Genomic DNA, 57671 nt, shown 5'->3' with positions numbered 1-57671 from the left:
AGCAGCGCCGAGGAGACGGCAAGCCTGACGCCGGTGGCGATCATCGGCAGCGCCGCCGGCAGGTCGATATGGAGCATCGCCTCCAGCTTGGTCAGGTGCAGTGCCCGCGCCACGAGGTTTGCGGCCGGATGCACGGTGCGCGACGCCTCATAGGTGTTCATCAGCAACGGCACGGCGGCGGCATAGGCAATGATGACGATCTTGGCGGCGTCGCCGGTGCCGGCAAACAGCATGACGATCGGCACCACCGCCGGCGGCGGCAGCGTCGCCAGCATGTCGATGGCCGGCTCCAGCACCTTGCCGAGCAGTTTCAGCCGCCCGAGCAGGATGCCGAGCGGCACCATCAGCGCCGCCGCGATCAGGAAGCCGATACCGGCCCGGATCAGCGTGAAGCCGAGCTGGCCGACGATCTGCGGATAGAGCTTGCTGATTGCCAGCAGCGTCTGCCACGGCCCCGGAAACAGCGGCGTATGGGCGCGCATCGCCAGCACTTGCCAGACGGCGAGGATGGCGACCGGCAGCCAGACGGCATTCCAGAAGGATTTGTCGGCCAGCCGTTTCATGGCGTCCGCTCCGTCATGCGCATGTGCCAGCCGGTGATGCGCCAGCGCAGCAGGTTGATCAGGGCATTCAGCACGACGCCGTTGAAGGCGCAGACGAACATCAGCGCATAGACCTCGGGAATGCGGGTGGCGAAGGCCTTGCGGATCAGCATGAAGCCGAGCCCGTCGCGGCCGGCGAGCATTTCGGCGACAACGACGGCGATCAGGCTGATCGTCGCGGCATACCGAATGCCGGCGAAGATTTCCGGCCAGGCGGCGGGCAGCTTGATCCGGAACAGGATGTCGCGTTCCGAAAGGCCGAGCATCCGGCCGGTCTTGACCTCGACCTCGCCGACCGCCGCCAGCGCCGCAGCACCATTGAGATAGGGCGGCCAGATGGTGACGAGGATGATGACGAAGGCATAAAGCTTGAAGCCGAGGCCGAGCATGAACACCGCCATCGGCACCACGGCCGCGGGCGGGATCGGCTGGACAAGGGCGGCGATCGGCCGGAAGGCGCTGCGAAAGGCCGGCACCATCTCGCCGAGCAAAGCAAGGCCGATGCCGATCAGCGACGAGCCGACAATGCCGACCAGCGCGCGGCCCAGCGTCAGCGAATCGCCGGCCAGCAACTCGCCGGAGAGCAGCATCGACCAGAAGCCGGCGGCAATATCCGGGATCGGCGGAAAATACTTGCGCGGCACCAGCTCCAGCATGGCGACGCCCTGCCAGACGGCAAGGATCAGCGCCAGCGAGACCAGCGACCGGAAACGGAGGATCCAGCGTTCCAGCGCCATGGTCATGCCTTTTCGGCGAGCGGCGTTTCGGCGCGGAAGCGACGGATCGCCGCCATCACGTCATGGCGGATATCGAGGAAGCGCGGGTCTTCGCGGGTGGTGATCTGGTCGCGCCGGTCGCCGAGATCGACGACGATATCGTGGTCGACACGGGTCGGGCGCCGGGTCAGCACCACCACCCGGTCGGCCATGTAGACCGCCTCGTCGACGTCATGGGTGACGAGGATGCAGGTCTGCCGGAAGCGTTCGGCCAGTTCCAGCAACAGATCCTGCATGTCGGCGCGGGTCTGGGCGTCGACGGCGGCCAGCGGCTCGTCGAGCAGCAGCAGCTCGCTTTCGGAGGCGAGGCCGCGGGCAATCGCCACGCGCTGCTGCATGCCGCCGGAAAGCTGCCAGGGATAATGATCGGCAAAGCCGTCAAGGCCGACGGCGGCCAGCAGTTCGCGGCCCTTGACGCGCTTTTCCGCCTTGCCGAGCGTGGTGTTGCGGATCATGCCGAAGACGACGTTTTCGAGATTGGACTTCCAGGCAAACAGCGAGCGCGAATAATCCTGGAACACCACGGCGATGCCGGCGGAGGGACCGGTGAGCACCTTGCCCTTGAAGCTGACGGCCCCGGCATCCGGCTTCAACAACCCGGCCAGCGCCATCAGCAGCGTGGTCTTGCCGCAGCCGGAGGGGCCGACGATCGAGACGAATTCGCCCTTCTTCACCGAAAAACTGATGCCGTCGAGAATCTTTAGCGCGCCCGCGCCCGTTCCATAGGATTTTGCCAGTTCCCTGGCTTCCAGCATGGTTTCCATATCCCACCTTCGATAAAAGAGGCCGGCGAAGATCGCCGGCCAATGGCTCGATCACTGCGCCAGGTTGTCGACCATGTCGTCCGCCTGGACCGGTTCGGGGAGCATGCCGGTCTTGTGCATCGAGTCGAGAAGCTTCTGCACGTCGGCGGCCGAGATCGTCATCTCGGGGCGGACGATGGGAAGGTGGAAATTCTTGGCGGTTTCCGGCGTCAGGCCGAGGAATTCGACGGCTGCGGCCTCCTCCTTGGCGCGGTCGGCGAGCATGGCGCGCCGCGCCTTGTCGGTAACGGACGCAAACGTCTTCAGCGTCTCGCGATTGGCGGCGAGATAGTCGTCGCCGGCAAAGACGACGTCGTTGATGACCGGTTCCTTTTCATCGGCGATGATGCCCTTCGCAATCACCGTCGCGCCGATGGCCTTGTTGCCGATGACGGAGGAATAGAAGGGATTGACGGTGCAGGCGGCGTCGATGCTGCCCTGCTCAAGTGCTGCTTCCTGCTGCGGGAAGGGCAGGATGACCGGCTGCACCTCCTCGAAGGGAATGCCGGCGGCGAGCAGATGATCGCGCCAGGTCAGCTCGCACAAGCCGCCATTGGCATTGAAGGCGACCTTCTTGCCCTTGACGTCGGCAAGCTTGGTGATTCCGGACGCTTTGGTGGCGACCAGCCAGGAAAATTTCTTGTCGGGATCGACCTCATGCGCCAGCGCCAGCACCATCTTGACGTTGATGCCATTGAGGCGCGCATTGATCGGCGGCACCGGCGCGGAATAGCCGATATCGGCCTCGCCGGAGGCAATGGCGGCGACGACGGCCGGACCGCCCTGGACTTCGGTCAGTTCGAGGTCGATGCCGGCCTTCTCGTAATCGCCGGCCTTCTTGGCGGCCATGATCGGCAGCATGCTGTCGGCCAGCAGATAGGCGAAGCGCAGCTTGGTGTTTTCCGCACGCGCCGCCGTCGTCGACAGGGCGGCGGCGAGGGCCGCACAAGTCAACGTTCCCAGAATCTTATTGAACATGTTAACTTTATGCATGGAGTTCCCCTTTTTGTATTTGGCTTGCGATGACCGCCGCCTTCGTGTCAACAACCATCCCAGTGACCAAACATTCGGAAATATGCTTGATAATGTCAAATAAAAAAATTGACGACGGAATCGAAAACGACATGGGGCCGACGCCGACCCCATGGACGCCGCCGCGCGACATCCGCGACCTGTTTTCCTATCGCCTCGCCTATCTCGTGCGGCTGAACGATCGCCATGCGCAGACGACGCTGGTCGCCCGCTACGGCATGACGCTCGGCGAATGGCGCACGCTGGCGACGGTGAAATATCTCGGCCGTCCCTCGCTGCGCATGCTTGCCCGCGCCACCCAGCAGGACGAGGGCCAGCTCAGCCGTTATGCCTCCAGCCTGATCAAGCGCGGCCTCTTGGAAAAACGCCCGAGCGAAACCGACCAGCGCGTCATCGAGATGACGCTGACGGCGGAGGGCGAGACGCTGCATGGCGAGGTCATGGATTTCGCCTGGCGCATGAACCAGGATCTGTTCACCGATCTCAGCGACGAGGAACAGGGGCAATTGCTGACGCTGGTCGACAAGCTGTTCCAGTCGGTCATCGACATGACCTGACAAAGCCGTCGCCTCGCGGCTTGCACGGGCGCGGATGAGGATTATATCCGCAGGCAACGACAGGAGACCCATCATGGATATCATCCGCGCGGGCACGCGCCCTTCCACCAAGGGCCCGGCCGACTGGTTCACCGGCACGGTGCGCATCGACCCGCTGTTCAATCCGCACGACCCGGAACGCGTCCAGGGCGGCAGCGTCACCTTCGAGCCCGGCGCGCGCACCGCTTGGCATACCCATCCGCTCGGCCAGACGCTGATCGTCACCGCCGGCTTCGGCCGCGTGCAGCGCTGGGGCGGACCTGTGGAAGAGATCCGCCCCGGCGACATTGTCTGGTTCCCGCCCGGCGAAAAGCACTGGCACGGCGCAGCCCCGCAAACCGCCCTCACCCATATCGCGCTGCAGGAGGTCAAGGACGGCAAGACCGTCAACTGGCTGGAGCATGTTTCGGACGAACAGTACGGCGGCTGAACGCCCGATGCACCATTGCGTATATTGACCGCACCCGTCCCGGGTGTGACAGTCCCCGAATCCGTAAGCCGGTGCCGACGCGCCGGCCGGCGGCCAGACATGAACGGAGGATTTTTCATGCGCAGATCGCTCACCATCGCGACGGCTTTCCTGATGCTCGCCGCCCCGGCTTTCGCCGAGGACGCCTCGAACCTGAACCCCGGCATCACCACATCGGAGATTCTGGACACCGCTCCGGTACACTGGGTGTCGGTCGGGCAGATCGAGGCCTCGCTGCAGGGCCAGGCGCCGACGACGGTCGGTTTCGACGTGGACGATACCGTGCTGTTCTCCAGCCCCTGCTTCTATTACGGCAAGGCCAAGTATTCGCCGACCTCGGAAGACTACCTGAAGATGGACGCCTTCTGGACGGACATCCACACCAACAATTGCGACCAGTATTCGATCCCGAAGGAAGTCGCCCGCCACCTGATCGACATGCATACCGCGCGCGGCGACACGATCTACTTCATCACCGGCCGCACCCGCGGCAGCGGCGGCGAAACCCTGACGGCGGCGATCAAGAAGGATTTCGGCATCGAGAAGATGAACGACGTCGTCTTCACCGCCTCCTCGGAAAACAAGGTGCAATTCCTGAAAGACCACAAGCTGACGATCTATTACGGCGACGCCGACAGCGACATGAAGGCGGCGATTGCCGCCGGCATCCGCCCCATCCGCGTGATGCGGGCGCAGAATTCGACCTACAAGCCGGATCCGAAGAACGGCAAGTTCGGCGAAGAGGTGATCGTCAACTCGACAAACTGACCCACGCCTTCCGGTCCGCGTTGCAACCGGCGCGGGCCAGAATAGAATCGTTATAAATTACCGCAGGTTTTTCAAGGCCTTGTGATCGGACCTTGCGAAATAGACGTTGATCAGTCGGTTCAGGAAATCTATTGCTGCGGCTTCACCGGGTGAACTGCCATGGAGGCCAAGATGAAAATTTCCCTGACCCGCCTGTCGGCGTTTGCGCTGGCGGTCTCGATCGTGACGGCGGCCCAGCCGTCCCGCGCACAGGAAGACGGCATCGTCGTCTACAATGCCCAGCATGAAAGCCTGGGCCGGGAATGGGTCGAGGCCTTCACCAAGGAAACCGGCATCAAGGTGACGATGCGCCAGGGCAGCGACATGCAGTTCGCCAACCAACTCATCCAGGAAGGCGAGGCCTCGCCCGCCGACGTGTTCCTCACCGAAAACTCGCCGGCAATGGTCCTCGTCGATGGCGCCGGCCTGTTCGCGCCCATCGACAGGGAAACGCTGGATCAGGTTCCGGAACAGTATCGCCCGGCCGACGGCATGTGGACCGGCATCGCCGCCCGCTCCACCGTCTTCGCCTACGACAAGACGAAGCTCACCGAGGACAAGCTGCCGAAATCCATGGCTGATCTCGCCGATCCCGCCTGGAAGGGCCGCTGGGGCGCATCACCCGCCGGCGCGGATTTCCAGGCGATCGTCGCCGCCTATCTGCAGCTCAAAGGCAAGGACGCCACCAAGACCTGGCTGACGGCGATGAAGGAGAATGCCGTTCCCTACAAGGGCAACTCGACCGCGATGAAGGCCGTCAATGCCGGCGAGGTCGAGGGCGCGCTGATTTACCACTACTACTGGTTCGGCGATCAGGCCAAGACCGGCGAAAACAGCAGGAACGTTGCCCTGCACTACTTCAAGCACGAGGATCCCGGCGCCTTCGTTTCCGTGTCCGGAGGCGGCATCATCAAGTCCACCCAGCATATGAAAGAAGCCCAGGCCTTCCTGAAATTCATCACCGGCAAGGCGGGCCAGGCAATTCTCAAGGACGGCACGTCATTCGAATATGCCGTGTCGAAGGACGCCGCCTCCAACGACAAGCTGGTGCCGCTCGCCGACCTGCACGCGCCCAAGGTGGAGGCCTCGACCCTCGACAACAAGACGGTCGTCGAGCTGATGACGGAAGCCGGCCTGCTTTAAAGAATTCCCAGCCGAAGCGGGCCGCCTTGGCGTCGGAAAATTCAGCAAAACAATAGGATAAAGCATTTCCAGGAAAACTGCGCATCGGTTTTCCGCCCGGAAATACGAGAGCGAGATGGAGCATTCCGGTGAACCCGTGTTGACCGGAAATGCTCTATGCGGCCCGCGTCGACGAAAGCAATTCGCCCTTCCATTTGCTCAATGCGCGGACGACCTTTTCGGATCGCTCCTTGAACTCCCCATCCAGCAGGGCCTGCGCGTCCTTGGCCTTGCCGGCCAGCGCCAACTCAAGCACCCGCGCCGCGCAATCATGAAATTCCGCATGCACCCGCTTGTTGACCTTGTAGGGCATCCCCAACCTTGTCTGCGGATCGATCTTGGAACCATGAAGCCATTTGCCCAGTGCGCACTGATCGTCGCACCGGACAACGCTCGGCTTGAAGTCGCTGGACCCGGTCGCAATTGCCGTCTTCAGCTTCATCTTCCATGTGCCGTGGGCACCGATACCGGCGGTGATTTCCTCAACATAATAGGATGTGTTCATTTCGATCTGACTTTTCTTCCATCGACAATCACCGGGGGCGAACCCCTCGGCAGTTCGAAAATTCAATAGTTTGAAACTATTAATAACCCCTTATCGTCAAATAAATAATCGTTTTCTATCTTAAAATTACGAGAAAATAATATGTTCTGACTTTTTAGAAATTAATTCATCGAAAATAACAATCAATATATATTTAAAATTAGAATTATATACTCGTATTTTTACAGAAAATCTCCACCCCTGATCGCCTCGAAAATCCTCTATCTGCGAAATCACGCGAACGTACCCAATAAGCGTAAAAAATAATTTCATAAATTAGGGTATTTGAATTTACTGTGAATCGTTCGTTAGCCAGTTCACCCTATTTCACTTTGTTTCCGCTGATCTGGGCTTTTAACGCCGATGCGTTGTGGGGACCGGTTTCCCGGAATATGCGCCAAAACGGAAAGTGCTGATCCGCCGCAGGTTTCCCGCCGTCTAAACTATTGCCATCCGCTCAAGAAAACCGTAGGGCATGACGAATTCCGGCGACCGTCCGCATGGGACGGTTGTTTTTCGTTTCACGGCATGAAGGCAGCGGCCTTGTTGCAGGACAATACAAGCATGGCATCTCGCGAAGCGTGGCCGGCGACGCCGAAACGGGCGCGGGCGATGCCGCCGCATGCGCCCGTCGTCCTGCTTGCCGGCCTTGTGGCGCTGTTCAGCCTTGTGCCGCTCGGCTTCATCGCCTGGGTGACTTATGATGTCGGCTGGGAAACGGTCAGGACCCTCGTTTTCCGCCCGCGCGTCGGCGAGCTGATCGTCAACACGATCTGGCTGGAAGGGCTGACGCTGCCGCTGTCGATCGTTCTGGCGGTAACGCTCGCCTGGCTGACGGAACGCACCGACCTGCCTTTGTCCCGACTCTGGGCCTGGCTGGCGGTGACGCCGCTGGCCGTGCCGGCCTTCGTTCATAGCTATGCTTGGGTTAGCCTGTTGCCGGGCATGAAGGGCCTGTCGAGCGCCGTCTTCGTCGCGGTGCTCGCCTATTTTCCCTTTCTCTACCTGCCGGTGGCGGCAGCGCTGCGCCGGCTCGACCCGGCGGTGGAGGATGCAGCCGCCTCGCTCGGCCTCGCGCCGGCCGCCGTCTTCTTCCGCGTCGTGCTGCCGCAACTGCGCATTCCCGTCTGCGGCGGCGCGCTGCTGATCGGGCTGCACCTGCTGTCCGAATACGGATTGTTCGCGATGATCCGATTCGACACGCTGGCAACGGCCATCGTCGACCAGTTCCAGTCGTCCTACAACAGTCCGGCCGCCAACATGATCGGCGGCGTGCTGGTCGGCTGCTGCCTGCTGCTGCTCGGCCTGGAACTGCTGCTGCGCGGCAACGAGCGTTACGCCAGGGTCGGCTCGGGCACGGCGCGACCGGCGGATCGCCGGCGGCTCGGGCGCTGGACGCTGCCAGCCCTGCTGCTGCCGGCTGCGTTGGCGGCGGCGACGCTCGGCGTGCCCCTGGTGACGCTCGGCCGCTGGCTCTGGCTCGGTGGCCTTTCCATCTGGGATGGCGATGTGCTGCGCGCGGTCGGGCAGACCCTGGCGCTGGCGCTGGCCGGCGGCGTGCTGGCAACCGTCGCCGCCGTGCCGATGGCCTGGCTGTCGGTGCGCGCGCCGGGGAAATTGCAGCGGGTTCTCGAAGCCTGTCACTATTATGTCGGCTCTTTGCCGGGCGTCGTCGTCGCCTTGGCGCTGGTGTCGATCACCGTGCGGCTGATCCTGCCGCTCTATCAGACTTTTGCGACGCTGCTCGCCGCCTATGTGCTCCTGTTCCTGCCGCGCGCCATGGTGGGCCTGCGCGCCAGCATCGCCCAGGCGCCGGTGGAGCTGGAGCGCGCGGCGATGGCGCTTGGCCGCTCGCCGGCGCAGGCCGTACGCCAGATCACCCTGAGGCTCGCCGCACCGGGCGCGGCCGCCAGTATCGCCCTGGTCGCGCTCGGTATCACCAACGAGCTGACGGCGACGCTGATGCTGTCGCCGAACGGCGTCAATACCTTGGCGACACGCTTCTGGTCGCTGACCAGCGAGATCGATTATGTCGCCGCCTCTCCCTATGCGGTGATGATGGTGGCGCTGTCGCTGCCGCTGACCCTGCTTCTCCATGCCCAATCGAAACGGACGGCCGGCCAATGACGCTGCTCGACATCGAAAGCATCAGCAAACGCTACGGCCCGGTGCAGGCGCTGGATACCGTCAGCCTGTCGGTGCGCCCGAGCAGCCGCACGGCGATTGTCGGCCCGTCCGGCTCCGGCAAGACGACGCTGCTGCGCATCGTCGCCGGGTTCGAATTTCCCGACAGCGGCCGCGTGCGCCTCGATGGCGCGTTGCTGGCCGATGGGCCGGCCAGCGTCCCCGCCCACAAGCGCGGCATCGGCATCGTCTCGCAGGACGGCGCGCTGTTTCCCCATCTGAGCGTCGCCGACAACATCGCCTTCGGCTTCGAACGCGGCGCGCCGGATCGGGAAAAACGCATCGCCGACCTCCTGGAAATGGTCGAGCTCGACGGCGCCATGGCCACCCGCCGGCCGCACCAGCTTTCCGGCGGCCAGCAGCAGCGCGTTGCTCTGGCGCGCGCGCTCGGCCGCCGCCCGCGGCTGATGCTGCTCGACGAACCCTTCTCCGCCCTGGATACAGGCCTGCGCGAGAACATGCGCAAGGCGGTGTCGCGCGTGTTGCAGGCGGCCGGCATCACCGCCATCCTTGTCACCCATGACCAGAGCGAGGCCCTGTCCTTCGCCGACCAGGTGGCGGTAATGCGTGAAGGCAAGCTGGTGCAGGCCGGCTCGCCGCAGACGCTCTACCGCCATCCTCGCGACCGCGAAACCGCGCTGTTCCTCGGCGACGCCGTGCTCCTGCCGGCCATCATCAAGAGCGGCTTTGCCGAATGCGCATTGGGACGCGTCGCGGTCGAGGGCGACCATGCCGGCAAGGCGGAGATCATGCTGCGGCCGGAACAGATCCGCGTCGTCACCGATGCCGACGAGCCGCGCTACGGCGGCCGGGTGGTGGACGTGCAGTTCGGCGGCGCGACCTGCACCGTCGCCGTGGCGCTGGCCGCCGTGGCGCTGCCGCCGATCCTGATCAAGACCTCCAGCGTCGCCCTGCCCGCGCCCGGCGATCTCGTGCGCCTCGATGTCGCCGGCACGGCGCATGTCTTCAGCCGCTAGGACGCTTCAGCGTTTCACGGAAGCGCTCTGTCTACTTGTTTTTACGCGTTTCTAAACGCAGAACCGCTTCGCACTTTCGCTGGAAATGCTCTAAAATTATCAGGCCGGCTTCAGCCGCCGCCGGACGGCAAGGGCGATGAACACCACCAGGGCAAGCCCGAAGGCGACGGCGATCAGCAGGTGCTCGTGCAGCCGCAGCCGGCCAAGCATCTGCTCGACGGCGCTTCCGAAGACATAGCCGATGGCGGTGATCGACACGCCCCAGCAGATGGCCGCCAGCAGGTTGATCGCCACGAAGCGTTTGCCGGATACTTTTGACAGGCCGATGGCGACCGGGCTCACCGTGCGAATGCCGTAGATGAAACGGAAGGCGAAGATGAAGGCATTGGGATAGGTTTCCATCCAGGAGGTCACCCGGCTCATCGCCGGCGCGGCGGTGAAGCGGCGCACGACCAACAGACGGCTGGCATAGCGCCCTGCGAGGAACAGTATCTGGTCGGCGGCGAAGGAGCCGCCGGCCGCCGCCAGCGCCACCTGCCAATAGGCGACGAGCCCACGATGGGCGAGCACGCCGCCGAGAAAGGCCGCCGTTTCACCCTCGAAGGCCGCGCCAAGGAACACGGCGATGGCGCCATAATCCGTCAAAAGCTGCGACAGGGTCACGCGCCAACCTCTTCCATGCCTTCAGCCTCTCGCCTCACGTTTTCCCGCATCCCGCGGGTTTGGACATCATGTCTGAGATAGGGTTTGGCACGGGAAGGGAAATGGTGGCAATGCCCCGGCAGACGATCCGGATTCTGAACAGATCGTTTACCGGTCTTTTCCATACGCGCGGCGCTCGCCATGTTATGTCCAACCATGAACTTTCCCCCGTTTCGAGGTGGCTTTTATGAAGAAGATCGGATTTCTCTCCTTCGGGCATTGGACGCCCTCCCCGCAATCCGGCACGCGCTCGGCTTCCGATACGCTGCTGCAATCCATCGACCTTGCGGTCGCGGCCGAGCAGCTCGGCGTCGACGGCGCCTATTTTAGGGTGCATCACTTCGCCCGCCAGCTCGCCTCGCCCTTCCCGCTGCTGGCGGCGGTCGGCGCGCGCACCAGCAGCATCGAGATCGGCACCGCCGTCATCGATATGCGCTATGAAAACCCGCTCTACATGGTCGAGGATGCCGGCGCCGCCGACCTGATTTCGCGCGGACGCCTGCAGCTCGGCATCAGCCGCGGCTCGCCGGAGCAGGTCATCGACGGCTGGCGCTATTTCGGCTACCAGCCGCAGGAAGGCCAGAGCGACGCCGACATGGGCCGGCAGAAGACGGAAATCTTTCTCGACGTGCTCAAGGGCGAAGGCTTCGGCCAGCCCAATCCACGGCCGATGTTCCCGAACCCGCCGGGCCTGCTGCGGCTGGAGCCGCATTCGGAAGGCTTGCGCGAGCGCATCTGGTGGGGCGCCGGCTCGAACGCCACCGCCGTCTGGGCGGCAAAGCTTGGCATGAACCTGCAAAGCTCGACGCTGAAGGACGACGAGACCGGCGAGCCCTTCCACATCCAGCAGGCCAAGCAGATCCGCGCCTATCGCGAGGCCTGGGCCGAGGCCGGCCATACGCGCAGCCCACGCGTCTCCGTCAGCCGCAGCATCTTCGCCCTGGTCAACGACATGGACCGCGCCTATTTCGGCCGTGGCGGCAAGGAGCAGGATTCGATCGGCTTCATCGACGAGAACACCCGCGCCATCTTCGGCCGCAGCTATGCCGACGAGCCGGACCGGCTGATCGAGGAGTTGAGGAAGGACGAGGCCATTGCCGAGGCCGATACGCTGCTGCTCACCGTTCCCAACCAGCTTGGCGTCGATTACAACGCCCATGTGCTGGAGGCCATCCTGACCCACGTCGCGCCGGCATTGGGCTGGCGCTAAAGCGTCTTACGCATCCTGACCGCTGGCGGAGCCCCGGCCGAAATGGGCCTGGGCGACGACCACGACCAGCAGGAAGGCGCCGCGGATGACCGATTGCCAATAGGCCGAGAGCGAGATCCAGCCGAGCCCGTTCTCGAAATTCAGGATGTTGAACACCATGGCGAGCAGCAGGGCGCCGGCGAGCGTCGCACCGACCGAGCCGGAGCCGCCGGTCAGAAGCGTGCCGCCGACCACGACCGAGGCGATGGCGAAGAGTTCCCAGCCCACACCCTCCGTCGGCTGGCCGGCGCCGAACTGCGAGGCGAGGATGACGCCGGCAAGCCCGGCCATCAGCCCCGACATCATATAGACGGTCATCAGCGTGCGGCGCACCTTGAGGCCCATCATGCTGGCCGTCGCCTCGCCGTCGCCGATGGCCAGCACATGCCGGCCGAAGGGCTGGCGCTCCAGCAGGATCCAGCCGGCGATATAGCAGGCGAGCGCAATCCAGCCGGGAATCGGAAAGCCCAGGAAATCGTCCTGGCCTATGCTGGTGAAGCCGGTGTCATAGGACACCGAAACCGATTGGTTGTCAGCCAGCAGCAGCGCCGTGCCATAGGCCGCCAGCATGGCGGCGAGCGTGGCGATGAAGGGCTGGATCTGCATGCGGGTGATCACCAGCCCGTTGAGGCAGCCAAAGGCCAGCCCCGTGCCCAGCCCGCCGAACAGGCCCGCCGCCCAGTGATAGGGCGACAGAAGCGCGGCCACGACGCTGGAGACGGCGGCGACGCCGCCGACCGACAGGTCGATGCCGCCGGTCATGATCACGAAGGCCATGCCCAGCGCGATCAGCGCAAACATGGAATTGTAGCGCAGGAAGCTGAGGATATTGTAGGGCGACAGGAAATTGTCGTAGCGCAACGCCCCGAACAGGATAAGCAGCGCCAACGCCGCCAGCACGCTGATGCGGGCGAGATCGGCGGAGCTGCGCGGCAGAAGCATTGTCTTGATCGCGTCCATGACGTTACCCTTCAGCCCCTGGCGGCCCGTTGCTGGATGTAGACGGCGACGATAATCAGCCCGGCCTTGACGATCAGGGCCGCCGCATCCGGCACGCCGTTGGCGAGCAGCGTGTAGCGCACGAGCTGGATGACGAAGGCGCCGAGCACGGTGCCGTAGATGTTCGCCTTGCCGCCCGAGAGCAGCGTGCCGCCGACCGCCACCGCCGCAATCGCATCCAGCTCCATGCCAAGCCCGACGAGATTGGCGTCGGAAGCGGAGTTTCGCGCGACGACGATCAGCCCGGCGACGCCGGCAAGCGCTGCCGACAGCACATAGACCAGCGTCTTGACCCGCACGACCGGCACGCCCGCCAGCCGCGCCGCCTTCTCGTTGCCGCCGACGGCGAGAATCTGCCGCCCCAGCGCCGTGCGCCGCACCAGCCAGTCGGCGGCGAGCACGATGACGACCATGACGATCACCTGCGCGGGAATGCCGAAGACGCGGCCGAGCCCGACGAACTGGAAGGCATCGTTCTTGAAGACCTGCAGATTGCCGTTGGTCGCCACCTGGGCGATGCCGCGCCCGGCGATGAACAGCACCAGCGTGGCGATGATCGGCTGGATGCGGAAGCGGGTCACCAGCATGCCGTTGAACCAGCCGAAGGCCATGACCAGGAGCACCGGCAGGACGAAGGAGAGGACCAGCGCCAGCGGCCCCGGGGGAATTCCGAGCTGGCCCATGAACAGCATCGGCGCCAGGGCGCCGGCGACCGCCATCAGCGAGCCCACCGACAGGTCGATGCCGCCGGTGGCGATGACCAGCGTCATGCCGGTGGCGACGACGACAATGGTCGCCACCTGCGTCAGGTTGACGTTCAGCGTCTGCAGGGACAGGAAATTCGGCGTCACCGCCATGTTGAAGACCACCAGCGCCAGGAAGGCGAGGAAGGTGCCGTAGCGGCTGGCGATGGCGGCGGGCCTGAGATTGCGTTTTGCCGCGGGGGCTTCGGTGGCAAGCGTCACGATGCGGTCTCCAGTCTCGGCGCCTCGCTGGCCATGGCCTGCATCAGCGCCTGTTCGCTGAGGCGGGCGCCGTCCAGCGTCTCGACGCTGCGGCCGTCGCTCAGCACCGTCACATGGTCGGCGACCGCCATCAATTCCTCCAGTTCCGAGGAAATCATCAGCACGCTCAGGCCCTTGTCGGCGAGGTCGCGCAGCAGGCGCAGGATCTCGGTCTTGGCGCCGATATCGATGCCGCGCGTCGGCTCGTCGATGATCAGCAGGCGCGGATCGGTGCAGAGCCAGCGGGCGAGCAGCACCTTCTGCTGGTTGCCGCCGGAGAGTTCCTTGATCGGCTGGTCCGGCCCGGTGCATTTAATCGACAACGCCGCGATGAAGCGGGTGGCGATCTCCTGCTGGCGGGCGCGGTCGACGATGCCGGAGCGGGTCAAGGCCGGCAGCAGCGCCAGCGTCATGTTCTCGCGGATGCTCATGTCCGGCACGATGCCGTCGACCTTTCGGTCCTCCGAGACGAGGCCGATGCCGTCGGCGATGGCGTCGGCCGGCTGGCGATAGCGCCGCTCCTTGCCGTCGATGCGCAGCGCGCCGCTCTCCAGCGGATCGGCGCCGAAGAGGATGCGCGCGGTCTCGCTGCGGCCGGAGCCGAGCAGGCCGGCAAGCCCGGCGATCTCGCCCTCGCGCACATCCAGCGAAACGTCGCGCACGCGAAGACCGGAGGCCGCATTGGCGAGCGACAGGCGCACGGGGCCTTCAGCCGCGCCCGCATCGCGGCCATGGCCGATCTCCTCCAGCGCCTTCAACTCCTTGCCGAGCATGTTGCGCACCAGATCCATCTTCGACAGCGCCGCCATGTCGGACACGGCGACGGTGCGCCCGTCGCGCATGATGGTGACGCGGTCGCAGATCGCATAGAGCTCGTCCAGCCGATGGCCGATGAAGCAGACGGAAACGCCGCGCGCTTTCAGCGAACGGATGGTCTCGAACAGCACCGCGACCTCGCGCTCGTCGAGCGACGACGTCGGCTCGTCCATGATCACGAGGCGGGCATTCTGGATCACCGCCCGCGCGATCGCCACCATCTGGCGCGTCGCGGCATTGAACTGGCCGACGGGGCGGGTGACGTCGAGCTTGAGGTTGAAGGTGCCGAGCACCTTTTCAGCCTCGATGCGCATCCGGCGACGGTCGAGGAAGCCGAAGCGGCGCGGCTCGCGGGCCATGAAGATGTTTTCGGCGACCGAGCGCTGCGGCGCCAGGTTGATTTCCTGGTAGATGGTGGCGATGCCGTTCGCCTGCGCCTCGGCGGGGCTGGAAAACGCAACCTCGCGGCCATCGAAGGTGATCGTGCCCTCGTCGCGGCGATGGACGCCGGTGAGGATCTTGATCAGCGTCGATTTGCCGGCGCCGTTCTGGCCGACGAGCGCCATCACCTCGCCCTCGGCGATCTCGAGGCCGGCGGCGGTCAGCGCCGGCACGCCCGAAAACCGCTTGGTGATCGCCTGCATGGACAAAAGCATTGCCGAAAGCTCCTCCGACTTTTGGCATGGTATCAATGGCCGGGCGAGACGCCGCTCCCGCCCGGCCTAAGGCCCCGCAGGGCCTTAGTAGGCGTCGGCGATCTCGTCCTTGGCGTTGGTCGAATCGTAGAACTTGTCCGTATTGATGACCCAGGGCTCGATCTTCTCGCCCTTGGCATAACGCATCATAGTCTCGAATGCCTTCGGCCCAAAGCGCGGATTGCATTCGACCACGGCGGCGATCTTGCCGTCCACGACCGCCTGCACGGCTTCCTTGCCGCCGTCGATGGACAGGACGAGGACATCCTTGCCCGGCACCTTGCCGGCCGCTTCGATCGCCGCGATGGCGCCGATGGCCATTTCGTCGTTATGGGCATAGACGATATCGGCATCGGGATGGGCCTGCAGCAGGGCTTCCGCCACCTGCCGGCCCTTGTCGCGGGCGAAATCGCCGCTCTGCGAGGCAACGATGTCGAAGCCGCCAGCGGCCTTGATCGCGTCGTCGAAACCCTTCTTGCGGTCGTTGGCCGGCGACGAGCCGGTCGTGCCCTCGAGTTCGATGATCTTCGACTTGCCGTTGGCGTTCTTCGCCAGCCATTCAGCGACACGCTTGCCCTCGGCGATGAAGTCGGAGCCGATGAAGGTCACGTAGTCTTCGCCCGGCTTTGCGAGCGAAGGATCGACGCTGCGGTCGAGCAGGATGACCGGGATGCCGGCCTTCTTGGCGGCCATGACCGCCGGGATCAGCGGCTTTTCCTCGCGCGGGGCGAGGAAGATGACGTCGACGCCTTGGGCGATCATCGAATTGACGTCGGCGACCTGCTTGGCGGCGGAGCCGGCGGCATCGGTATAGACGAGCTGGATGCCGTTCTTCTCGGCTTCGGCCTTCATGGAATTGGTCTGGGCGATGCGCCAGGGATTGTTGCTCTCGGTCTGGGCAAAGCCGACCTTGTATTTGTCCTTCTTGGCGAGCGCGGGCAGTTCGGCGAGCGCCATGGTGCCGGTGAAGGCAAGCGCGCCGGCAACGCCGGCCGTCAACAGGAATGCACGTCGTGTAAAACGAGACATTGCGGTTCTCCTCCCAAAGAAATCGGTCTCCTCAACCGAATGCGAGCTGCGGCCCGACATGCACAGGACTGTGCTGGTAATATTATTATCAGTCAAGGGATAATTTTATTAGCACGCGCATGCGCCGCGTGGTAGACAAAGGCCGGGAGAGAGGAACGGCCATGAGCGACGACAAGGTGAAGACCAGGCGCAACACCCGGGACAATGATTCCCGTCGCCCGACCATGACCGACATCGCCCGGCTCGCCGGCGTCTCCCAATCCAGCGTCTCGCTCGTGCTCAACCAGATGACCGGCGCCCGCATCTCGTCCGAAACCCAGGCCAAGGTCTGGGAGGCCGCGCAGAAGATCGGCTACAAGTCGCCCGGCATGCGCCGGCAGGAGGCCCGCTCGCCCGCCGACGGATGGCAAGACATGGCAAAGAACAAGATCGCCTTCATCGTCGACGAGATCTCCACCAGCCCGCATCCGGTGGTCAGCTTCGACGGCGCGCGCGATTTCGCCTTCGAGCAGGGTTTTCTCGTCCATGCCCAGGCAACGCGCTCCAATCCGGAGCTGGAGGAGGCGGTGCTGCGCTCCGTGCTCGCCGATCCGACGATCCTCGGCGTCGTCTATGCGACCATCTTCACCCGCAAGGTGAATTTTCCGGCGCTGCTGCGCGATATCCCGACCGTGCTGCTCAATTGCTATGCCGAGCCGCGCAAGCATATTTCGGTGGTGCCGGGGGAAGTCGCCGGCGGTTTTTCGGCCACCGCCTACCTCACCTCTCTTGGCCATCGCCGCATCGGCTTCATCAACGGCGAGCCGTGGATGGATGCGTCGCTGGATCGGCTCAAGGGCTACAAGCAGGCGCTCGCCACTGCCGACATCGCCTTCGACGAAAGCCTGGTGCGCGACGGTGACTGGCTGCCGTTGCGCGGCTACGAGGCGGCGCTGGAACTGCTGTCGCTCGACCCGCCACCGAGCGCGATCTTCTGCGCCAACGACCTGATGGCGATCGGGGTCATGGAGGCAGCTTCCGAGCGCGGCTTCCGCGTGCCCGAGGATCTCTCGGTCATGGGATATGACGACCAGGAACTGGCGCGCTACACCCACCCGCCGCTCTCGACGCTGGTGCTGCCCAATTACGAGATGGGCCAGCGCGCCGCCGAGATCCTCATCGACATGACCGTGCATCGCAAGGCGTTCCGGCCGATGACCATCAAGATCGACGGCCCGCTGGTAAGCCGCGGCACGACGGCGAAGCCCCGGCGCTAGAGAACGCTTCCGGCAACGATCCTCGCCGCCGCGGTCAGCGCTCCTGCACGACGAAGCCGCCGGTGATCGGATCGACGGTGGTGTCGAAGACCACGACCTCGCTGATCGAATCCGTTTCCAGCACGGCCTGGATCTGCAGGCGCAGCGTGCGCTCCAGCGGGCCCTCCTGCTCGATCAGTTCGACGGTCAATTCCCTGAAGCGGGTTTCCGTACGCAGGATGAGGTTTTCGAGATAGATGCGAAACTGTTCCTTCTGGGCGAAGCTGCCGAGATGCTGTCCCTGCAGCGAGGGCAGGCCGAAGGTGACGATGGAGTGCTGGAGTTCGCTGAGCCAGGGGGCATAGGGCCGGTGCATCGGCCGGGTGTTGAAGAGGATTTCGAGATCGCGGCGCACCGAATCGCGCAACTCGCGCAACGCGCTGTCGGCGCTGCGGTCGGTCTCGATATTGTCGCCCTGCAGCAGACGGTCGAACAGGGCCAATTGCGGCGGCGTCGTGGGTTGATGGCGGGCCATCAGCGGCTCCTCGTTCCCTGAACCTCGGTGCGCATGCGAAAACCGGAGATCACCTGATCGAACTGGAAATGCGGCGACAGATGCATGGTGCAGCTCATCATGCCCGGCCGTCCCGGCACCTCGCGAACCTCCACGCGCGCGCCGCTCAGCGGATAACGGGCCTTGGTCTCCAGCCCGGCATCGGAATTGCCGATGGTGTAGTTGCGCAGCCATTCGTCGAGATAACGTTCGAGATCATAGGGAGCGGCATAGGCGCCGACGCGGTCACGGGCCATGACCTTGATGTAATGGGCGAAACGGCTGACGCACATGACATAATGCAGCATCGCCGAAATGCCGTCATTGGTCTGCTCGACGATGCCGCCCTCGCCGCTCGTCTGGTGCAGCGATTGCGCGCCGAGCAGCACCACCTCACGGGTAAAGCTGCACGGGCTGATCGAGATGAAGCCGAGATCTTCCAGCACCTTCTGCTTCTTGTCGGTGAGTTCGACCTCCAGCGGCCGGCGATAACCCACTCCCTCGCGCGTCGAGAAATTCGGCGCCGGCAGGTCGTCGATCAGGCCGCCGCGCGTGCCGCAGATATCGGCGAACCAGCCCCATTTGCGGAAGGCGCGGATGGCGACGACGCCGTAGGCAAAGGAGGCATTGCCCCACAGCCAGGATTCGACGCCGGAGCCGCCTTCGGCATACCGAAAGCCATCCAGCCGGGCATCGCTGTCGCGGTAGCGTTCGCGCATCAGGATGCGCGGCAGGGCGATACCGAGAAAACGGCTGTCCTCGCGCTCGCGCAGCTTGCGCCAGCGATGATATTCGCCAAGCCGGAAGCCGGCATCGAGCCGCTGTGCGTAGGAAAGATCGGCAAAGGTCGTCAGGCCGAACAGCTCCGGGGCCGCGCCGATCACGCTCGGCGAAAAGGAAGCGGCGGCCACCTGCGCGATGCCGGAGAGCGTGCTGACATCGTCGGCGGAGGAGTTCGGCGCGACGCGATGGCGCACGGCGTAGTCGAAGACCAGCAGCCCATAGGGAATGCCGCCGGGCATTCCGTATTCCTCGTTATAGACCTTGGCGAACAGCGTGCTCTGGTCGAATTCGATGCTGCGCTCGAAATCGCGCGACAGTTCCAGCCATGTGGCGTTGAAAAGACGGACACGCACCTTGTCGTCGTCGCCGGCGACCTGTGCCAGCAGTTCGACGCCACGCCAGGCGGCCTCGACGGCCTTGAAGGCCGGGGCGTGCAGGATCTCGTCGATCTGGTCGCCGAGCAGGATGTCGATGGCGGCGATGTCGCGGGCAAGCGTCGCCCGCACGGCCTCGAAGCCGCGGGCCTGGCTGTCTCCAGTCTCAGGCAGCCAGTCGGCGAGGCAGAGCTTCCAATCCTCCTCGGCCAGGAAACGGTCGAGCGCGGCGGAGGTCTCCTCCCCGCCGCGCCCGAGAACGCAATCGACCAGACGGCGCCGCAGATCGACCCGGGAAGCGGGCGCAGCGCCTGGCGCGTCCCCCGCTTCCGCAAGCATCTCGATCTCCGGCATCGCGGGCGTCAACCCATCTGCGGAATGCGTGCCACAAGGCGCATGGACGCCGTCAGCTCTTCCATCTGCAACCAGGGGCGCAGATAGGCGACCGCATTGTAGGAACCCGGCGCGCCGGGAACTTCCTTGACGGTCACCTGCGCTTCGGCGAGCGGATACTGCGCCTTCATTTCCTGGCCGGCTTCCGCATTGCCATTCACATAGTTGCGGATCCAGTTGTTCAGCCAGGTCTCGCAATCGCTGGCTTCGAGGAAGGAGCCGATCTTGTCGCGGCCCATGACCTTGAGGTAGTGCGAGAAACGCGAGGTCGCCATGATATACGGCAGGCGCGCGGAAATCGCCGCATTGGCGGTGGCTTCCGGCCGGTCGTATTTCTTCGGCTTCTGCGTGGTCTGCGCCCCGAAGAAGACGGCGTAATCCGTATTCTTGTAGTGGCACAGCGGCAGGAAGCCGAGCTTCGACAGTTCGGCCTCGCGGCGATCGGTGATGCCGATTTCCGTCGGGCACTGCTGGTCGGCGTCGCCGTCGTCGCTGGTGAAGGTGAAGCTCGGCAGATCCTCGACCTTGCCGCCACCTTCGGCACCACGGATGGCCACGCACCAGCCATACTTCGCGAAGGCGAAGTTCAGGCGTTCGCCCAGCGCGTAGGATGCGTTCATCCAGGAGAACTTGTCCTGCGGCATGGCGCTGACGACGCCGTTGGCGTCGATCGGGGCTTCCTCGAACTTGAACTCCTCGATCGCCCGGCCCTGCGAACCGTAGGGCACGCGGGCGAGCACGCGCGGCATGGTCAGCGTCACGAAGCGGCTATCGTCGCTGTCGCGGAAGCTGCGCCACTTGATGTATTCCGAGCTTTCGAAGATCTTCTCCAGATCGCGCGGCTTGGAAAGTTCCGTGAAGCTTTCCAGGCCGAACATCTTCGGGCTGGCGGCGGAGATGAACGGCGCGAAGGACGCGGCCGCGATGTTCGACATGCCCTGCAGGATTTCGAGATCCTCGGTGCCGTTGCCGAATTCGAAATCGCCGATGAGCGCGCCGTAGGGCTCGCCGCCGGGGGTGCCGAATTCGCTTTCATAGATCTTCTTGAAAGTCTGGCTCTGATCGAATTCGACCGCCTTGGTCAGATCCTTGTGCAGTTCCTTCTTGGATTCGTTGAGAACGCGGATCTTCAGCGTCGCGCTGGTTTCCGAGTTCTTCACCAGATAGTTCAGGCCGCGCCAGGACCCTTCCAGCTTCTGGAAGTCCGGGTGATGCATGATCTGGCTCAGCTGCTGCGACAGCTTCTGGTCGATGGCCTCGATCGCCTTGTTGAAGGTCTGCGTCAGGTTCTTCGAGAAGGTGACGGTGCCGGCCAGCGCCTCGTCTGTAAGGGTGCGCAGGAGATCCTGCATCTCGTCCGGCTCGGCGGTCTTGGTGACCTGGATCGCCTGGTCGAGGAGGCTCAGCGAGCCGGTGGACTCTTCCGTGGCGGCGGCGGTCTGTTTCTGCAGTTCAGCACTCATCGATCAGCCTTTCTTTTCTTCAGAGCCGAGTTCGCCGGCCAGAGCCGTCAGCTTTTCGGTGTTCTGCAATACTTCTTCGAGCAGGCTTTCCAGCTCTTCGGAGCGATCGACCTTGGACATCAGGTCGCGCAGCTTGTTGCGCACGGCGAGCAGCTTGCGCAGCGGCTCGACCTGCTGGACGACCGCGCCCGGCTCGAAATCGTTCATCGACTTGAACTTGAGCTGCACGGCAAGCTGGGATTCGTCGCCGGCAAGCGTGTTATCGACCTTGAATTCGGCGCCGGGCGTCATGCGCTGCATGACGTCGTCGAAATTGTCGCGGTCGATCTGGATGAACTTGCGGTCCTTGAGCGGCTTCAGCGGCTCATAGGGCTTGCCCGAGAAATCGCCGATGACGCCGACGACGAAAGGCAGTTCCTTGCGAACCTGCGCGCCTTCCGTTTCCACGTCATAGGTGATGTGGACGCGCGGCGCGCGGACCCGCTTCAGCTTCTGTTGTACGCTTTCTGCCATGGTAATCCCTCTGCTTTCAATTGTTGTGGTTCAGTCACGAGACGCAAGACTTAAAGGACGGTCGTCAATAGCCCGAGGCCTCCACCTCAGGCGGTTTGATCCCGGCGGCCAGCAGGATGCGCTGGATGTGGGCCGGGTCTTCTGCAAGTTCGGCAAGCAATTCCGGCAGGGTCATGCGCGCGCGGCGCACGGCGTCCTCGAGCGTGTAGGAAATCGGCGAATGCGGTTCGGTCTTGCGGAAGTAGGCCGAGATCCGCGAAATTTCGGCAAGCGCCTCCTCCCGCGAGGCATAGCCCTCGACACGCCGCACCTGCTGCACCGCAATGGTCGTCGTGCCATCGGCCGTCACCTCCTGGATGACGGCCTGCTCGACGGTGGCCGCGTCGTCATAGCTTGCCGCTTCGAGTTTCGTGGCGGCGAAGTGGCGGATCGCGCCCAAAATGGTTTCCAGCAGTTCGCGCAGGGTCGAGATCGGCGGGGCATCGTAGCCGGCGACCGCATCGAAGGCCTCCGACATCTCCTTCAGCGCCGCGATCGTCTCCTCCACCAGCGCAACCGTTTCCACAAAGCGCGACGCCGGGGTCTCCAGCACGCTTTGATTGAACTGCTCCATGGTGATGGCGCCGTTGTCGATACGCTCCTGCCGCCGCTGCGGATCGGTGACGCGTTCGAGATCGGTCGCCTGCTCGAAATTCCACAGCGAGAAACTGGCGAGCGAACCGAAGGTCAGGGGCACGAGGCGGGTCGGCTGGATCAGCGTGCCGGTGGCGCCGGCGCCGCTGAGGCCCGCGACCGCCGAAACCTTGCCCTCGACCCCGTCCTCGTCCAATTCCGGAAAGCAGGTCTCCCAGTAATCCCGGACGATGCCGGTGATGACCTTCAGACCGTCGCGCAGGCCCGCAAACCCTTCGATGCGCAACATCGCCTCGACCAGCCAGGCGGCGATTTCCAGATCCTTGCCGTGGCCGGAAAGGATGGTCATCGCCGTATCGGCGACATCGCCCCATTCCTCGGGCGGCGCGCCGCCGATTTCCACCGAGGCGCGCTCGGCGGAGCGGGCGGCGTTGCGCGCATCCTTGGTCTTGTAATAAAGAGACGCTGACGACGTGTCCTGGCGCGGATCGGTGCCCGCCGGCGCATCCTCCGAAATCGGCGCCAAAAGCCCGTCGATGTCGATGACCTGCGGCAATGCCATTGGCCGGAACCCTCACCGGAGCGTATGCCGCATTCCCTGAACGCGAAAACGCTCTCCCTGTTGCTTTAAGGCAATTCCGAATGCCGGACGCGCAAGCACGCCTGTCGGATTTGCGCTGCGAAAATACCAGTCCCGCGACGAAGGCGCGTTGCCGCCTTCCCCGCATCCAGGCGCCTCCCGTGGTCATAGCGGCAAAACATTAATGAGCCTCTATGACCGGCGTGACAAACGCCTGATTCGTCAATTTCAACGGCCGATCATCCTTCAGCCAGCCATTGCCGCCATTGGCAATGATGACGCCGCGCTCCATCGCCTGCTCGAAGCGTAGCGCCAGCCCGAGCGGATCGCCCGACGTGATCGACAGCAATACCGAGGCGCCGACCCCGATCGGGCACAGCTTCGGATCGGCGACCACATCCGGCATGCCTTCCGGCGCCAGGCTGCCGCCCGACCAGAACACCGCCAGCGCCGCATAGGCGGCCGCGCCTTCGAATTTCGCCTGTTCGGCGCGCACGAAGCAGGCCCGCCGCATCTGCTCCGACGCGCCATAGACCCAGCTCGCACTGTGCTCGATGCAGGCGCGGTCGAGTTCGGTCTGTTCCGGCAGGGTCGTGTGCGCCACCGCGCAGGCCCACCAGATCGCCTCCCGCGCCGGCAGCGCGAAAGCCAGGAAACGAATGGCGTCGCCCATCATCTGCGCCTCGACGAGCAGCGCCAGGAACCCCTGCGGCGACAGCGTCGGCAAAAGGAAGGCGCGCGCCTCGGCGGAAAGATCGATGCGCGCGGCAATCTCGGCGGCGCTGGCGGCGCCGATCTTGCGGAACGGTTCGGCCTGAATTTTCACCGTGCCGTTCTCCTCAATTGATCTTCACGATGCCGCCCTTGACGGTCACCATGCCGTCACCGGAGACATCCACCATCGGTCCCTTGACCGTCGCCTTGGCGCTGCCTTCCACGGTCACCATCGCGCCCTTGATGGTGATGCCCGACGGTGTCAGTTCCACCGTCGAGGGGCCGCATTTCAGGGTGATGCTCTGCCCCGCCTCAAGCGTAATCTTGCCGGCGGTCGCCTTCGTCGACTGGTTGCCGGTCGACAGCGTCAGCGAATCATTGCCCTGGCTGAGCGTGGTCGTGCGGTTGCCCTGGCTCAATGTCAGTTCGTCATTGCCCTGACCCAGCGTCACCTTACGATTGCCCTTGTCGATATCAAGCGTCTCGTTGCCTTTTTCGATTTTCTCGGTGCGGTTGCCCTGCTTGATGGTGAAGGTTTCGTTACCCTCCGAGATTGTCGAGGTTCTGTCGTTCTTGATCGTCCGGGTCTGGTCATGACCGACATCCAGCGTGTCGTCGTTCTCGACCTCGCGCAAAAAGTCCTTTTCGGCATGAAACAGGATCTGCTCGCTACCCTTCTTATCCTCGAAGACGAGTTCATTGGCATTGGCGACCGCGCCCTGCTTGGTGCTGCGCGAACGAAACCCGCTCTTGGTCATCTCGTCCGGCAGGGTCCAGGGCGGCATATTCTCGGCGTTATAGACGGCGCCGGTCACCAGCGGCCGGTCGGGATCACCCTCCAGGAACTGCACCACGACCTCCATGCCGATGCGCGGCGTGAACACCGTGCCCCAGTTCTTGCCGGCCAGCGACTGGGCCACACGCACGAAGCAGGAGCTTTTTTCGTTTTTCGAGCCGTAGCGGTCCCAATGGAACTGCACGCGGATGCGGCCGTATTTGTCGGTGTGGATCTCCTCGCCGCTGGTGCCCACCACCACGGCGGTCTGCGGCCCGTGCGCCAGCGGCCTGGTGCCGACAAAGGGGGTGCGGGCGATACGCGTCGAGGGAATGCCGCGAAAACGGTTGCGATAGGAGGGCTTGCCCTCCATGCCCGGGCGGATGGTGAAATGCGTGCGGTCGTAGACCTCGTGCTCGACACGGGTCAGGACGAAGGCCTTGTTGGCGTCGGCGCCGGCCGGATGTTCTGCCAGCGTGAAGCGGTGGCCCGGCGTGAAGCTGGCGCAGGTCGATTGCCCGTCGACGCTTTCATGCTCGGCCTCTTCCGCCTCAATCGCGGCGGTGGCGAGCCGGGTCAGGTCGTCGTTCTGCACGGTGCCGCCTGGATAGGCGAAATGCTCCCAGGATTTCGACGAGGACGGCTGCACGACGGTGGGCTTGCTGGCCGAGATCGTCGCCGCCGGGCGCTCGAAGTCATAATCCTGCAGCGTCCATTTCGTGTCGGTCAGGTCCAGGCCGAAATTCATCGCAAAGACCGCGTCGCTCGATTCTTCCTTGTCCTGCCGGTAGGCGACGGTGGCCTGCGCGCAATCCTCATAGGCCATGCGGTGATCGGCCAGCACCATCGTATGGCTGCCGGACGCATGCTTGAAATAGTAGAAGATGCCCTCTTCGGCCATCAACCGCTCGATAAAATCGAGATTGGTCTCGCCGAACTGCACGCAATATTCGCGCGGCTTGTAGCTGGCATTGAGCTTTTTCTCGTATTTGACGCCATCGGCCTTCAGGATATCCTCGACGATGTCGGTCACCGTCTTGCCCTGGAAAATCTTGTAGTCAGAGCTGCGTTTCGACACCCACAGCGTCGGGTGGACGGTGAGCGTATAGATGCGATGGCCGTTGCGCGTCGTCGCGCCCGCGACCAGCGCGGTCACGATGCCGTTGACGATGCGACGCTCGCCCCCCGGATGGGTGATCGATACCGTCACGCTTTTGCCCAGGAGATCGCCCGGCGCGAGGGCCGTGCGTTGCGAAAGCGCATCGATCTTGAATTCGAACAGGCGCGACATCCCTTCGGACCCGCGCAACGACGTCGCCACCAGCACATCGGTGCCCAGCGGCGTCTCCAGCATCAACCAGCGGTTGGCTTGGGTCAGCGAAACGGCCATCTTATCGATCCATGACGGCGATCGGCCTTGCGGCCGAGCGCCCTCTTCTCAGCGCCATCAGGCGCTCTTGGTCGTCGCCAGGTCGTAGCTGACGGAAACCGGCGTGCCCGCCTTGTGCTTGTCGTCGAACGGCGTGAACTTGTACTGGATCTTGGTGAAGTTGATCGAGATCGACTCCGTCGGGCGCTCGCCGCCGCTCGAGACCGAGTAGGACGAGATCAGCGCATTGGTCAGCGTGTATTCGGTGTAGGTCACGCCCGGGCTGCCGGTGCTGACGAGGTGGATTTCGACCTTCTTGCCGGCCGCGCCGGTCACCGATTCGACGAACAGCTTGGTCGAAGCCGCATCCATCGACTTGACAAGGGTGATTTCCGAAACGCTGGGCTCGCTGGATTCGCGGTTCCCGGCCGAACCCGACGGCGTCGAGATCGCTCGGCCGACGCCGAACGACACGCTGTGGCAGTCGATCCACTTCTTATGGGTATCGTGGGTGGCTTCCCCGTCGATCCCCTCATACTTCACATAAATTGCCATATGTTAGCTCCCATTGCCAAAATGATTTTACATGCGGAAATCCGATGCCGCGCCGGGGCGGCATCATGTCATTGAGCCGCTGTCGCGGCCGGCTCAAGCGCCTGCTCGCTTTCGGGCGAAGACCGGTCGGAGAACTGGAATTCGCCCGACTCATCGAGCACAACCTCGATATCGCCCACCTGCCGCCCGTCCGCCATGATCGACAGGACATGGGCTGAAAGGCGGGGCAAAAGCCCACGCGAAAGGATGTACTCGATGTTGCGCGCGCCGCTTTCGACTTCCGTGCAGCGGCTGGCGATCTGCTCGACCAGCGCCGGGCCCCAGGTGAGGTTGGCCTTGTAGTTTTCCAGGAAGCGCTTGCGGATGCGGGTCAGCTGAAGCTCGGTGATCTTGCGGATGATATCGTCCGCCAGCGGGAAGTAAGGCACGACCGAGCAGCGGCCGAGGAAGGCCGGCTTGAACGATTTCAGCAGTTCCGGTCGCAGCGCATCGCCCAGTTCCTCTGCGTCCGGCCGGCGGGCCGGGTCGGAATAGAGGCGGTGAATGAGATCGGTGCCCGCATTCGAGGTCATGATGATGATCGTGTTCTTGAAGTCGATGTCGCGGCCTTCGCCGTCGCGCAGCATGCCCTTGTCGAACACCTGGTAGAACACGTCCTGGACACCGGGATGAGCCTTTTCCATTTCGTCGAACAGCACGACGGAATAGGGCCGGCGGCGCACGGCTTCGGTCAGCACGCCGCCTTCGCCGTAGCCGACATATCCGGGCGGCGAGCCGACGAGCATGGAAACCTTATGCTCTTCCTTGAATTCCGACATGTTGATGACGGTGAGGTTCTGCTCGCCGCCATACAGCAGGTCGGCCAGCGCCAGCGCCGTCTCGGTCTTGCCGACGCCCGAGGTCCCGACCATCAGGAAGACGCCGATCGGCTTGCGCGGGTCGAGCAGTTTTGCGCGCGAGGTGCGGATCGTTTCGGCGATGGCCTCCAGCGCATGCGACTGGCCGATGACGCGTTCGCTCAGCTTTTCCTTCAGCGACAGCACCGTCTTGATCTCGTTGGAGACCATGCGTCCCACCGGAATGCCCGTCCAGTTGCCGACGACCTCGGCGATCGCCTGCGCATCGACCGTGACGCGCATCAGCGGCGTTTCACCCTGAAGTGCGGTCAGTTCGCCGTTGAGCGCCGCCAATTCGGCGCGCATGTCGTCCGGCGACTTGCCACCCTCCTCAGGCTCGCCTTCGCCGCCGAGCGCTTCCTGTAGGGCGCGGATGCGCTCGACCAGGTCGCGTTCCCTTTCCCATTGCGCTTCGAGGGCGGCCAGTTCCTCGCCGGTCTTTTCCTTGTCCGCCTTGAGTTCGGCGATGCGGTCGGCATGGTTGGCGCCGATGCGCTCCTCGCGGGCGAGCACGCCAAGATCGACATCGATCATCTCGATGCGGCGGCGGCGATCCTCGACAGAGGCGGGAATGCCATGGGCGGCGACGGCGACGCGGCCGCAGGCCGTGTCGAGCAGGCTGACCGCCTTGTCCGGCAATTGCCGGCTCGGAATATAACGCCGCGACAGGCGCACGGCGTCTTCCACGGCTTCCGCCAGCACGCGCACGCCATGGTGGCGCTCCAGCGTCGGGATCAGGCCACGCATCATGGCGATCGCCGCCTCATCGCCGGGTTCCTCGACCTTGACCACCTGGAAGCGGCGGGTCAGCGCCGGGTCGCGCTCGAAATATTTCTTGTATTCGGCCCAGGTCGTGGCCGCGATGGTGCGCATCTCGCCGCGCGCCAGCGCCGGCTTCAGCAGGTTCGCGGCATCGTTCTGGCCGGCGGCGCCGCCGGCGCCGATCAGCGTATGGGCCTCGTCGATGAACATGATGATCGGCTTCGGCGACGACTTGACCTCGTCGATGACATTCTTCAGCCGGTTCTCGAACTCGCCCTTCATCCCGGCGCCGGCTTGCAGCAGGCCGAGATCGAGCGACAGCAGCTCGACATCCTTCAGCGCCGGCGGCACGTCGCCGGCGGCGATCTTGAGCGCAAAACCCTCGACCACGGCCGTCTTGCCGACGCCGGCCTCGCCGGTCAGGATCGGGTTGTTCTGGCGGCGGCGGGTAAGGATGTCGACGATCTGGCGCGTCTCGGCATCGCGGCCGAGAACCGGATCGATCTTGCCCTCGCGCGCCCGCGCGGTGAGATTGATGGTGTACTGGTCGAGCGCCGAGCCGGAAGCGACGACCGGACGAGCCTCGCCGCCCGATGACGCCTGACCGTCCGAATTCGCGGCGGCACCGCCCGAAGCGGACGAGCCGGCTTCGGAAGAGCCCGCGGCGATCTTGGCGAAGGAGGTGCGCAGTACCTCTGCATTGATGCGCGTGAACTGGCTGGAGGCGTCGCGAGCCAGCGCTGCGAGCGTGTCGTCGCACAGGAGCGCCGCCATGAGATGGCCGCTGCGGATGGCGCGGTCGCTATATTGCAGCGAGGCGAAGATCCAGGCTTCGCGAATCCACTTGATGATGTTCGGAGAAAGTGCCGGCGAACGGCTGTTTCCCGTCTTCTGGCGATCCAGTACCTTGGTCAGGTCTGCGGCCAGCCGGCCGGAATCGATCTCGAAATGCCGCAGGATGGCGGCGATATCGTTGTCCGTACCTTCGATCAGCTTGAGCAGCCAATGTTCGATTTCGACATTGTAATGCGTACGCGACAGGGTCAGACCGACTGCGCCTTCAAGCGCGGAGCGCGTATGCGCATTCAGGCGACCAATCAAGGATTGCAAATCGACGTTCAACAAACACCTTCTCCCCTAAGATGGTGCGAGGCCACAAAAGGCTGTTTCTATGCAGGAATACTAAAGTTTAGTTGACGATTCGAAGACAGAATTTGAATTTTCGCAATGTAGAGCCTATTTTCCGGGCCTTGTCCATGCTCGGCAAGCCGCTATCCGGCGACCGCAGCGTCCACATTTGGGTATATCGGGAACAGGCGCAGAAAACCGCTCATTTCGAAGACCAGACGTATGCGGCTGCTCAAGCCCGACAGGGCCATGCGACCGCCGGCGGCCTTCACCTTCTTGGCCGCCGTCAGGAAGACGGAGAGGCCGGTGCTGCTGATATACTCCAGCCCCGCGAGGTCGATGACGAGATTGACATCGCCGCGGCCGATCACCGCCGCGAGGTGACGATCGAAGGTGGAAGAGCTGACGCTGTCGATTCTGCCTGTCGGCATCACGATTAGCTTGTCCTCGCGACGACTCTCGGCGATGTTCATGGCGTTTTAACCTCAATCATGATGCAATTCGGATATTTCGGAGACGATGTTTCGCTTCGTGTTACCGATGATTTCAGAAATCGCACCCTTGCGCTAGATGACGATCAGCCTTTTGGAGACGCCGGCACGATGGTGCTTAACGCTTCGCTACTGCTTGAACTCACCCATTCCATGCAGCGGTCGCTGCTGCCGCCGCGTTTTCCGGTGCGGCGCGACATCGAGGTCGAATCGGCCTGCACCGAGCCGGAAGGGCTGGTCTGCTTCTACGACCATGTCTGGCTGGAGGCGCAGGTCTTCGCCGCCGCCGCCGTGCGCCTGCACGACGCGGGCATCGAGGGCGCATGGAACGCGGCAGGCCTGCGGCAATCGCTACGCGCGCTGCTGAACCACGAAAGCGATCCCGAAACGGTGATCGGCCTGCTCGGGAAACTCGCACCGACATTGCGGGCCGACATCGCGCTGATGCGGCTCGACCTGGTATCGGGGGCGGTGTCGCTTGCCTGCCTGGGCGAGGCGCAGATCCGCCGCGCCGGCAGCCGCGAGCCGCAGCTTGCCGGCGCGATCGTCCCCGGCGACATCCTTTGGCTGACGGCCGGTCAGGCGCTCCCGCTTGCCGGCGGCGACATCCCTGTCGAGGGGCTGGAGGCGCTGATCCGCCCGGCGCTTGCCGCCGGCAGGGAGAATGCCGGCTGCGCCGTGCATTACAAGGCGGCGCCGAAATCCAAGCGTTCGGCCACCTTCATCGTCACCAACGACCTGACCGGCGTGCCGCCGCTGCTGGAGGATCTCAATCGTTTCTTCCTGCGCCAGGCGCTCGACGACGAGGATGTCGCCGGTCTCGACGTCGCGCTGGACGAGTTGATCACCAACGCCATCAATTACGGCTATCATGACGGCAACGCCCACGAGATCCTCATCGAGGTCAATGTCGAGGGCGACCGGCTGATGATCGACATTCGCGACGACGGGGCGCCCTTCGACCCGCTCTCCATTCCCGAGCCCGACCTGTCGGTCGAGCTGGAGGAGCGCCAGATCGGCGGCCTCGGCATGTATTTCGTGCGCAGTCTGCTTGACAAGGTCGAGTACCGCCGCAGTAATGGCTGGAACGTCGTGAGCCTGGAGAAGCGCTTGCGGCACGGGGCAGGGAGCGAAGAGTGAACGCGGCGCGTATCGGAGATCTCATCTTGCAGGATGCGCCGCATTGCCATGCGCCGATCCATCCGCCGGCGCTGGTGCCGGCCTGCGCGCCGCATCCGGCGCTGCCGCTCGCCATCATCATGGGTCAGCCCAACGTGCTGATCGGCAGCGTGCCGGCGGCGCGCTCCACGGACATGTCGCAACCCTGCGTGTTGCCCGGCTGCGTTCCCGGCGGCCCCGGCATGATCGCCATGGGCTCGTCCTCGGTGCTGATCGGCGGGCTTCCGGCCGCGCGCGTCAACGACATGACCACCCATCCCGCCTGCGTCGCCCCGATCCCGAGCCCGACCGGCAAGATCCTGCCGCCCGGCTGCCCGACCGTCATGATCGGCGGGTAAGAGCCCGTGAAGCTTGCCCATTTCGAGACGCTGGCCCCCGTTTGCCCGCTCTGCCGCCGGCAAGGCCTTGACCATGCGCTCAGCATCGCCGTCATCGAACGGGAAAGCCGCGACGATATCGCCGCCGGCATCCTGCAATGCACGGCCTGCGGCGCCGAATACCCTGTTATCGACGGGTTGCCGATCCTGGTGCCGGATGTGCGCCAGTTCGTGCAGCAGAACCTGTTCTATCTGCTGGCGCGCGACGACCTGACGCCGGCCATCGAAGGCCTGCTCGGCGATGCCGCGGGGCCGGGCAGCGCGCTGGATTCCATCCGCCAGCATGTCTCCTCCTATATGTGGGACCATTGGGGCGACCTCGATCCGCAAGGCTTCGGCCCGGTGCCCGGCGATGCCGCTCCCGGCGGCGTCACCCGGGTGCTCGACGCAGGAATGGCGCTTGCCGGCGATCTCCCCGCCGGCCCGCTGCTCGACATCGGCTGCGGCGCGGGACGAACGGTCGCGGAACTTGCCCGGCGCACCGGGCGAATGACGCTTGGCATCGATATTTCGATACCGCTGTCGCGCGCCGGCCGCCGCGCCGCGGTCGCCGGCCAGGTCGACTACGGCCTGCGCCGCGCCGGCCTCGTCTACGACCGTCGGCGCTATGCCACCGGGCAGGACGATGACGGGCTCGTCGACATCTGGATCTGCGACGTGCTCGCCTTGCCCTTCCGCGCCGATGCCTTCGCGCTTGCCAATGCCCTGAACGTCGTCGATTGCATGGTCGATCCGCGCGCCGGGCTGATGGAGATGAGCCGCATCCTGAGGCCGGGGGCGGCCGCGCTGCTCTCCGTGCCCTTCGACTGGAGCGGCCATGTCACGCCGGTCGAGGCCTGGCTTGGCGGTCACTCTCAAAGGGCGGCCCATGCGGGACGTCCGGAGGCCATCCTCGACATGCTGCTTTCGCCGGGCCCCCTCGCCGCCGGCGGGCTTCGTCGCCAGGGAGAAGCCCGGGAAGTGCCCTGGCATGTGCGCCTGCACGACAGATCCTGTATGCATTACGCAGCCTGTCTTGTGGCCGCGCGGGAAAGCATGGAATAAAGCATCGACGATCCGCGCGCCCCGAATCGAGGGCGCCCCTTCCAATGACTGGAAAGAGATGAACGGCACATGCGACTGCGGCTGATGTTGCAAGGACCATCGCGTTTGATGGGCGCCATTCCGGAAAAGACGCTTGAAGCGGGCAGCATGGTGGTCGGCCGCGCGGCGGAGGCCGACTGGTCGATCCCCGATCCCGAACGCGTTCTCTCCAAGGCGCATTGCCGCATCGACCGCAAGGACGAAGGCTTTTTCCTCACCGATCTCTCGACCAACGGCGTGCGCGTCAACGGCGTGCCGGTCACGCCAGGCGTGCTGCGGCCGCTGGCGGATGGCGACCGGCTGCTGCTCGGCGACGCCATCGTCGGCGTGATCATCGAAGATGGCCCGGCCGGGATCGCGGATGTTCCGCGCGCCGCCGCCGAGACCGCCGATCCCTTCCCAGACGGCCCCTTCGGCTTCGATGCCGCTGCTGCTCCGCCACAGGCGCAGGCGCCGCAGGCGGCCGTTTCCGCCGCGCCGGTTGCGGCGCCAGAAACCAGGATCATGCAGGACTGGTGGGATCCGAGTGCAGCTTCGGGCAAGTCCGATGTGCCAGACTGGCGCAATCCCGGACCGGAAAGCGCCGATTCGCCTTCCGTCCCGGCCTCCGCCGCGCATCGGGCTTCAGCGGCGGTAAACGGTATGGAGGATATAGTCATGATGGCTGCCACGGTGGAAAAGGCCGCGCTGATCCGCGCCCTTGACGCCGCGGTTTCAGTGTTGGACGGAGAGCGGGAAAAATTCATGCAGCGGCTTCGCCAGTTGCTCAGCGAGGAGTCGTCGCGTTGGGTGTAATGGGATTTGCGGCGCGCGGAGGGCTCCTGCGTGCCGTACCGAAAGGCCTGTCGGTGGCCGCGCGTTTCGTGTTCGTCTGCGTGCTTGCGTCAAGCCTGACGGCCTGCGGGCTGTTCGGCAAGAAGGACGTGCCGCCGCCGAAGGAGATCGAGATCAAGCCGGCGCCTGCGGCAGCCAGCCTCGATTTCGTCGCGGTCGCCTCGCCATTGGCCAATCCCGGCCCGGACGGCGTGCCGGCGCCCGTCGTCATGCGGCTCTATCAGCTCAATGCCGAAACCAACTTCTCGAACGCGAGTTTTCGCCAGCTTTGGGAAGAGGATGCCAAGACGCTGGGGCCTACCATGCTCGGCAAGACGGAGATTTACCTGACGCCCGGCGGCATCGAGCACGTCAAGGCCAACCTGATCGAGGGCACGAGCATCGTTGCCGTCGTGGTCGGCTTCCGCAATTTCGAAAATGCAAAATGGCGGGCAATGGTCGGCTTGCAGGGCGAGAAGCGCTTCAAGCTGAAGGCCGATCTCAAGACGCTCGCGGTGGATCTGGGTCCGCAGGACTGAGGCGTTTTCAGCGAAGCACGCAGCGGCTTTCCGGGAAATGCTTAAAAAAGGCGTTGGAGTATTTTCGCTCTTCTGGGGAAAAGCGAAAAGGCCCGACGGCATTCAGGCAAAGGTGCGTAACCGGTTTCGCGCCGGTTACTTGGGAAGGGAAAGCGACCATGTCGTTTGACAAAGTTATCTGGTCGGAGGGCATGTTCATCCGCGCCCAGCACTTCCAGCAGGATGCCCGTTATGTCGAGCGGCTGATCCGCAGCCGCTCCAAGGGCCTGCGCCCCTATGGCTGGGGCCTGACCGAGCTGCGGCTGAACCGCGAGCTTCTGTCGATCGGCCGCTTCGGCGTCGAACGCGCCTCCGGCGTGTTCGCCGACGGCACGCCCTTCAGCATTCCCGCCGATGTCGCAGGCTTGCAGCCGCTGGTGCTCAACGAAAACGTCCGAAACGCCATCGTCTATCTCACCTTGCCGATCAGCCAGCCGGGGGGACAGGAAGCCGCCGATCCCGACGCGGAAACCCTGACGCGCTACGTCGCCAGCGAAATCGAGGTTGCCGACGCCAACAGCAGCGACATGTCGGCCGCCCCGATCACGGTCGGCAAGCTGCGCCTGCGCTACCAGCTCGAATCCAGCGACCGCAGCGGCTTCGTCGGCATCGGCCTTGCCCGCATTATCGAGGTGCGCGCCGACAACACCGTCGTGCTCGACGAATCCTACGTGCCGCCGACGCTGGATTGCCAGGTCGCCGGCCTGCTCTCCGGCTTCATGACCGAGATCGTCGGCCTGCTCAACCATCGCGGCGAGGCGATCGCCAACCGTCTGGCCGGTGCAAGTGCGGGAACGGCGGCCGAGATGACCGACGCGATGATGCTGCAGGCGATCAACCGCTACCAGCCGCTGTTTTCGCATCTGGCCTCCGCCTCCTTCGTGCATCCCGAAAGCCTCTACATGGCCGCCATCGGCCTGGCCGGCGAGCTTGCCACCTTCACCAGCCCGACGCGCCGGCCGCGCGCCTTCCCGGTCTACGACCACGAGCGCATCCAGCCGAGCTTCACGCCTGTCATCGCCGCGATCCGGCAGTCGCTCAGCGTCGTGCTGGAGCGCAGCGCCATTGCCATTCCGCTCACCGAGCATCGCTACGGCATCCGCGTCGCCGATGTGCCGGATCGCTCGCTCTACCTCAAATATGCCTTCGTGCTGGCGGCCAAGGCGGATATCCCCTCGGATACGCTGATGCGCCGCCTGATCGGCCAGATCAAGATCGGGCCGGTCGAGCAGATCTCGGAACTGGTCAACACCGCCCTTCCCGGCATCATGCTGCGCAGCCTGCCGGTGGCGCCGCGCCAGATTCCCTATCATTCCGGCAAGGTCTATTTCGAGCTCGACCGCACCAGCCCGATCTGGAAGCAGATCGCCAGCGGCGCCGGGCTCGCCATTCATGTCGCCGGGGATTTCCCGGGGCTTGAGCTCGATCTCTGGGCCATCAAGGATTAAGGGAGAGAGACGCTGACCGATCCTTTTTCCCTTCCCGACGAGGACGATACGATCCGCAGGCCGCTGCCGAGCGAGCCGCCACGCGTGGTGCCGATGGCACCGCATGCCTTTGCGCAACAGAACGTCTTTGCACCAAAGAGCGAGGGAGAAGCCTTGCGTCGTTCTGGCCCGAGCGCCTCGCTTGACGATTATTTCGATCTCGGCGCCAAGCAGACCCAGGGATATGCCGACGATTTCGGCCTCCAGGCGCCGGTGGAGCGCCAGACGCGCCGCAACGATCCGGCCATCGACAAGGCCTTCGACATGGCGGCGATCAACCCGCTGGTCAGCGCCGCCTCGCCGCTGCTGTGGCTGGCCGGCCGGCTGATCGAAAGCGCGCCGCCGGAGGATATCCCCGAATTCCGCAGCCGGGTGATGGATGAGATCCGCAATTTCGAAACCTCGGCGATGACCAAGGATGTGCCCGACCGGCTCATCCGCGTTTCGCGTTACGCGCTCTGCGCCACCATCGACGACATCATCCTCAGCACGCGTTGGGGGGCTGCCAGCGGCTGGGCGAGCAGCAGCCTCGTCGGCGTCCTCTATAACGAGACCTGGGGCGGCGAGCGTTTCTACGACCTGCTTCAGCAGGTCTCGCAGCAGCCCGAGCAGAATGTCGACGCGCTGGAACTGCTGGCCATCTGCCTCGCCATCGGCTTTTCCGGCAAATACCGGGTGATGGAAGGCGGGCAAGGCCAGTTACAGCGCCTGCGCCACGATCTCTACCGCACCATCCGCCGCATTCGCGGCCCTTACGAGCGCAATCTTTCGGCCGCCTGGCAGACGATTGCCGCGCCGCATCGCCCGCCGCTCAGCATGGTCGCGCCCTGGGCCATCGCCCTGCTGCTGCTCCTGCTGCTGATCGGCCTCTGGGCCTTTTCCAGCATCACGCTGCAATCCGATGTCGAGCGCTCGGCACAGCAGATCCGCGCCTTGGTGCCGACCATTCCGGTGGTCGTCGAAAAGGCCGGCATTCCCGATATCCCCGCCCCCGTGCCGCCGGTGCGCAAGACGCAGATCGAGCGCATTTCCGAGGTGCTGGCGCCCGAAATCGCCGCGCAGCGCACCGAAGTCGTGCAGGTCGGCGAGGAGATCGTCATCCGCATGCTCGCCGCCTCCTTCCCCTCCGGCGGCCTCGATCTCGCCGCGACCGAGGAACCGGTCGTCACCCAAATCGGCGCGGCGCTGAACCCGGAGCCCGGCCGCATCACCGTCCTTGGCCATACCGACAACGTGCCTGTCGGCGCCGGCAGCGCGCTCGGCAACAACATGGATATCTCCGTCGCCCGCGCCCGCTCGGCGGCGCAGATGCTGCAGCATCATCTCGACGATCCCGGCCGCGTCGTCTTCGAGGGACGCGGCGAGGACGATCCGATTGTCGCCAACGACACGGCCGAGGGACGCGCGCGCAACCGCCGCGTGGAATTCCGCATCCCCGCGGAAAAGCAGCCATGAAGCCGTGGTCGCTCGCGCTCTGGCTGCTCGGACTGCCGGTCGCCGCTGTCGCCGGCTGGATGCTGTGGGCGAATGGCGGGCAATGGCTCGGCCTGTCGACGGTGGCACCGGAGCTGCGCTTCGCGCTGTCGATGGCGCCGCTCACGCTCTGGGCGCTGGTGCCGGTGGTGTTCTGGCGGCGCTTCCTGCGCAATTCGGCGACGGAATCGCCGACGCTGAAGACCAACCGCCGCGCCGTCATCGCCTTTCTCGCCAAGCGCGGCCTCAAGGGTGAGCGCGGCCGCAATTCCGTGCCCTTCTTCCTCGTCGCCGGCCCGCCCGGCAGCGGCAAGACCAGCATTCTCGAACGCGCCGACCAGAAGCTCGGCATGCCCGTTTCCATCGCCGACGCGACATGGTGGGTCGGCCCCGATGCCGTCTATGTCGAGGCGTCGCTGATCGACACCGACCAGATGCGCGCCATCTTCGAGCTGCTGCGCAGCCTGCGCCCGCTGCAGCCGCTGAACGCGACGCTGCTGACCATCAGCCCCGCCGACCTGACGCTTGCCGATCTCGAAGAGCAGCGCATGGTGATGCAGGCCGTCGCCAACGGCTTACGGCTGCTCGACGATATCGCCCAGAGCCGCATCCCGACCTATCTCGGCCTGACCAAGACCGATCTCATTCCCGGTTTTCGCGAGTTCTTCGACCGCTACGAACAGCAGGAGCGCGACCAGCCCTGGGGTTTCCTGCTGCCCTTCGAGACCATGGCCGAGGCGCGCCCGGCCGCCGAGCGCGCCCAGGAAATCGACCGCGGTTTCCAGGATATCCTCGCTTCGATGCGCGCCCGGCATATGGAATGGCTGTCGCGCGAGGCCGATCCGGTGCGCTGCGGCCATCTGCAGAGCTTTTCCGCCCAGATCGCCGCCTTGCAAAAGACCATCGCGCCGCTCTTGGACGGGCTTTCCCCGGATGGGGACCGCAGCTGGCAGGGCGCGTTCTTGCGCGGCATCTTCCTGACCAGCGCCCGGCAGGAGCCGCTCTCCATCGACGCGCTGCTGCCGGAGCTGTCCCGGCGTTTCGCCATGCCGCGCATCGGCATGTTGCCGCCCGATCTCGGGCTGGACGACGAGGATCGCGGCTACTTCATCAACGGCGTGCTGAAATCGGTGATGCTGCCGGAGTCCGGCCTCGTCTCGAAAAGCCGCCGCCACCGCGTCCGCACCTATCTCCAGACCGCGATGCTGGCCGCCAGCATTCTCGCCATCTGCGGCGCCGGCTACTGGATCTATACGAGTTTCGGTCGCGACGTCGAACTGGCGAGCCGCGTCGGTGACCGCACGCTCTCGATCACGCCGATCCGCAGCCCGTCCAAACCGGCCGATCTGCCGGTGCTGCTGCACACGCTGCGCGATCTCGATAGCCTCGCCCGGGAAACCGATGCGGATGCGGCCCGCGTCTCGCCCATGTTCGCCGCCCCGGCCGCGCGCAGCCTGCGCCAGCGCATCGACGCCATGCGCCATACGCTCAGCGCGCAAGCGCTGGTCCAGCATGTCGCGACCCGCCTCGAAGCCGCGCTTGCCGACATGAGCGCCGATCCGGCGACGCTGCGCGCCCGTATCGATCTCGCCACACAGGCGGGGGCGGCCGAAACGCCCGCCTTCCGCGACTGGCTCACCGCAAACACCGCCGACCTTTCGCCCGAGGATCGCGCACTGCTGGACGGCTTGGCTCCCACGGCTATCCACGATGCCGGCGGCCTCGTCATCGATCCCGTCTATATCGACGCCGCGCGGCGGATCATCGCCTATAAGGAAAGCCTGTCGTGAGGGCGCGCCGGGCGATCAGGCGATTCTGGACCTTTCTGAAGCGGCCGTCGGTCTGGCTGTCGCTTTGCGTCCTGATCCTCGCTTTGCTCGTCTGGTTCGTCGGCCCGGCCATCGCCTTCGGCGAGGTGCAGCCGCTCGGCTCCGCCACCGTCCGCCTCGCCTGCCTGCTGGTTCTGGCGCTGATCTGGGGCATCGGCAGCTTTTTCGTGCGCACCCGCCGCTCCAGCGAGGACGAGGCGCTGCTCGCCGCCCTGCGCCGCCAGGAAGAGGAGGCGGAAGCAGCCCGCGACAGGGGGGATGCCGCCGCCGATGCCGAGTTCGCCGCCTTCCGCGATGCCGGCCGGGCGGTTCTCTCTTTCCTGCGCCGCCGCAGCGGTTTCCGTTTCGTCAGCAGCCGTTATACCCTGCCCTGGTATATCGTGCTCGGCGCGAACAGCGTCGGCAAATCCAGCGTCCTCAAGGCCAGCGGCATCGCCGCGCCCTATGACACCGATCCCGGCACCGGGCCGGCGCAGTTCCACATCACCGACAAGGCGGTGCTGGTCGAATTCGAGGGCCGCTTCACCGCCGCCAACGACACCGGCGCGGTGCTGCTGTGGCAGCGCATGCTCGACCAGCTCCGCCGCTGGCGTCGCCAGCAGCCGGTCAACGGCATCCTGCTCGTTCTCGACGTGCAATATCTGCTGTCGCGGCCGGAGGAGCATATCGTTGCGGAAGCCGCATCGCTGCGCAAGCGCCTCGACGAAACCATGGCGCGGCTGCGCACCACGGCGCCCGTCTATGTGCTGGTCAACAAGCTCGACATGGTGGTCGGCTTCGAGGAATTCTTCGATTCGCTGACCTCGGAGGAGCGCAATGCCGTTCTCGGCGTGCCGCTCAGTGCGCTCCGCAAGACCGACGGCGCCACCGCCAGGGGCAGCTTCCTCCCAGGCTTTTCGAATATCGTCGAGGGCTTTTCCCGCCACCAGTTCCTGCGCCTGCAGGACGAGCCGGACGAATTGCGCCGGCGGCGGATTTTCGAGTTTCCCGGGCAATTCTCGCTGCTGCAATCGCGGCTGACGCCGTTCCTGTGGGAACTCTGCGTCGACCATCGTTTCGCCGATGCGCCGAATGTGCGCGGCGTGTTCTTTTCCAGCACCGTTCAATCCGGCGATTTCCGCGACGGCATGGGCCCGGTTCTCGCCCCGAGCTTCGGCCAGCGCCGCGACGGGCTGTTCCTGCAGCCCGAAACGGGCCAAGTCCGCGCCCGGCCGTTCTTCCTCTCCGGCCTGTTTCGCGATGTCATCCTGCCCGAAGCCAATCTCGGCGGGCTGACCCGACCGGCGCTGGTCGCCAACCGGCTCTACAAGGTCGGCGGAAACCTGCTGCTTTTCGCCCTCATCGCCATCATGATCTCCCTGTGGATCCTGAGTTTCGGCGAGGGCCGCGCCTATACCGCCCGCATCGCGACCGGCGTCGAGGCCGGGCGCGTCAACATTGCCGAGGCCTCGCCCGACGGAAAGATGCCGTCGCAATTCGACCCCGTGCTCGACGTCCTCGACCGGCTGCGCACGCTGGCCGAGGAGGAGCCGCGCCGGGCGACGCTCGGGCTCTACAGCGCCGAGCCGGTCAACAGCGCGGCGCGCGACGCCTATGACAAGGCGCTCGCCAACCTGTTGTTCCCCTTCGTCTGGAGCTATCTTCGCGACGGTCTCGATCATCCCGAGACGCCGGCGGCCCTGCGCTTCCAGCAGCTGAAATTCTACCTGACGCTGACCGAGCATCGCGTGCCGGATCGCGAGACCGCCGACCTGCTCAGCGCCGATTTCGCCACCAACTGGCTCGTCCACGAGGCCGATACCGGCACGCAGCTGCGCATCGCCCGCCATTTCGCGGCCCTTGCCGCCGCACCCCTCACCGTGTCGCCGGCCGATACGGCGCTGGTCAACCGCGCCCGCCGCTGGATCGCCGATTACACGTTAGCGCGGTTGGGCTACGACCTCGTGCAGGCCATGCCCGCCGTCCAGTCGCTGCCCGTCTGGCGGCCGGTCGATCACATGGGGCTTACCGGCCCGCAGGCGCTGTCGCGGGTCAGCGGCGACGGTTTCTGGGACGGCGTGCCCGGCCTTTATACGCGCGATGGCCTCATCGGCACGATGCGCGAGGTCGCGGCGACGGCGGCGCGCCATCTCGCCGACGATCTCTGGGTGATGGGCGACGACGCGCCGCTCGGCGAGCGCGACAGCGCCCGCATCCGCGATGGCATCCTCGATCTCTACCGCGTCGACTACATCAACAAATGGTCGTCGCTGCTCGCCGATATCGGCCCGGCCGGCGCCGACCGCGCCGTCGATGTCGCCCACTCCATCGCCATCATCACCGGCAATCCCTCGCCGCTCAAGGAACTGCTGACCGCCATCGCCGCCGAGACGGATCTGGAGGCGGCGACCACCGTCGTCCTCGACGCCGCCGTCGGCGCGACCACGGCGCGGGTCAAATCCGTGACCGGCTCGGCCTACCAGCCGCGCCGCAGCGTCGACGTCGCCAAATCGGTTTCCGAATATTTCCGCGCCTTCCGCAATGCGGTGACGGCGCCGGAGGGGCAGCAGGCGCCGGCCGACGCCATGCTGGCGGCGATGCAGCCGCTTTATCGGATGCTGAACCACGTCGCCAATGGCGGCGACGTGCTGGAACTCGGCACCGAGCCGCAGACGCTGCTGAAGGATCTCGCCAGCCGCAACGACAACCTGCCGCCGGTGCTGCAGCCGGTCTTTGCCCGCATCCTCGCGCAGGTGGCGGCGATCACCGGCGGCAGCTCGCGCGAGCGGCTGGCGCAGATCTGGAAGACAAACGTGCTGCCACTCTGCGATGCGACGATGACGGCGCGCTATCCCTTCGACCGCACCGCCGCCAACGACACGTCGCTCGAAGATTTCGCAAAACTGTTCGGTCCCAAGGGCGCCATCGCCGGTTTCCACAACGATTACCTGAAGCCGTTCATCGACACGACCACGCATCCGTGGCGCTGGCGGCCGGGCCAGCAGGTGGGGCTCGGCTTCGACGACGCGACGCTGGCGGCGCTGGAACAGGCCAATGCGATCACGACCATGTTCTTCTCCGATCAGGAGAAGCCGAACCTCGATTTCATGATCACGCCCGGCAAGCTCGACGCCAAGGCGCGCGCCTTCGTGCTCGATGCCGGTGGGCAATCCCTGCTCTACAGCCACGGGCCGATCGTCGACACGCCGTTCCAGTGGCCGCCGCAGAATGTTTCGGCCGGTGCCAATCTTTCGGTGATGCCGGAGGTGCAGGGCGAGCGCAATCTCATCGCCCGGCAAGGCCCGTGGGCGATCTTCCGCCTGCTCGACAGCTTCCGCATGATGACCAAGCAGCCGACCGACAGCGTCGATTATCTCGCCCGCGTCGGCAGCCGCCGGGTGTTGCTGCGGGTCACGGCCTCGGCGACGCGCAATCCTTTCGCCAAGAACATCCTCGCGGGCTACGCCTGCCCGCAACTGTAGCAAGAAAGGCGAAGGTCATGTCCGACGATCTCCTGACGCATTACAACAGGGAATTGCTATATATCCGCCGCGCGGCGGCGGCCTTCGCCAACGAGAACCCGCGCATCGCCGGGCGCCTGCGCCTGTCGGAGGATGCGATCGAGGATCCGCATGTCGGCCGCCTGATCGAAGCCTTCGCCTACCTCACCGCCCGCGTGCGCCAAAAACTCGACGACGATTTTCCCGAGCTGACCAATGCCCTGCTCGGCATTCTCTATCCGCATCTCGACCGGCCGATCCCGTCGATGTCGATCCTGCAGATGGATGCCAAGCCCGAACTCGTCGAGGCATACCGGGTGCCGTCGGGAACGCTTCTCGATACCGAGGCGGTCAATGGCGAGCGCTGCCGCTTCCGCACCGCCTTCGACGTGTCGCTGTCGCCGGTGACGGTGCGCAGCGCCGTGCTTTCGGGGCGGCCGATCACCGCGCCGGAATGCGCCGGCGCCGCCAATGCCGCCGGCTGCCTGCGTCTGACCCTCGACGTGACCGCGCCCGAAGGCGGCTTCCGGCAGCATGCGCCCGCCTCGCTGCGTTTCTTCCTGCGCGGCCAGCCGCAACTGGTCTATCCGCTCTACGAGCTGCTGCTCAACGACGTCAGCGCCATCGCCTTTGCGGAAGGCGCCAACGATCCGTCGCCGGTCTTCCTGCCGGGTTCGGCGGTGACGGCGGCCGGCTTTGCCGAAAACGAGGGCCTGCTGCCCTATGCGCAGAATTCGCATCCCGCCTATCGCATCCTCACCGAATATTTCGCCTTTCCGGAAAAATTCCTGTTCGTCGACCTGAAGCTGCCGGAGCGCGCCCTGCTTGCCGCCAAGGGCCGGACGCTCGACGTCTTCCTCTATCTCGATCGGGCGCAGCCGGGGCTGGAGCGCTCGCTCAACGCCAGCGCCTTCGCGCTCGGCTGCACGCCGGTCGTCAACCTGTTTCCACAGACGGCGGAGCCGATCACGCTCGACCAGCGCAGCTTCGATTACCGCGTCGTGCCCGATAGCGGCCGGCCGCAGGCGCTGGAGGTCTACAGCGTCGAGGCGGTGCGCGGCATCGATGCCGATGGCAAGCAGCGGCTGGTGCACCCGTTCTACAGCGTCGAGCACGCCACAAGCGCCGAGTGGGTGAAGGCCGACGAGCGCGATCTGGCCTGGTGGCTGTCGCGCCGCGAACCGGCCAGCAGCGACAACCCCGGCAGCGAGGTGCTCCTGTCGCTCTCCGACCCGGATTTCCGGCCGCAACTGCCCTCGTCCGAAGTGTTGCTGGTCGATACGCTCTGCCTCAACCGCAACCTGCCTGAACGCCTGCCCTTCGGCGGCGGCCAGCCGCATCTGCGCATGACCGAACCGGTGCCGATGGTCGGAGCCATGCGCCTGCTGACGGCGCCGACGCCGACGATGCGGCCGATGTTCGGGCATGGCGGCCGCTGGCGGCTGGTGTCGCACCTCGCCCTCAACCACCTGTCGCTGGTCTCGGACGGCGGCGCCGAGGCTCTGCGCGAAACCCTGCTGCTCTACGATTTTCGCGAATCGGCCGAAACGCGCGCCCTCATCGACGGCATCACCCAGCTCTCGTCGAAAAGCGGCACGGCCAGGGTCCGCGCCAAGGGGCAGAGCGTCTTCTGCCGCGGCGTCGATGTCGACCTCACGCTCGACGAGGCGAATTTCTCCGGCAACGGCGTTTTCCTGATGGCGAGCGTGCTGGAACGGTTCTTCGGGCTATACGCCGGCGTCAATTCTTTTTCGCGCCTGACCGCACGGGTCAAGGGCCGCACGGGGATCATGAAGACATGGCCAGCACGCGCCGGCGACCGCATACTTCTCTAGAGCGCGACCTCTTCGAGGCGCCGCAATTCTACGAGCTGTTCCAGGCCATGGCGCTTCTGGAGCGGATGGCGGCGCGCGAGCATGACGAGACCGGCCTGCCGCCGGTCGATCCGCTCGGCCAGGGCAGCGATCCCTCGCGGGCGGCCCTTGCCGTCCGCTCCGCCGTGCCGCTCGGCTTTGCGGCGGCGGAGGTCAATTCCGTGCGCCGCCCGCGAGACGGCGGCCCGATCGAGATGATCCAGACCATCGTTGGCCTCACCGGTCCCTCCGGCGTGCTGCCGCATGCGCTGAGCGAGCTGGTGCAGGTCAGCGTACGCGAGCGCAATCTGGGGCTTCGCGACTTTCTCGACGTCTTCAACAACCGGCTCGCCGGCCTGCTCTACAATGCCTGGGCCAAATACCGCATCGTCGCGGAGCGCCGGCGCTCGCTGTCGGTCGGCACCGCAACGCCCGCCGATCACGCGCTGAAATCGCTGGTCGGCCTCGGCCTGCCGGCGACCGCCAACCGCACCAGCGCGCCGGATGCGCTTTTCGTCTATTTCGGCGGGCTGTTCGGCCGTCAGTCCCGCTCCGCCGTCGCCGTCGAGCGCGCACTGGCCGGCATCTTCGGCCACCAGCTGGATATCGCGCAGTTCTGCGGCGAATGGCTGCCGATCGCGGTGAACGACCGCACGCGCCTGCCGGAGAGGGCCTCTCCCGAAGGCAGTTTCGCGAGGCTTGGCGACGACGCCGTGATCGGCGGCAAGATCTTCGAAGTGCAATCGACGGTGCGCATCAACATCCGCGCCCTCGACTATCCACATTTCCGCTCGCTGCTGCCGGACGGCAAACGGGCGCAGCTTTTCACCGATGTCGCAGCCCATGCGCTCGGCGCCGACAAGACCTTCCGGGTCAGGCTGGAGCTGAAGCCCGACCAAGTGCCGGGCCTCAGGCTCGGCAAGGACCGCGACGACCCCGCCGCCAGCCGGCTCGGCTGGAACACATGGCTCTCCTCGGACCGGCCGAGACGGGATATCCCCTTCGCCGACATCCGCCCGACGCCGCATCTGCGATAATCCAACCACAGGACCCAAGCGACATGACTGACTGGACCGACGGCTATATTTCCGACATCGAATACGGTCCCGGCTTCTATGCCGAACAGACGCCGGCCCATCTCGATATTGTCTGCCTGTTGCGCGGCATCGAGCCGCCGGTCGCCAAGGACGAGGCTTTCGCCTATTGCGAACTCGGCTGCGGCGTCGGCCAGACCGCGCTGGTGGTCGCCGCCGCCAATCCGCAAGCCGATGTCTGGGGCTTCGATTTCAATCCGGCCCATATCGCCCGTGCCCGCCTGCTCGCCCGCCAGGGCGCGGTCGACAACATCCGCTTCGAGGAGGACTCCTTCGAGCAACTCGCCGATGGTGAGCGGGCGGACCTGCCGCTGTTCGACTATATCACCCTGCATGGCGTCTGGAGTTGGGTCAGCCTCGAAAACCGGCAGCATATCGTCCGCTTCATCGACCGCTATCTGAAACCTGGCGGCCTTGTCTATGTCAGCTACAACGCTCAGCCCGGCTGGTCGAATGCCGGGCCGCTGCAACGCCTGCTGCGCATGGGCGCCGGCCTCAGCCAGGCGCGCAGCGACAAGCGCGTGCTGCAGGCGCTCGATCTTGCGCAAGCCTTTTCGGAGGCCGGCGCGATCAGCATCCCCACGGAGATGGTCGAGCGGCTGAAGAAGGAGAAGACCGAGGACGCCGTCGCCTATCTCTCGCATGAATACCTCAACGAGCACTGGTCGCCCTGCTATCACGCCGATGTCGCCGGCGACATGGCCCATGCCAAGCTGAATTATGTCGGCACCGCCAATCTCTTCGAAAATTTCCCGGCTCTTTCCCTGCGGCCGGAGCAACTCGCGCTGATCGCCGACATGCCGCCGGCGATCGCCGAGACCGCCCGCGACTACTTCATGACCCGCACCTTCCGCCGCGACGTGTTCATCCGTGGCGCGCGCGCCATCCCGCCGCGCCGGCTGGAGCAGCGCGTCGGAGAGGCGGAGCTGCAGCTCGTCGTGCCGCCGCATGTGCTGACCCGCGAGGTCAGCATTCCCCTGGGGACAGCGTCCCTCAACGCGCCCTTCTACGAACCGGCCTTCGAGGCGTTGACAAAGGGCAGCCGCACGATCGCGGCGCTGCGCGCCGCAGCACCTTCCACCGCCGAGCCGCGCGAGATCCTCGGCATGCTCGTCGGCTCGCGCCAGGCGAAGACGAAGCTGCGGGAGCCGAGCGAAGCGGAACGGCAATCGGTGCGCCGTTTCAACCAGGCATTGCTGGCCAACAGCGCCGATCTCGGCCGCGATCTCTCGTCGCTGGCGGCGGTCGGCCTCGGCACGGCGCTGAGTGTCCGCCTTCTGGAAATGCTGGTCTACGAAGTGATCGCGGAGGGCACCCCGGAAGAGGAAGAAGCGGTGACGAAGGCGGTCCGCGCCCTGCTGCAGCAGCGCGACGCGCGCCTCAATTTCGACCCGCAGCCCGAGAACGAAGACGCCTATGACCGGATGCTGCGCGACAATATCGGGCAGATCCTGAAATACGGCGTTCCCATGTGGAAAGCGGTCGGGGCGATCTGAACGACGGAGACATGATGGTGCGCGAGGCGCCGCCACCCCTTGGCCCGGTGCGCAGCCGGGCAGGGATCGAAACCTACGAAGCGTGCGCCACCGATGGCGAGCGCCTCTTCGTCAAGCGCGTCGCCGCCGCCCCTCCTCTATCCCGACAGCGCTTTGCCCGCGAAAAGCGGCTGGCGCAGACCCTCCAGCATCCGGCGCTCGCCGGTCTGCGGGGCGCCGGCGAAAACTGGTTCGCCTGCGATTTCATCGAAGCGGCGCTGGATAAGCCGCAGATCGCCATGCGCCACCGCTCCGCCGACGCCGTAGAGGCACTGATCGGCGAACTGGCGGCATTGCTTGCCTATCTGCATGGCCGCGGCATCACCCATGGCGACATCAAGCCGGCGCATATCCGCTTTCGGGACAACCAGCCGGTGCTGGTGGATTTCGGCATTGCGGCGATCGGCGGGGACGATCCATTGAGCGGCCACGAAATCGCCGGCACGCCGCGCTGGATGGCGCCGGAGCAGCTGCGCGCCGGCACGATCACCCCGGCGGGCGACATCTGGTCGCTTTCGGCCGTCGGGCTCTGGCTTCTCGAGGGGCAGCTGCCATTGATGGGAAACCACACGGCGGTGCTGGCAAAACGCGATGCCGGCATCCATCACGAATTCGAGCTGTCGGCGCATGACGACGACGGCGGGCTCGCGGGCCTGCTGGCGCGCGGGCTAGAGCATCGCCCCCAGCGGCGCCCGACAGCGGCGATGCTGGCAGGCGCTCTTTTCAAACGGTCGCCGGCCGGTCAATCGATCACCAGCGTCACCGCCGGGTGAAGCTTCTTGAGATTGGGCAGCGATTTCGACTGCCACGGGATGCGCGACGAACCGCGCACGGCGAGGCCGATCGCTGGCGTCTTGCGCACGTCGATGGTGAACTTCGCCAGAAGGTTGATGCCCGAACTGTTGAGGAATTCAAGTTCCGTCAGGTCGAGCGTGATCGTTTGCGGGTTCGACGCAAGAACGCCCTGCATCAGTTCCAGGATCGGGGCATAGGCTTCCGTCCCGGAAAGGCGCATGGTGCCTTCATAGTGGATCGTCGAACCCTCGCTCCACACCTTATAGTCGCCAGTTTTAATTTCCATTGCGAAAAAGCACTCCAAAAAAATGTCCCGGTCCCGGCAATCTTATGCAAGCTCGAGGGCGGCAAATACTTCGAGGAAGACGAGGGTGCCGGCGGTCGACCGGCTGAATCTCCATCCCAATCGTGCGCCATAGTCGCTCATTAGGGTGAGAAGGCCAAGCCCCGATCCACTGGAAAATGCATCTCCCGCATTGGCTTCGATGCGCTGAATCAGCAGTTCGCCAGGATCGCCTTGGGTAATTTCCGCCAGCAACGGTTGAAACCGCCGCGAGGTCTCCTCGCTGATGTAGTTGGAAACCTTGATTTCGAATCGATTGCCGTCCAGCGACGATTCGACCAGCACGTCGCCGGGGGCGCGGAATTTCACCGCATTTTCCAGCAGTTCGTTGACGAGATAGCCGACGCTGTGGCGCGCCTCGTTGTCGTTCAGCCGCTGGGCGCCGCTGCGCATGCCGTAGATGTCGCCGAGGAATTCGGCGGTGACGCTTGCATGCTGCCATGTCAGATCGATCGGTCCTTCCGCAAGCCGGATCCGGTTTTCGAAGGACGCGGCCGCGTTACGGGATTCGATATCGCCGAAAACTTCAGTCATCGCTATCTGTGCCTCATCACGACCAAGGTGATGTCGTCGTGGATCTTCTGGGTGTCGATATGGGCCATCAGGTCGGCGATGATGCCTTCCTTGATCGCTTCGGCCCCAAGCTTGTGGTATTTGCGCGCGCTGTCGCACAGGCGCTCGATGCCGAAGAGTTCGCCGCTCGGGCTTTCCGCCTCGGTGACGCCGTCGGTGTGCAGGATGACGACGTCGCCGGTCTCGAACGCGAATTCACGCGTGGCGATGAAGGGGGCGATGTCGGCCTCCAGGCCGATCGGGAAGCCGAGATCGACGGTATCGATGCGCTCGATCTCGCCTTCGTTGCGGATGACCAGCACTTCCTCATGCTGGCCGGAGAGCACGATGCGGTTCTCGTGGTAATCGAGGAAGGCGAGCGACAGGTGCTTGTCGGTGCGCGTGCGCTCGATGTTCTTGTAGATGGCGCGGTTGAGGACGTCGAGGAAGTTGGTGGGATCCTGGTCGCCGCGCTCCTGCAGGGCGCGCGCCACGGATTGCACCATCAGCATCAGCACGCCGCTTTCCAGACCGTGGCCGGTGACGTCGCCGATGCCGACCTTGATGTGGTCGCCGCTGCGCAGCACGTCGAAATAATCGCCGCCGACCTCGTCGGCGGGCTCCATGAAGCCGGCCACGTCGATCTTCTGGATTTCGCTCAGTTCCGCCGAGCGCGGCAGCACCATCATCTGGATCTGCCGGGCAACGTCGAGCTCGGCGCCGAGGCGCAGGTTCTCGCTCTTCAGGCGGATGTTCAGCGCATTGATTTCCTGGTTGGCTTCCTCCAGCTGATGGGTCCGCGCCTCGACCAGCTTTTCCAGGTTTTCGGTATGGAAGCGGATTTCCTCGGCCATGCGGTTGAAGGCGACGCCGACGGCCCCGACCTCGTCACGGCTCGGGATATCCACCCGCACCGTATAGTCCTGGGCCTGCAGGCGCCGCGCCGCGCCGGCCAACTGGCTGAGCCCTCGCGTGATGCGGCCGGAAATGGCATAGACCGCCGCCAGCACGACGAGCAGGCTCGCGAAGACCATCAGCACCTGATAGTTGACGATGCCGCGCGTGGCCGCGGAAATGTTCTTCTGCGCGGAAATCAGCGAATGATAGATGTCGCGCTCGGAAACGACGAAGCCGAGCGTCATCGTCTCGGCGACGATGCTCTTCCCGTCCCAAAGGTTGCTCGGCGACAATTGCTTGAGCACCACGAGGTAGGGCACCTGCTCGCCATTCTCCTCCAGGAAGATGTGGCGCAGGACGGTTTCCTGGTTGCGCGGCAATTCGAGGCCGGCAATCGCCGTCTGCGTGCTCTTGCGCAACGAGCGCGCAACGCCCGTCACACCCTGACCGCCGACGCCGCTGACCGAGAGGCCGAGGGTGCGTTCGCCCAGCGCATTGGTGGCCAGCACGTTGCCGTTGGAAGTGGCGAGGAAGCCGAAGCCGGTCTCGGCGATGTTGACGCTCTCGACGAGATTGACAAGCTGGTCGAGCGTGAGGTCCACGGCGACGCCGCCCGCCACCGCCTTGCGGTCGGGCGTGTAGAGCGGGTCGAAATAGCTGACGACCATGCTGCCGGAGGTCGTGTCGATATAGGGCATCGTCGCGACGATGTCAGTCCCTGCCGGGCGCGCCGAGGGATTGGCGAGCCAGGATTGCCAGCTCTCATAGATGCCCGGGAAGAAGAAGTCCCAGAAGCTCGGCCCCTTGTTGTGGCCGGGATAGAGCTTGTCGAGCGTACCCGCCTGATCCGAATAGGGCACGGAGCGCGTGATCGAGGCGTCCTTGGGGCCGATATAATAGAGCTGAAGCTTCGGCGAACCGATGGCCATCATCGCCGGGCCGAGAAGCTCCAGGATGGCGCTGTCGCGGATCGCCGCCTGCGCGGCCGGCTTCGGAACGCCGTTTTCGTCCAGCAGATAGCCCCAGACGCTGACCGCGGAGGGAACGCCGGGGCTGTTCTGCGCCCAGCCGGCGGCGGCATTGTATTGGAGCGGGCTCGACAGGGCCGGATCGGCCAGCAACGCATTGCCGACCCGCTCGCTGGTCTCAGGATTGTCCAGCATGAACTGGGTGACGGCGGTCAGGGTTTCGAGCTGGGAATGAACGCCTTCCATCAATAGGTCGGCGCGCTGCGCCGTGGTGTCGATATAGGTGCGCAGGAATTCCTCGTTGGCGCTGGTCAGGCCTTCGCCCACCTCGGCCGCCACGTCCCGCGACAGGCGCTGCACGTTGAAAATGGCGATGCCGCCCGACAGCAGGAGGTCGAACAGGACTGCGGCGCCGACGACAAGGATGAACTTGGCGCGGAAGCTGCCCAGCGAAAAACGGCCCGGCGCGGCCCCGGTCTCTCCGATATCGGCCGTCGTCATAGCGGCTTGGTTCCCGAAGCAACCCAGATCGGCCAGCCGGCATAGCCCTTGGGATGCAGCGCGGCGAAGATGTGGTCGTCGAAGCCCTGGCGGAAACGCGCCGTAAAGGCCTCGTCGTCGCCGCGCATCTGCGACATCTTGCCGGCGAAGAGGTCGCGCCAGGCGGTGATGATGTCGGCGAAGTCCTGCGGGTCGCCGTCCATGTTGGTGACCATGAAGGATTCCATCCGCACGTTGGAGAAACCGGCATCCATCATGAGACGCCGGCTCTTGGGGCCGATCTCGATGTCGTGGTTGAAATAGGAGAGGATCTTGGCGACTTCGTTATAGGTCCACTGAATGCTTTCGCCGCGCGGCTCGCCAAGGCAATGGGAGTTCTTCTCATTGGTCACGTAGACGCGTCCGCCTGGCTTGCAGATCCGGAAGAGCTCCTTGAGGATGAGTTCCGGCCGGTCGAAGACCTGCAGCGCGTGGCGGCAGGTGACGAAATCGAACTGGTTGTCTTCCAGCAGCATTTCCGAGGCGTCGCCATAGACATATTCGATGCCGGAGATGCCGAATTCTTCCGCGACGCCGCGTGCATAATCCAGGCTCGGCCTGGAATGATCGAGCGCGACCATGCGTCCGGGCGCGAAGGCCTTATGCAGCAGGACGGCGAAATCGCCGATGCCGCAGCAGATATCCGCCACCGCCATGCCGGGTTTCAGGCCATGGCGCGGCAAGATGCCCTGCTCGTGGCGCCATGTCATGTTCGTCTGGGTGCGCAACAGCCCGATGATGTCGCTGTCCTCGACGAAAGCCTGACCCGGATAGAAATCGGCGTCGTATTCCTCGACCACGATGCGCGGATTGACCTGCATCAGCGGTCGGAATTTCTTGGTGGCCCAGCCGACGACGCTGGACGTGACGATGACCAGCTTGAGGTCCGATCGCTCGGTGGCGGCCGCCACGACCGAGCTTGCCAGCGCCCGGAAGGCGATGTTGTTGAGGCGCACGAGACGCTTCACATTGATATAGAGCGTGCCGCGCACGCGCGAGACGGCGTCGCGCAGCATCTCGATGCAGTTGCGCATGTCGTCGTCGTGCTGCGGCCTCAGCGCGCCGATGATCGAAAACTCCTGGTTGTTTTCGTCAAAGCGCAGGCTGTGGGCGGGGGCGGGGATTTTCAGCATCGCACGTCGCTTTCCTCGAGGATCAGATCGGTGGTCAGGCGGATGGCCCGACCGTCGAAATCCGAGATTTTGAATTCCGCGGCATAATCCACGGCGAGTTCCATCAGGCCGATACCCGGCGTCAGCGGCGCGTCGGACAACAGCGCCGCGCGATATTTCTCTTCCCGGTCGACATCGCTAAGCGATGCGACCGAAGTCGTGTAGAATCGGCCCAGTCCCTCGTCGCAGGGAATGGTCAGCTCGATGCGGTCCGTGTCGCCATCGCGCAGAACGCGGCAGACGAAGTTGCCGCCGCCATGATGCGACCGGAAGACCGTCTCCAGCAATTCGTTGAAGGCGGACGAAAAGAGATTCGAATAGAGCAGCGAATCCCGCCTGTTGTGACCGATCATCCGCGCCGCATAGGTGGAGATCTTGTCGCAATGCGCCCAGTTTGAAGAAAAACCCTCGATGGGCATGTCCAGCTCAAAAAGCAGCGAGAAGCTTGAGGTTTCCAACTTACCCCCACTTGAATCCATAGGCCGAGTCCAGTTTACATCAAGGTATATCAAAGCATTGGCCGAACGGCCGAACATCGGAAAACCTAGCATGACGCAGGCCACCGCATAACGGGTCGAGACCGACCTTTTGTGCGAACAAATGCCGAAAGCCACGCATGTCGCAAGAATTTTCCTTGCTGCGCTGACGCGACCATTCCATACAAACATAAACGAAGTGTCAAAACTCATCTCAAGAAAGCATAGACGTGAACACAACCCAGGCGGACCTTGATCTGGCGAATGCCGAGATCGAACGGCTGACGGCAGAACTCGACGATCTGAAACTGCTCTATGAAGCGATGATCGAGCACGGCGAAGCCGTCGAGGATCAGCTTGCGGAGAAGAACCTGCTGCTGGAGCGCACCCAGGCGCGCCTGGAAAGCGAGCTGGACGATGCGACGCGCTATATCTTTTCCATCCTGCCCGAAAAAAGACAGATCCATCCCACGACCGACTGGCTGTTCACGCCCTCGACGGAACTGGGCGGCGATTCCTTCGGTTATCACGATCTCGACGAGCGTCATTTCGCGCTCTACCTGATCGACGTCTGCGGCCATGGCGTCGGCGCAGCGCTGCTGACCATCGCCGTCATCAACGTGCTGCGCACCGGCGCGCTGGCGCAGGCGGACCTGCGCGATCCGCCGCAGGTCCTGGCGGCGCTCAATGCCGCCTTCCCGATGGAAAAGCAGAACGACAAGTTCTTCACCATCTGGTACGGGGTCTACGACCGGGTGACCGGCGCGTTGCGCTATTGCAGCGGCGGCCACCCGCCGGCGATCCTCATCCGTGGCGAACAGCATGGCGCCGGCGCGCCCGAATATCTCGCAACGCCCGGCGGCATCGCCATCGGCGTCCTCGACGGCGATGTCGATTACGAATGCCAGTCCGTCGCCGTCCATCCCGGCGACCGCCTCCTCGTCCTCAGCGACGGCACCTTCGAGGTCAACGGTCCGGATGGCGACCAGCTCGACGTGGATGGCCTGGCAGACTACGCCTTCACCTCCGGCAACTCCCCCGCCGGCATTCACGAATGGGTGCGGACCTTCAACAGCGAGGGGCCGCTGCCCGACGATTTCACCCTGCTGGAAGTGCGTTTCTAGAGCATTTCCAGCAAAAGTGCATAGCGGTTTCGCGTTCGGAAATGCGTAAAAACAAAGGGTAGAGCATTTCCAGCCGAAGCGTGATCGCTTCGGCTTCGGACAATGCGACAAGAACAAAAGATGGAGCATTTCCCGGAAAGGTGGATCGCCGTTTGGCGATCCTTTCCGGCATGATCCCGCCGCGCCCGGCCGTAAATATCGTCCTCAGGAAAGATCCGACGCCTCGCGGGCATGACGATCGTCGGAGCGGGGGCGGCCTCTCGCGGCTGCGACCAATTGCATGGTGTAAGGGTGTCGCGGAGCGCCGAAGACCTGTTCGACGGGGCCCTGCTCGACGATTTCGCCCTTACACATCACCAGCACCCGGTCGCAGACATGGCGCACCACCGCGAGATCATGCGAAATCAGAAGCAGCGAAAACGATGCCTGCTCGCGAAGCCCGCGCAGCAGCTCGAGGATCTGCGCCTGGACCGATACGTCCAGGCCCGAGACGATCTCGTCCGCGATCAGCAGGCGCGGATTGGAACATAGGGCCCGCGCGATGTTGACGCGCTGCTTCTGGCCACCCGAGAGCTGGTCGGGAAAGCGGTCTGCGGCGTCCGGCGGCAACATGACCTTGGCGAGCAGCTCCGCAGCCAGTTCGCGCCGCGCCTTTGCCGCAAGGCCGTTGCCGCGGCATTCGAGGCTCTGGGTCACCAGGCTTCCGATCCGGCGGCGCGGATTGAGCGCCGATTGCGGATCCTGGAAGACGAGTTGCACCTGATCGAAAAAACGCTCGCGCGGCGTGCTCGTCCGGTCGAGCCCGACGACGTGAAGCGTGCCGGACGTCACGTTTTCCAGGCCGACGATCAGCTTCGTCAGCGTGCTCTTGCCGGATCCGCTTTCGCCGACGATACCGACGAATTCCCGTTCGCGAACGGTGAAATCGAGGCCGCGCAAGGCCTCGACCTCGCGCACGCGGCCCAGCCAGTCGTGCTGGCGATAGGCTTTGCCGAGCCCTTGCGCGCGCAAGACGGCCGCTTCTCCCGGCGCGGCGAGGTCGCCTGCGTTGCGTCGCGCCGGCGGGGCGATGGCGGACGTGCGCTCCGGATAATGGCAGGCACTGACATGGCCTGGCGAAACGGCGCGACGCGGCGGCGGCGTGCGCATGCAGGCTTCGTCGGCGGCCGGACAGCGCGGCGCAAAGGCGCAGCCCCGCATCGCCGCGCGCTCCACCGCGCCCGGCATCGCCTTGGGCAGGATCATCAGCGGCGCCACCGGACCGTCGAGATTGGGCGCGGCAAGGCTGAGACAGCGCGAATAGGGATGTCTCGGCGCATCGATGATCTCCTCCGCCCTGCCGGTCTCGACGATCCGGCCGGCATAGAGAACGGCGACATCGTCGCAGACATCGGCCGCAAGCTGGAGATCATGCGTGATGAACAGCACCGAGGTGTCGTGCGCCTGGCGCATGCGTGCGATCAGTTCCACAACCTTGGCCTGGATGGTGACATCCAATGCCGTCGTCGGCTCGTCGGCGATGACCAGCCGCGGGTTGGACGCGAATGCCATGGCGATCAGCACGCGTTGCAGCATGCCGCCGGAAAGCTGATGCGGATAGCTTTTCAACAGTTGCGCCGGGCGATCCAGACCGACCTCGGAAAACAATTCGATGGCGCGTTTCTCGCGCGTCGCCCGGTTTGCGATGCCGATCCGGGCGAGATGGCGTCCGATCTGCTGGCCGACGGTCAGGGTCGGATTGAGCGCCGTCATCGGCTCCTGCGGAATGAAACCGATGTCGCGGCCGAGCAGGTCGCGACGCGTCCTTGCCGTCATGTCCGTGAGCGTCAGTCCGTCGAAGCGGATGCTCCCGCGCGAAATCGCCAATCCCGGTGGCAGCGTGTCGGCAATCGCCGCGCCGATCATCGATTTGCCGGCGCCCGATTCGCCGATCACGCCGAGAACCTTGCCGGGCGCGATGGCCAGATCGACCCCGGTCAGGATGGTGTCGCCGCTGCGCAGGGCGATATCGAGGCTTTCGATCTGGAGGATGGAATGACTGGTCATGGATCAGACGTGCCCGTTTGCGCGATGGCGCGGATCGAGGACACGCCGCAATCCATCGCCGAAAAGGTTGAAACTGAGAACGGTGACGAAGATCGCCAGGATCGGCAGCGCCAGTCCCCACGGGGCGTCAAACATGTTGATGCGGGCATCGGCGATCATCTGGCCCCAGGCGGGCACGTCGGCGGGCACGCCCATCGCCACGAAGGACAGGATCGCTTCGACGACCACCGAAATGCCCATCTGCAGGCTGAACAGGGTGATCAGCATCGGCAGGGTGGCCGGAAAGATCTCGCGGACGATCACCCGCATATGCGCAAAGCCGACCAGCCGGGCGAAGGAAACGTAATCCTGGCCGCGCACCACCTGGACCTCGCTGCGCAGCACCCGGCAGAAGCGCGTCCAGTCGACGAGCACGATCGCGAGGATGACCTTGTCGGTTCCCACTCCCAGCCCGATGATCAGCAACATCGACAGCACCACCGGCGGAAAGGACAGCCAGATCTCCACCAGGCGGCTGATCAGCCAGTCGACCCGGCCGCCGAAATAACCGGCGAGATGGGCAAGCACGGCGCCGAGCGCCATCGCGCCGAAGGATGCGGCGACCGCAACCTCCATCGCCGTGCGGGCGCCGTAGATCAGCCGCGAGAGCGTATCGCGCCCGAGACTGTCGGTGCCGAGCAGATGCTCCGCCGCGCCGTCCGGCGCCCAGACGGGCGGCGCAAGGATATACAGGAGATCCTGATCGTTGGGATGATACGGCGCCAGCCACGGGGCGCAGACGGCGCAGGCCAGGACGAGGCCGGCGATCGCACCGCCGATCACAAGGCCCGGATCGGATAGCCAGGACCAAATCCGCATCATGCCGTCCTCAGCTTCGGGTTCAGGAGATAGGCCGCCGCATCGGCCAGCGAATTGAACAGCAGCGTCACGGCGCAATAGATCAGCGCGATGGCCATGATCACCGAGAGGTCGGCGGTCTGCATCGCCTTGACCATCAGATTGCCGAGACCGGGAAAGGAAAAGATCATCTCGACCAGCAGTGTGCCGCCGAACAGGCCGCCGAACTGGGTTCCGACCAGGATGACGACGGGCAGGATGGCGTTCTTCAACGCCTGCCCGAACAATATCTCCCGGTCGCTGAGACCGCGCAGCCGCGCCTGGCGGATATAGCTCTGCTGGTATGTGTTGATGAGGCTGGAATGCAGCACCCGCACGATGGTCGGCGAGAAGGCGAGGCCAAGCGCCATGACCGGAAGGGCGATGTGACTGATCGCGCTGGCGAAGATCGAGACATCGCCGGTCAGCAGGGAGTCGAGAAGCAGAAAGCCGGTATGGGAGGGCACCTCCAAACCGGGATCGAGGCGCCCGTTGACCGGAAACAGCGGCAGCATGACGCCGAACACCAGAATGAACAGCAGGGCCAGCAGGAAATCCGGCAGGGCCATGACGACCGAGGTGAGCGCCATGCCCAGGGATTCGAGCGCCGTCCCGCGCACCGTAAACAGCAAGATCCCGCCGGTCACCCCGACGACGACGGCGAAGACGAGCGCGCACATCGCCAGCTCGATGGTCGCCGGCAAGCGTTCGAGAACCACCTTTGCGGTCGGCATGCGATACTGGGCGGACTCGCCGAGATCGCCCGCGACGGCGCGGCGCGCCCAAAGCGCATATTGCTGCCAGATGGGCTTGTTGAGGCCCATTTCCTCGCGCTTGGCTTCGACCTGCTCAATGGTGGCCGATGGCGGCAGCGACATCTGCGCCGGATCGACCGGCAGGATTCGCAGGGCCGCGAAGACGAGGACCGTCACCACGGCGAAAACGGGAACGATGGCGAACAGCCGTCGCGCCACGATGCGCAACAATGCCTTGATCAAGACCAAACCTCCTATCGCCGGCCCAAACCGCCATCGCCGAACGGCGGATGACGGCTTGGGCGCGGGCGCAACCGGATTACGCGGATTTGATCGCGAAGGGCCGGATCCAGCCATTCGCCCAGGGCGTCAGCGTGAGGCCCTTGCGATAGCCGATCGTCTGGATCGCCTGGACGAGGGGGATGATCGCGCCCTCGTCGATCAGATAGGCGTTCAGTTCCTCATATCCCTTGATGCGCTTCTCGTAATTCGGCTCGCTGAACAGGGGCTTGACCCGCGCGGTCACCTCCGGCGTCCTGTAGGTCGCAAACGGCATCTCCTCGTTGAACATGTGGCCGGTGAACAGTTCGGGGTCGCCGGTGCCGTTTTCCCAGACGAAAAGCGATGCGTCGGGCAGTTTTCCCGATGCGTTCAGTTCATACCA

At 64.7% G+C, this 57671-nt stretch carries 51 protein-coding genes (2 of these 51 running past the window's edge); 22 read left to right on the top strand and 29 right to left on the bottom strand.

The genetic code is table 11. From position 1 onward, the window contains the following. The 4 genes in view from P7F60_RS18150 to P7F60_RS18135 are tightly spaced (at most 51 nt apart) and all read right to left on the bottom strand, a layout consistent with a single transcriptional unit that may run on beyond the window. Nucleotides 1–563, bottom strand: the 5' portion of a protein-coding gene (locus P7F60_RS18150) for an ABC transporter permease subunit (protein ID WP_277919155.1). The gene continues 205 nt to the left of window position 1, outside the view; only the first 563 of its 768 coding nucleotides appear in the window; it begins with the start codon at nt 561–563; its stop codon lies off the left edge, out of view. Continuing rightward, nucleotides 560–1345: an ABC transporter permease gene (locus tag P7F60_RS18145; RefSeq protein WP_277919154.1), complete on the bottom strand. Its 786-nt coding sequence runs from the start codon at nt 1343–1345 to the stop codon at nt 560–562. The genes P7F60_RS18150 and P7F60_RS18145 overlap by 4 nt, the downstream gene beginning before the upstream one ends. Beyond that, complete coding sequence (locus P7F60_RS18140) at nt 1342–2142, bottom strand: ABC transporter ATP-binding protein (RefSeq protein ID WP_277919153.1); 801 nt, start codon at nt 2140–2142, stop codon at nt 1342–1344. The genes P7F60_RS18145 and P7F60_RS18140 overlap by 4 nt, the downstream gene beginning before the upstream one ends. 51 nt (nt 2143–2193) lie before the next feature. Next, on the bottom strand, nt 2194–3159 hold the full coding sequence (locus P7F60_RS18135) for an ABC transporter substrate-binding protein (RefSeq protein WP_277919152.1): 966 nt from the start codon (nt 3157–3159) through the stop codon (nt 2194–2196). Between the two features lie 107 nt (nt 3160–3266). Between P7F60_RS18135 and P7F60_RS18130 the strand changes: the two genes are divergently transcribed. The 4 genes from P7F60_RS18130 (at nt 3267) to P7F60_RS18115 (ending at nt 6228) form a co-directional block, all read left to right on the top strand. Continuing rightward, nucleotides 3267–3770: a MarR family winged helix-turn-helix transcriptional regulator gene (locus tag P7F60_RS18130; protein WP_277919151.1), complete on the top strand. Its 504-nt coding sequence runs from the start codon at nt 3267–3269 to the stop codon at nt 3768–3770. Nucleotides 3771–3843: 73 nt separating this feature from the next. Further along, the gene (locus tag P7F60_RS18125) at nt 3844–4239 is read left to right on the top strand and encodes a cupin domain-containing protein (RefSeq protein ID WP_277919150.1); all 396 of its coding nucleotides are present in this window, start codon (nt 3844–3846) and stop codon (nt 4237–4239) included. Between the two features lie 117 nt (nt 4240–4356). Continuing rightward, complete coding sequence (gene aphA, locus P7F60_RS18120; RefSeq protein WP_277919149.1) at nt 4357–5046, top strand: acid phosphatase AphA; 690 nt, start codon at nt 4357–4359, stop codon at nt 5044–5046. 171 nt (nt 5047–5217) lie between these two features. Beyond that, nucleotides 5218–6228: an iron ABC transporter substrate-binding protein gene (locus tag P7F60_RS18115; protein WP_277919148.1), complete on the top strand. Its 1011-nt coding sequence runs from the start codon at nt 5218–5220 to the stop codon at nt 6226–6228. 154 nt (nt 6229–6382) lie between these two features. Here the strand turns inward: P7F60_RS18115 and P7F60_RS18110 are convergent, their stop codons facing one another. Further along, a complete protein-coding gene (locus tag P7F60_RS18110; protein ID WP_277919196.1) occupies nt 6383–6772 on the bottom strand; it encodes a CZB domain-containing protein in 390 nt (129 codons plus the stop codon). A 603-nt stretch (nt 6773–7375) separates the two neighbouring features. Between P7F60_RS18110 and P7F60_RS18105 the strand changes: the two genes are divergently transcribed. Further along, nucleotides 7376–8938: an iron ABC transporter permease gene (locus P7F60_RS18105; protein ID WP_277919147.1), complete on the top strand. Its 1563-nt coding sequence runs from the start codon at nt 7376–7378 to the stop codon at nt 8936–8938. Further along, the gene (locus tag P7F60_RS18100) at nt 8935–9972 is read left to right on the top strand and encodes an ABC transporter ATP-binding protein (protein ID WP_277919146.1); all 1038 of its coding nucleotides are present in this window, start codon (nt 8935–8937) and stop codon (nt 9970–9972) included. Before P7F60_RS18105 ends, P7F60_RS18100 begins: the two co-directional genes overlap by 4 nt. A gap of 99 nt (nt 9973–10071) precedes the next feature. On the opposite strand, the gene P7F60_RS18095 is transcribed toward P7F60_RS18100, so the two are convergent. Next, nucleotides 10072–10635: a DedA family protein gene (locus P7F60_RS18095; protein ID WP_277919145.1), complete on the bottom strand. Its 564-nt coding sequence runs from the start codon at nt 10633–10635 to the stop codon at nt 10072–10074. Nucleotides 10636–10861: 226 nt separating this feature from the next. Here P7F60_RS18095 and P7F60_RS18090 point away from each other — a divergent pair, with 226 nt between their 5' ends. Next, nucleotides 10862–11884: an LLM class flavin-dependent oxidoreductase gene (locus P7F60_RS18090; protein WP_277919144.1), complete on the top strand. Its 1023-nt coding sequence runs from the start codon at nt 10862–10864 to the stop codon at nt 11882–11884. Between the two features lie 6 nt (nt 11885–11890). Here the strand turns inward: P7F60_RS18090 and P7F60_RS18085 are convergent, their stop codons facing one another. From P7F60_RS18085 to P7F60_RS18070, 4 genes are all read right to left on the bottom strand, one after another. Next, the gene (locus P7F60_RS18085) at nt 11891–12883 is read right to left on the bottom strand and encodes an ABC transporter permease (protein WP_277919143.1); all 993 of its coding nucleotides are present in this window, start codon (nt 12881–12883) and stop codon (nt 11891–11893) included. 11 nt (nt 12884–12894) lie between these two features. Then, the gene (locus P7F60_RS18080; RefSeq protein WP_277919142.1) at nt 12895–13887 is read right to left on the bottom strand and encodes an ABC transporter permease; all 993 of its coding nucleotides are present in this window, start codon (nt 13885–13887) and stop codon (nt 12895–12897) included. Then, nucleotides 13884–15398 carry a sugar ABC transporter ATP-binding protein gene (locus tag P7F60_RS18075; protein WP_277919141.1) on the bottom strand — a complete coding sequence of 505 codons (1515 nt, stop codon included), beginning with the start codon at nt 15396–15398 and terminating at the stop codon, nt 13884–13886. The genes P7F60_RS18080 and P7F60_RS18075 overlap by 4 nt, the downstream gene beginning before the upstream one ends. Nucleotides 15399–15482: 84 nt before the next feature. Next, nucleotides 15483–16466: an ABC transporter substrate-binding protein gene (locus tag P7F60_RS18070; RefSeq protein WP_277919140.1), complete on the bottom strand. Its 984-nt coding sequence runs from the start codon at nt 16464–16466 to the stop codon at nt 15483–15485. Nucleotides 16467–16690: 224 nt separating this feature from the next. On the opposite strand from P7F60_RS18070, the gene P7F60_RS18065 reads away from it, so the two are divergent. Next, nucleotides 16691–17722 carry a LacI family DNA-binding transcriptional regulator gene (locus tag P7F60_RS18065; protein WP_347276874.1) on the top strand — a complete coding sequence of 344 codons (1032 nt, stop codon included), beginning with the start codon at nt 16691–16693 and terminating at the stop codon, nt 17720–17722. 34 nt (nt 17723–17756) lie between these two features. Here the strand turns inward: P7F60_RS18065 and tssE are convergent, their stop codons facing one another. From tssE to P7F60_RS18015, 10 genes are all read right to left on the bottom strand, one after another. Beyond that, nucleotides 17757–18236: a type VI secretion system baseplate subunit TssE gene (gene tssE / locus P7F60_RS18060; RefSeq protein ID WP_277919138.1), complete on the bottom strand. Its 480-nt coding sequence runs from the start codon at nt 18234–18236 to the stop codon at nt 17757–17759. After that, the gene (gene tssC / locus P7F60_RS18055; protein WP_277919137.1) at nt 18236–19750 is read right to left on the bottom strand and encodes a type VI secretion system contractile sheath large subunit; all 1515 of its coding nucleotides are present in this window, start codon (nt 19748–19750) and stop codon (nt 18236–18238) included. The genes tssE and tssC (P7F60_RS18055) overlap by 1 nt, the downstream gene beginning before the upstream one ends. 23 nt (nt 19751–19773) lie before the next feature. Continuing rightward, on the bottom strand, nt 19774–21267 hold the full coding sequence (gene tssC, locus P7F60_RS18050; protein ID WP_277919136.1) for a type VI secretion system contractile sheath large subunit: 1494 nt from the start codon (nt 21265–21267) through the stop codon (nt 19774–19776). Between the two features lie 3 nt (nt 21268–21270). Then, nucleotides 21271–21780, bottom strand: a complete 510-nt coding sequence (gene tssB, locus P7F60_RS18045) for a type VI secretion system contractile sheath small subunit (RefSeq protein WP_277919135.1) — start codon at nt 21778–21780, stop codon at nt 21271–21273. 64 nt (nt 21781–21844) lie between these two features. Next, a complete protein-coding gene (gene tssA, locus P7F60_RS18040; RefSeq protein ID WP_277919134.1) occupies nt 21845–22975 on the bottom strand; it encodes a type VI secretion system protein TssA in 1131 nt (376 codons plus the stop codon). 199 nt (nt 22976–23174) lie between these two features. Next, nucleotides 23175–23819, bottom strand: a complete 645-nt coding sequence (locus P7F60_RS18035; protein WP_277919133.1) for a hypothetical protein — start codon at nt 23817–23819, stop codon at nt 23175–23177. A gap of 13 nt (nt 23820–23832) precedes the next feature. Beyond that, the gene (gene tssI / locus P7F60_RS18030) at nt 23833–25872 is read right to left on the bottom strand and encodes a type VI secretion system tip protein TssI/VgrG (RefSeq protein WP_277919131.1); all 2040 of its coding nucleotides are present in this window, start codon (nt 25870–25872) and stop codon (nt 23833–23835) included. A 57-nt stretch (nt 25873–25929) separates the two neighbouring features. After that, entirely contained in the window at nt 25930–26406 is a 477-nt protein-coding gene (locus P7F60_RS18025) for a type VI secretion system tube protein Hcp (protein ID WP_277919130.1), read from the bottom strand. 68 nt (nt 26407–26474) lie between these two features. After that, nucleotides 26475–29186 (bottom strand): type VI secretion system ATPase TssH, encoded by a 2712-nt coding sequence (gene tssH / locus P7F60_RS18020; protein ID WP_277919129.1) that lies wholly within the window; start codon nt 29184–29186, stop codon nt 26475–26477. 149 nt (nt 29187–29335) lie between these two features. Next, nucleotides 29336–29665 carry an STAS domain-containing protein gene (locus tag P7F60_RS18015; protein WP_277919128.1) on the bottom strand — a complete coding sequence of 110 codons (330 nt, stop codon included), beginning with the start codon at nt 29663–29665 and terminating at the stop codon, nt 29336–29338. Between the two features lie 129 nt (nt 29666–29794). Between P7F60_RS18015 and P7F60_RS18010 the strand changes: the two genes are divergently transcribed. The 13 genes from P7F60_RS18010 (at nt 29795) to P7F60_RS17950 (ending at nt 47236) form a co-directional block, all read left to right on the top strand. Continuing rightward, a complete protein-coding gene (locus P7F60_RS18010; RefSeq protein ID WP_277919127.1) occupies nt 29795–30823 on the top strand; it encodes an ATP-binding protein in 1029 nt (342 codons plus the stop codon). After that, nucleotides 30820–31200, top strand: a complete 381-nt coding sequence (locus P7F60_RS18005; protein ID WP_277919126.1) for a PAAR domain-containing protein — start codon at nt 30820–30822, stop codon at nt 31198–31200. Before P7F60_RS18010 ends, P7F60_RS18005 begins: the two co-directional genes overlap by 4 nt. Before the next feature lie 6 nt (nt 31201–31206). Then, nucleotides 31207–32283, top strand: a complete 1077-nt coding sequence (locus P7F60_RS18000) for a methyltransferase domain-containing protein (RefSeq protein WP_277919125.1) — start codon at nt 31207–31209, stop codon at nt 32281–32283. Between the two features lie 108 nt (nt 32284–32391). Beyond that, the gene (locus tag P7F60_RS17995; RefSeq protein ID WP_277919124.1) at nt 32392–33117 is read left to right on the top strand and encodes an FHA domain-containing protein; all 726 of its coding nucleotides are present in this window, start codon (nt 32392–32394) and stop codon (nt 33115–33117) included. Beyond that, nucleotides 33117–33674, top strand: a complete 558-nt coding sequence (tssJ, locus tag P7F60_RS17990; protein ID WP_277919195.1) for a type VI secretion system lipoprotein TssJ — start codon at nt 33117–33119, stop codon at nt 33672–33674. Before P7F60_RS17995 ends, tssJ begins: the two co-directional genes overlap by 1 nt. Before the next feature lie 158 nt (nt 33675–33832). Beyond that, nucleotides 33833–35161: a type VI secretion system baseplate subunit TssK gene (gene tssK / locus P7F60_RS17985; protein WP_277919123.1), complete on the top strand. Its 1329-nt coding sequence runs from the start codon at nt 33833–33835 to the stop codon at nt 35159–35161. A gap of 153 nt (nt 35162–35314) precedes the next feature. Then, nucleotides 35315–36655, top strand: coding sequence for a type IVB secretion system protein IcmH/DotU (gene icmH / locus P7F60_RS17980; protein WP_277919122.1), 1341 nt, complete (start codon nt 35315–35317; stop codon nt 36653–36655). Beyond that, the gene (locus tag P7F60_RS17975; protein ID WP_277919121.1) at nt 36652–38463 is read left to right on the top strand and encodes a type VI secretion protein IcmF/TssM N-terminal domain-containing protein; all 1812 of its coding nucleotides are present in this window, start codon (nt 36652–36654) and stop codon (nt 38461–38463) included. The genes icmH and P7F60_RS17975 overlap by 4 nt, the downstream gene beginning before the upstream one ends. Further along, a complete protein-coding gene (gene tssM, locus P7F60_RS17970) occupies nt 38460–41963 on the top strand; it encodes a type VI secretion system membrane subunit TssM (RefSeq protein ID WP_277919120.1) in 3504 nt (1167 codons plus the stop codon). The genes P7F60_RS17975 and tssM overlap by 4 nt, the downstream gene beginning before the upstream one ends. Before the next feature lie 17 nt (nt 41964–41980). Then, nucleotides 41981–43816, top strand: coding sequence for a type VI secretion system baseplate subunit TssF (tssF, locus tag P7F60_RS17965; RefSeq protein ID WP_277919119.1), 1836 nt, complete (start codon nt 41981–41983; stop codon nt 43814–43816). After that, entirely contained in the window at nt 43780–44871 is a 1092-nt protein-coding gene (gene tssG / locus P7F60_RS17960) for a type VI secretion system baseplate subunit TssG (RefSeq protein ID WP_277919118.1), read from the top strand. Before tssF ends, tssG begins: the two co-directional genes overlap by 37 nt. A gap of 23 nt (nt 44872–44894) precedes the next feature. Continuing rightward, a complete protein-coding gene (locus tag P7F60_RS17955) occupies nt 44895–46424 on the top strand; it encodes a methyltransferase regulatory domain-containing protein (RefSeq protein ID WP_277919117.1) in 1530 nt (509 codons plus the stop codon). Next, complete coding sequence (locus P7F60_RS17950) at nt 46400–47236, top strand: protein kinase (protein ID WP_277919116.1); 837 nt, start codon at nt 46400–46402, stop codon at nt 47234–47236. Before P7F60_RS17955 ends, P7F60_RS17950 begins: the two co-directional genes overlap by 25 nt. Here the strand turns inward: P7F60_RS17950 and P7F60_RS17945 are convergent. The 5 genes from P7F60_RS17945 to P7F60_RS17925 are packed head-to-tail and all read right to left on the bottom strand — an operon-like array spanning nt 47206 to nt 52419. Further along, entirely contained in the window at nt 47206–47544 is a 339-nt protein-coding gene (locus P7F60_RS17945) for a hypothetical protein (RefSeq protein ID WP_277919115.1), read from the bottom strand. The genes P7F60_RS17950 and P7F60_RS17945 overlap by 31 nt on opposite strands. A 42-nt stretch (nt 47545–47586) precedes the next feature. Then, nucleotides 47587–48135: an ATP-binding protein gene (locus tag P7F60_RS17940; protein WP_277919114.1), complete on the bottom strand. Its 549-nt coding sequence runs from the start codon at nt 48133–48135 to the stop codon at nt 47587–47589. Nucleotides 48136–48137: 2 nt separating this feature from the next. Further along, the gene (locus tag P7F60_RS17935; protein WP_277919113.1) at nt 48138–50519 is read right to left on the bottom strand and encodes a SpoIIE family protein phosphatase; all 2382 of its coding nucleotides are present in this window, start codon (nt 50517–50519) and stop codon (nt 48138–48140) included. Further along, a complete protein-coding gene (locus tag P7F60_RS17930) occupies nt 50516–51691 on the bottom strand; it encodes a class I SAM-dependent methyltransferase (protein ID WP_277919112.1) in 1176 nt (391 codons plus the stop codon). Before P7F60_RS17930 ends, P7F60_RS17935 begins: the two co-directional genes overlap by 4 nt. Continuing rightward, the gene (locus P7F60_RS17925; protein ID WP_277919111.1) at nt 51685–52419 is read right to left on the bottom strand and encodes a hypothetical protein; all 735 of its coding nucleotides are present in this window, start codon (nt 52417–52419) and stop codon (nt 51685–51687) included. The genes P7F60_RS17930 and P7F60_RS17925 overlap by 7 nt, the downstream gene beginning before the upstream one ends. A gap of 17 nt (nt 52420–52436) precedes the next feature. On the opposite strand from P7F60_RS17925, the gene P7F60_RS17920 reads away from it, so the two are divergent. After that, the gene (locus P7F60_RS17920) at nt 52437–53330 is read left to right on the top strand and encodes a PP2C family protein-serine/threonine phosphatase (protein ID WP_277919110.1); all 894 of its coding nucleotides are present in this window, start codon (nt 52437–52439) and stop codon (nt 53328–53330) included. A gap of 204 nt (nt 53331–53534) precedes the next feature. Here the strand turns inward: P7F60_RS17920 and P7F60_RS17915 are convergent, their stop codons facing one another. The 4 genes from P7F60_RS17915 to P7F60_RS17900 all read right to left on the bottom strand — a co-directional run. Next, nucleotides 53535–55376, bottom strand: coding sequence for an ABC transporter ATP-binding protein (locus P7F60_RS17915; RefSeq protein WP_277919109.1), 1842 nt, complete (start codon nt 55374–55376; stop codon nt 53535–53537). A gap of 3 nt (nt 55377–55379) precedes the next feature. Beyond that, a complete protein-coding gene (locus P7F60_RS17910; RefSeq protein WP_277919108.1) occupies nt 55380–56237 on the bottom strand; it encodes an ABC transporter permease in 858 nt (285 codons plus the stop codon). Next, complete coding sequence (locus P7F60_RS17905) at nt 56234–57250, bottom strand: ABC transporter permease (protein ID WP_277919107.1); 1017 nt, start codon at nt 57248–57250, stop codon at nt 56234–56236. Before P7F60_RS17905 ends, P7F60_RS17910 begins: the two co-directional genes overlap by 4 nt. 76 nt (nt 57251–57326) lie before the next feature. Beyond that, nucleotides 57327–57671 carry the 3' portion of an ABC transporter substrate-binding protein gene (locus P7F60_RS17900; protein WP_277919106.1) on the bottom strand. Its footprint extends 1182 nt past the window's final position, so the window shows 345 of its 1527 coding nt (coding positions 1183–1527); the start codon falls outside the window, past its right edge; the stop codon is at nt 57327–57329.

Source organism: Rhizobium sp. YJ-22 (assembly GCF_029601685.1).
Taxonomy (GTDB): Bacteria; Pseudomonadota; Alphaproteobacteria; order Rhizobiales; family Rhizobiaceae; genus Metarhizobium.
The sequence above is the reverse complement of the archived record's forward strand: the minus strand, read 5'-3'. Positions and strand labels throughout refer to the sequence as shown.

Coding starts and splice junctions, on each gene's coding strand:
- P7F60_RS18140 (WP_277919153.1), bottom strand. CDS start 2,142: ATGGAAACCATGCTGGAAGCCAGGGAACTGGCAAAATCCTATGGAACG.
- P7F60_RS18110 (WP_277919196.1), bottom strand. CDS start 6,772: ATGAACACATCCTATTATGTTGAGGAAATCACCGCCGGTATCGGTGCC.
- P7F60_RS18085 (WP_277919143.1), bottom strand. CDS start 12,883: ATGGACGCGATCAAGACAATGCTTCTGCCGCGCAGCTCCGCCGATCTC.
- P7F60_RS18105 (WP_277919147.1), top strand. CDS start 7,376: ATGGCATCTCGCGAAGCGTGGCCGGCGACGCCGAAACGGGCGCGGGCG.
- P7F60_RS17935 (WP_277919113.1), bottom strand. CDS start 50,519: ATGACGACGGCCGATATCGGAGAGACCGGGGCCGCGCCGGGCCGTTTT.
- P7F60_RS17910 (WP_277919108.1), bottom strand. CDS start 56,237: ATGATGCGGATTTGGTCCTGGCTATCCGATCCGGGCCTTGTGATCGGC.
- P7F60_RS17995 (WP_277919124.1), top strand. CDS start 32,392: ATGGGCGCCATTCCGGAAAAGACGCTTGAAGCGGGCAGCATGGTGGTC.
- P7F60_RS18125 (WP_277919150.1), top strand. CDS start 3,844: ATGGATATCATCCGCGCGGGCACGCGCCCTTCCACCAAGGGCCCGGCC.
- P7F60_RS17925 (WP_277919111.1), bottom strand. CDS start 52,419: ATGAGTTTTGACACTTCGTTTATGTTTGTATGGAATGGTCGCGTCAGC.
- P7F60_RS17945 (WP_277919115.1), bottom strand. CDS start 47,544: ATGGAAATTAAAACTGGCGACTATAAGGTGTGGAGCGAGGGTTCGACG.
- tssB (WP_277919135.1), bottom strand. CDS start 21,780: ATGGCAGAAAGCGTACAACAGAAGCTGAAGCGGGTCCGCGCGCCGCGC.
- P7F60_RS18090 (WP_277919144.1), top strand. CDS start 10,862: ATGAAGAAGATCGGATTTCTCTCCTTCGGGCATTGGACGCCCTCCCCG.
- P7F60_RS18025 (WP_277919130.1), bottom strand. CDS start 26,406: ATGGCAATTTATGTGAAGTATGAGGGGATCGACGGGGAAGCCACCCAC.
- P7F60_RS18010 (WP_277919127.1), top strand. CDS start 29,795: ATGGTGCTTAACGCTTCGCTACTGCTTGAACTCACCCATTCCATGCAG.
- P7F60_RS17975 (WP_277919121.1), top strand. CDS start 36,652: ATGAAGCCGTGGTCGCTCGCGCTCTGGCTGCTCGGACTGCCGGTCGCC.
- P7F60_RS18070 (WP_277919140.1), bottom strand. CDS start 16,466: ATGTCTCGTTTTACACGACGTGCATTCCTGTTGACGGCCGGCGTTGCC.
- tssE (WP_277919138.1), bottom strand. CDS start 18,236: ATGGCCCGCCATCAACCCACGACGCCGCCGCAATTGGCCCTGTTCGAC.
- tssJ (WP_277919195.1), top strand. CDS start 33,117: ATGGGATTTGCGGCGCGCGGAGGGCTCCTGCGTGCCGTACCGAAAGGC.
- P7F60_RS18145 (WP_277919154.1), bottom strand. CDS start 1,345: ATGACCATGGCGCTGGAACGCTGGATCCTCCGTTTCCGGTCGCTGGTC.
- tssC (WP_277919136.1), bottom strand. CDS start 21,267: ATGAGTGCTGAACTGCAGAAACAGACCGCCGCCGCCACGGAAGAGTCC.
- tssI (WP_277919131.1), bottom strand. CDS start 25,872: ATGGCCGTTTCGCTGACCCAAGCCAACCGCTGGTTGATGCTGGAGACG.
- tssG (WP_277919118.1), top strand. CDS start 43,780: ATGGCCAGCACGCGCCGGCGACCGCATACTTCTCTAGAGCGCGACCTC.
- P7F60_RS18135 (WP_277919152.1), bottom strand. CDS start 3,159: ATGTTCAATAAGATTCTGGGAACGTTGACTTGTGCGGCCCTCGCCGCC.
- P7F60_RS17930 (WP_277919112.1), bottom strand. CDS start 51,691: ATGCTGAAAATCCCCGCCCCCGCCCACAGCCTGCGCTTTGACGAAAAC.
- tssF (WP_277919119.1), top strand. CDS start 41,981: ATGTCCGACGATCTCCTGACGCATTACAACAGGGAATTGCTATATATC.
- P7F60_RS18065 (WP_347276874.1), top strand. CDS start 16,691: ATGACCGACATCGCCCGGCTCGCCGGCGTCTCCCAATCCAGCGTCTCG.
- P7F60_RS18015 (WP_277919128.1), bottom strand. CDS start 29,665: ATGAACATCGCCGAGAGTCGTCGCGAGGACAAGCTAATCGTGATGCCG.
- aphA (WP_277919149.1), top strand. CDS start 4,357: ATGCGCAGATCGCTCACCATCGCGACGGCTTTCCTGATGCTCGCCGCC.
- tssK (WP_277919123.1), top strand. CDS start 33,833: ATGTCGTTTGACAAAGTTATCTGGTCGGAGGGCATGTTCATCCGCGCC.
- P7F60_RS17940 (WP_277919114.1), bottom strand. CDS start 48,135: ATGACTGAAGTTTTCGGCGATATCGAATCCCGTAACGCGGCCGCGTCC.
- P7F60_RS17955 (WP_277919117.1), top strand. CDS start 44,895: ATGACTGACTGGACCGACGGCTATATTTCCGACATCGAATACGGTCCC.
- tssC (WP_277919137.1), bottom strand. CDS start 19,750: ATGCTTGCGGAAGCGGGGGACGCGCCAGGCGCTGCGCCCGCTTCCCGG.
- P7F60_RS17915 (WP_277919109.1), bottom strand. CDS start 55,376: ATGACCAGTCATTCCATCCTCCAGATCGAAAGCCTCGATATCGCCCTG.
- P7F60_RS18130 (WP_277919151.1), top strand. CDS start 3,267: ATGTCAAATAAAAAAATTGACGACGGAATCGAAAACGACATGGGGCCG.
- tssA (WP_277919134.1), bottom strand. CDS start 22,975: ATGGCATTGCCGCAGGTCATCGACATCGACGGGCTTTTGGCGCCGATT.
- P7F60_RS18115 (WP_277919148.1), top strand. CDS start 5,218: ATGAAAATTTCCCTGACCCGCCTGTCGGCGTTTGCGCTGGCGGTCTCG.
- P7F60_RS18075 (WP_277919141.1), bottom strand. CDS start 15,398: ATGCTTTTGTCCATGCAGGCGATCACCAAGCGGTTTTCGGGCGTGCCG.
- P7F60_RS18100 (WP_277919146.1), top strand. CDS start 8,935: ATGACGCTGCTCGACATCGAAAGCATCAGCAAACGCTACGGCCCGGTG.